Annotated in this window: 49 protein-coding genes, 13 tRNA genes and 1 pseudogene (2 of these 63 cut by a window edge); 42 read left to right on the top strand and 21 right to left on the bottom strand. The window is 58.3% G+C overall.

What is annotated here, in order from left to right; translation table 11 throughout:
* The 8 genes from CLU84_RS13820 to CLU84_RS13785 form a co-directional block, all read left to right on the top strand.
* A protein-coding gene (locus CLU84_RS13820) for an FAD-dependent oxidoreductase (RefSeq protein ID WP_099737648.1) crosses the window boundary here: on the top strand, positions 1 to 1,301 show its 3' portion. 430 nt of this gene lie to the left of the window's left edge; 1,301 of the gene's 1,731 nt are visible here — the last part of the coding sequence; its start codon lies beyond the left edge, outside the window; it ends in the stop codon at positions 1,299 to 1,301.
* A gap of 13 nt (positions 1,302 to 1,314) precedes the next feature.
* Entirely contained in the window at positions 1,315 to 3,048 is a 1,734-nt protein-coding gene (locus CLU84_RS13815; protein WP_099737647.1) for an FAD-binding protein, read from the top strand.
* An 80-nt stretch (positions 3,049 to 3,128) separates the two neighbouring features.
* Positions 3,129 to 4,196, top strand: coding sequence for a ferredoxin--NADP reductase (locus CLU84_RS13810; protein WP_099737646.1), 1,068 nt, complete (start codon positions 3,129 to 3,131; stop codon positions 4,194 to 4,196).
* 3 nt (positions 4,197 to 4,199) lie between these two features.
* A complete protein-coding gene (locus tag CLU84_RS13805; protein ID WP_099737645.1) occupies positions 4,200 to 5,822 on the top strand; it encodes a FadD3 family acyl-CoA ligase in 1,623 nt (540 codons plus the stop codon).
* A gap of 98 nt (positions 5,823 to 5,920) precedes the next feature.
* A tRNA-Gly gene (locus tag CLU84_RS13800) sits at positions 5,921 to 5,996 on the top strand.
* Positions 5,997 to 6,095: 99 nt separating this feature from the next.
* Positions 6,096 to 6,184, top strand: a tRNA-Leu gene (locus CLU84_RS13795).
* Positions 6,185 to 6,412: 228 nt separating this feature from the next.
* Positions 6,413 to 7,045 (top strand): DUF6806 family protein, encoded by a 633-nt coding sequence (locus tag CLU84_RS13790; protein ID WP_099737644.1) that lies wholly within the window; start codon positions 6,413 to 6,415, stop codon positions 7,043 to 7,045.
* 73 nt (positions 7,046 to 7,118) lie between these two features.
* The gene (locus CLU84_RS13785; protein WP_199173737.1) at positions 7,119 to 7,724 is read left to right on the top strand and encodes a YgjP-like metallopeptidase domain-containing protein; all 606 of its coding nucleotides are present in this window, start codon (positions 7,119 to 7,121) and stop codon (positions 7,722 to 7,724) included.
* Between the two features lie 9 nt (positions 7,725 to 7,733).
* Here CLU84_RS13785 and murI read toward each other — a convergent pair whose 3' ends face one another.
* The 4 genes from murI to CLU84_RS13765 all read right to left on the bottom strand — a co-directional run bounded on the left by murI (position 7,734) and on the right by CLU84_RS13765 (position 10,310).
* Positions 7,734 to 8,606 (bottom strand): glutamate racemase, encoded by an 873-nt coding sequence (gene murI, locus CLU84_RS13780; protein ID WP_099737642.1) that lies wholly within the window; start codon positions 8,604 to 8,606, stop codon positions 7,734 to 7,736.
* Positions 8,607 to 8,691: 85 nt separating this feature from the next.
* On the bottom strand, positions 8,692 to 9,210 hold the full coding sequence (locus CLU84_RS13775) for a hypothetical protein (protein WP_199173736.1): 519 nt from the start codon (positions 9,208 to 9,210) through the stop codon (positions 8,692 to 8,694).
* A gap of 42 nt (positions 9,211 to 9,252) precedes the next feature.
* Positions 9,253 to 9,834: a hypothetical protein gene (locus tag CLU84_RS13770; RefSeq protein ID WP_099737641.1), complete on the bottom strand. Its 582-nt coding sequence runs from the start codon at positions 9,832 to 9,834 to the stop codon at positions 9,253 to 9,255.
* A complete protein-coding gene (locus CLU84_RS13765; RefSeq protein ID WP_099737640.1) occupies positions 9,831 to 10,310 on the bottom strand; it encodes a GNAT family N-acetyltransferase in 480 nt (159 codons plus the stop codon). The genes CLU84_RS13770 and CLU84_RS13765 overlap by 4 nt, the downstream gene beginning before the upstream one ends.
* 225 nt (positions 10,311 to 10,535) lie before the next feature.
* On the opposite strand from CLU84_RS13765, the gene CLU84_RS13760 reads away from it, so the two are divergent.
* From CLU84_RS13760 to CLU84_RS13725, 8 genes are all read left to right on the top strand, one after another.
* The gene (locus CLU84_RS13760; protein ID WP_099737639.1) at positions 10,536 to 13,511 is read left to right on the top strand and encodes a monovalent cation/H+ antiporter subunit A; all 2,976 of its coding nucleotides are present in this window, start codon (positions 10,536 to 10,538) and stop codon (positions 13,509 to 13,511) included.
* The gene (locus CLU84_RS13755; RefSeq protein WP_099737638.1) at positions 13,511 to 13,876 is read left to right on the top strand and encodes a Na+/H+ antiporter subunit C; all 366 of its coding nucleotides are present in this window, start codon (positions 13,511 to 13,513) and stop codon (positions 13,874 to 13,876) included. Before CLU84_RS13760 ends, CLU84_RS13755 begins: the two co-directional genes overlap by 1 nt.
* Complete coding sequence (locus CLU84_RS13750) at positions 13,873 to 15,702, top strand: monovalent cation/H+ antiporter subunit D (protein WP_099737637.1); 1,830 nt, start codon at positions 13,873 to 13,875, stop codon at positions 15,700 to 15,702. Before CLU84_RS13755 ends, CLU84_RS13750 begins: the two co-directional genes overlap by 4 nt.
* The gene (locus CLU84_RS13745; RefSeq protein WP_099737636.1) at positions 15,699 to 16,199 is read left to right on the top strand and encodes a Na+/H+ antiporter subunit E; all 501 of its coding nucleotides are present in this window, start codon (positions 15,699 to 15,701) and stop codon (positions 16,197 to 16,199) included. Before CLU84_RS13750 ends, CLU84_RS13745 begins: the two co-directional genes overlap by 4 nt.
* Complete coding sequence (locus tag CLU84_RS13740) at positions 16,196 to 16,474, top strand: K+/H+ antiporter subunit F (protein ID WP_099737635.1); 279 nt, start codon at positions 16,196 to 16,198, stop codon at positions 16,472 to 16,474. Before CLU84_RS13745 ends, CLU84_RS13740 begins: the two co-directional genes overlap by 4 nt.
* A complete protein-coding gene (gene mnhG / locus CLU84_RS13735; protein WP_099737634.1) occupies positions 16,471 to 16,899 on the top strand; it encodes a monovalent cation/H(+) antiporter subunit G in 429 nt (142 codons plus the stop codon). Before CLU84_RS13740 ends, mnhG begins: the two co-directional genes overlap by 4 nt.
* Before the next feature lie 44 nt (positions 16,900 to 16,943).
* On the top strand, positions 16,944 to 17,321 hold the full coding sequence (gene crcB / locus CLU84_RS13730) for a fluoride efflux transporter CrcB (RefSeq protein WP_099738026.1): 378 nt from the start codon (positions 16,944 to 16,946) through the stop codon (positions 17,319 to 17,321).
* 216 nt (positions 17,322 to 17,537) lie between these two features.
* Positions 17,538 to 18,410, top strand: a complete 873-nt coding sequence (locus CLU84_RS13725; protein WP_099737633.1) for a TIGR00730 family Rossman fold protein — start codon at positions 17,538 to 17,540, stop codon at positions 18,408 to 18,410.
* A gap of 108 nt (positions 18,411 to 18,518) precedes the next feature.
* Here the strand turns inward: CLU84_RS13725 and CLU84_RS13720 are convergent, their stop codons facing one another.
* The 5 genes from CLU84_RS13720 to CLU84_RS13700 all read right to left on the bottom strand — a co-directional run bounded on the left by CLU84_RS13720 (position 18,519) and on the right by CLU84_RS13700 (position 24,268).
* Positions 18,519 to 19,160 carry a DUF938 domain-containing protein gene (locus CLU84_RS13720; RefSeq protein ID WP_199173735.1) on the bottom strand — a complete coding sequence of 214 codons (642 nt, stop codon included), beginning with the start codon at positions 19,158 to 19,160 and terminating at the stop codon, positions 18,519 to 18,521.
* Between the two features lie 72 nt (positions 19,161 to 19,232).
* Positions 19,233 to 19,823 (bottom strand): hypothetical protein, encoded by a 591-nt coding sequence (locus tag CLU84_RS13715; RefSeq protein WP_099737631.1) that lies wholly within the window; start codon positions 19,821 to 19,823, stop codon positions 19,233 to 19,235.
* Positions 19,824 to 20,074: 251 nt separating this feature from the next.
* Positions 20,075 to 20,335, bottom strand: coding sequence for a hypothetical protein (locus CLU84_RS13710; RefSeq protein ID WP_099737630.1), 261 nt, complete (start codon positions 20,333 to 20,335; stop codon positions 20,075 to 20,077).
* A 90-nt stretch (positions 20,336 to 20,425) separates the two neighbouring features.
* The gene (locus CLU84_RS13705; protein WP_099737629.1) at positions 20,426 to 21,979 is read right to left on the bottom strand and encodes a fumarate hydratase; all 1,554 of its coding nucleotides are present in this window, start codon (positions 21,977 to 21,979) and stop codon (positions 20,426 to 20,428) included.
* 144 nt (positions 21,980 to 22,123) lie between these two features.
* Entirely contained in the window at positions 22,124 to 24,268 is a 2,145-nt protein-coding gene (locus tag CLU84_RS13700; protein WP_233210054.1) for a bifunctional diguanylate cyclase/phosphodiesterase, read from the bottom strand.
* A 283-nt stretch (positions 24,269 to 24,551) separates the two neighbouring features.
* On the opposite strand from CLU84_RS13700, the gene fumC reads away from it, so the two are divergent.
* The 3 genes from fumC (at position 24,552) to CLU84_RS13685 (ending at position 28,372) form a co-directional block, all read left to right on the top strand.
* Positions 24,552 to 25,943 carry a class II fumarate hydratase gene (fumC, locus tag CLU84_RS13695; protein ID WP_099737628.1) on the top strand — a complete coding sequence of 464 codons (1,392 nt, stop codon included), beginning with the start codon at positions 24,552 to 24,554 and terminating at the stop codon, positions 25,941 to 25,943.
* Between the two features lie 94 nt (positions 25,944 to 26,037).
* Positions 26,038 to 26,718, top strand: a complete 681-nt coding sequence (locus CLU84_RS13690) for a ParB-like protein (RefSeq protein WP_099737627.1) — start codon at positions 26,038 to 26,040, stop codon at positions 26,716 to 26,718.
* Positions 26,719 to 26,725: 7 nt separating this feature from the next.
* Positions 26,726 to 28,372, top strand: a complete 1,647-nt coding sequence (locus CLU84_RS13685; protein ID WP_099737626.1) for a SulP family inorganic anion transporter — start codon at positions 26,726 to 26,728, stop codon at positions 28,370 to 28,372.
* A 152-nt stretch (positions 28,373 to 28,524) separates the two neighbouring features.
* Here CLU84_RS13685 and CLU84_RS13680 read toward each other — a convergent pair whose 3' ends face one another.
* The 3 genes from CLU84_RS13680 to CLU84_RS13670 all read right to left on the bottom strand — a co-directional run bounded on the left by CLU84_RS13680 (position 28,525) and on the right by CLU84_RS13670 (position 31,322).
* The gene (locus CLU84_RS13680; RefSeq protein ID WP_099737625.1) at positions 28,525 to 29,721 is read right to left on the bottom strand and encodes a multidrug effflux MFS transporter; all 1,197 of its coding nucleotides are present in this window, start codon (positions 29,719 to 29,721) and stop codon (positions 28,525 to 28,527) included.
* A gap of 60 nt (positions 29,722 to 29,781) precedes the next feature.
* Positions 29,782 to 30,264 (bottom strand): MarR family winged helix-turn-helix transcriptional regulator, encoded by a 483-nt coding sequence (locus tag CLU84_RS13675; RefSeq protein ID WP_233210053.1) that lies wholly within the window; start codon positions 30,262 to 30,264, stop codon positions 29,782 to 29,784.
* A 368-nt stretch (positions 30,265 to 30,632) separates the two neighbouring features.
* Positions 30,633 to 31,322 carry a DUF3334 family protein gene (locus tag CLU84_RS13670; protein ID WP_099737623.1) on the bottom strand — a complete coding sequence of 230 codons (690 nt, stop codon included), beginning with the start codon at positions 31,320 to 31,322 and terminating at the stop codon, positions 30,633 to 30,635.
* 123 nt (positions 31,323 to 31,445) lie between these two features.
* Here CLU84_RS13670 and CLU84_RS13665 point away from each other — a divergent pair, with 123 nt between their 5' ends.
* Positions 31,446 to 31,964 (top strand): hypothetical protein, encoded by a 519-nt coding sequence (locus tag CLU84_RS13665; protein WP_099737622.1) that lies wholly within the window; start codon positions 31,446 to 31,448, stop codon positions 31,962 to 31,964.
* 98 nt (positions 31,965 to 32,062) lie between these two features.
* Here the strand turns inward: CLU84_RS13665 and proX (CLU84_RS13660) are convergent, their stop codons facing one another.
* The 5 genes from proX (CLU84_RS13660) to CLU84_RS13640 form a co-directional block, all read right to left on the bottom strand.
* A complete protein-coding gene (gene proX / locus CLU84_RS13660) occupies positions 32,063 to 33,139 on the bottom strand; it encodes a glycine betaine/L-proline ABC transporter substrate-binding protein ProX (RefSeq protein WP_099737621.1) in 1,077 nt (358 codons plus the stop codon).
* Positions 33,140 to 33,234: 95 nt separating this feature from the next.
* Entirely contained in the window at positions 33,235 to 34,278 is a 1,044-nt protein-coding gene (gene proX / locus CLU84_RS13655; RefSeq protein ID WP_369826862.1) for a glycine betaine/L-proline ABC transporter substrate-binding protein ProX, read from the bottom strand.
* A gap of 29 nt (positions 34,279 to 34,307) precedes the next feature.
* Positions 34,308 to 35,516 (bottom strand): glycine betaine/L-proline ABC transporter permease ProW, encoded by a 1,209-nt coding sequence (proW, locus tag CLU84_RS13650; protein WP_099737620.1) that lies wholly within the window; start codon positions 35,514 to 35,516, stop codon positions 34,308 to 34,310.
* A gap of 13 nt (positions 35,517 to 35,529) precedes the next feature.
* Positions 35,530 to 36,837, bottom strand: a complete 1,308-nt coding sequence (proV, locus tag CLU84_RS13645) for a glycine betaine/L-proline ABC transporter ATP-binding protein ProV (RefSeq protein WP_099737619.1) — start codon at positions 36,835 to 36,837, stop codon at positions 35,530 to 35,532.
* A gap of 725 nt (positions 36,838 to 37,562) precedes the next feature.
* Positions 37,563 to 38,204 (bottom strand): TIGR00645 family protein, encoded by a 642-nt coding sequence (locus CLU84_RS13640; RefSeq protein ID WP_099737618.1) that lies wholly within the window; start codon positions 38,202 to 38,204, stop codon positions 37,563 to 37,565.
* A 366-nt stretch (positions 38,205 to 38,570) separates the two neighbouring features.
* On the opposite strand from CLU84_RS13640, the pseudogene acs reads away from it, so the two are divergent.
* Positions 38,571 to 40,564: pseudogene (gene acs, locus CLU84_RS13635) on the top strand (acetate--CoA ligase).
* Positions 40,565 to 40,686: 122 nt separating this feature from the next.
* The gene (locus CLU84_RS13630) at positions 40,687 to 41,145 is read left to right on the top strand and encodes a Signal transduction histidine kinase (RefSeq protein WP_099737617.1); all 459 of its coding nucleotides are present in this window, start codon (positions 40,687 to 40,689) and stop codon (positions 41,143 to 41,145) included.
* A gap of 104 nt (positions 41,146 to 41,249) precedes the next feature.
* Here the strand turns inward: CLU84_RS13630 and argG are convergent, their stop codons facing one another.
* The 4 genes from argG to CLU84_RS13610 form a co-directional block, all read right to left on the bottom strand.
* Entirely contained in the window at positions 41,250 to 42,587 is a 1,338-nt protein-coding gene (argG, locus tag CLU84_RS13625) for an argininosuccinate synthase (protein ID WP_099737616.1), read from the bottom strand.
* A 106-nt stretch (positions 42,588 to 42,693) separates the two neighbouring features.
* Positions 42,694 to 43,011: a pyrimidine/purine nucleoside phosphorylase gene (locus CLU84_RS13620; protein WP_099738023.1), complete on the bottom strand. Its 318-nt coding sequence runs from the start codon at positions 43,009 to 43,011 to the stop codon at positions 42,694 to 42,696.
* Positions 43,012 to 43,160: 149 nt separating this feature from the next.
* Positions 43,161 to 43,982 (bottom strand): glycine zipper 2TM domain-containing protein, encoded by an 822-nt coding sequence (locus tag CLU84_RS13615; RefSeq protein WP_099738022.1) that lies wholly within the window; start codon positions 43,980 to 43,982, stop codon positions 43,161 to 43,163.
* Between the two features lie 125 nt (positions 43,983 to 44,107).
* Positions 44,108 to 44,470: an ArsC family reductase gene (locus CLU84_RS13610; protein ID WP_099737615.1), complete on the bottom strand. Its 363-nt coding sequence runs from the start codon at positions 44,468 to 44,470 to the stop codon at positions 44,108 to 44,110.
* A 101-nt stretch (positions 44,471 to 44,571) separates the two neighbouring features.
* On the opposite strand from CLU84_RS13610, the gene folC reads away from it, so the two are divergent.
* From folC to CLU84_RS13510, 20 genes are all read left to right on the top strand, one after another.
* Positions 44,572 to 45,897 (top strand): bifunctional tetrahydrofolate synthase/dihydrofolate synthase, encoded by a 1,326-nt coding sequence (gene folC / locus CLU84_RS13605; protein ID WP_099737614.1) that lies wholly within the window; start codon positions 44,572 to 44,574, stop codon positions 45,895 to 45,897.
* Positions 45,898 to 45,955: 58 nt separating this feature from the next.
* Positions 45,956 to 46,888 (top strand): SPOR domain-containing protein, encoded by a 933-nt coding sequence (locus CLU84_RS13600; RefSeq protein WP_099737613.1) that lies wholly within the window; start codon positions 45,956 to 45,958, stop codon positions 46,886 to 46,888.
* A 29-nt stretch (positions 46,889 to 46,917) separates the two neighbouring features.
* Positions 46,918 to 47,415 (top strand): CvpA family protein, encoded by a 498-nt coding sequence (locus tag CLU84_RS13595; protein WP_099737612.1) that lies wholly within the window; start codon positions 46,918 to 46,920, stop codon positions 47,413 to 47,415.
* A 194-nt stretch (positions 47,416 to 47,609) separates the two neighbouring features.
* Positions 47,610 to 49,118: an amidophosphoribosyltransferase gene (gene purF / locus CLU84_RS13590; protein WP_099737611.1), complete on the top strand. Its 1,509-nt coding sequence runs from the start codon at positions 47,610 to 47,612 to the stop codon at positions 49,116 to 49,118.
* A 304-nt stretch (positions 49,119 to 49,422) separates the two neighbouring features.
* Positions 49,423 to 50,637, top strand: a complete 1,215-nt coding sequence (locus tag CLU84_RS13585; RefSeq protein WP_099738021.1) for an O-succinylhomoserine sulfhydrylase — start codon at positions 49,423 to 49,425, stop codon at positions 50,635 to 50,637.
* 147 nt (positions 50,638 to 50,784) lie between these two features.
* Positions 50,785 to 52,194, top strand: a complete 1,410-nt coding sequence (gene gltX, locus CLU84_RS13580) for a glutamate--tRNA ligase (RefSeq protein WP_099737610.1) — start codon at positions 50,785 to 50,787, stop codon at positions 52,192 to 52,194.
* Positions 52,195 to 52,267: 73 nt separating this feature from the next.
* A tRNA-Ala gene (locus CLU84_RS13575) sits at positions 52,268 to 52,343 on the top strand.
* A gap of 46 nt (positions 52,344 to 52,389) precedes the next feature.
* Positions 52,390 to 52,465 (top strand) — tRNA-Glu (locus CLU84_RS13570).
* A 48-nt stretch (positions 52,466 to 52,513) separates the two neighbouring features.
* Positions 52,514 to 52,590 (top strand) — tRNA-Asp (locus CLU84_RS13565).
* A gap of 85 nt (positions 52,591 to 52,675) precedes the next feature.
* Positions 52,676 to 52,751 (top strand) — tRNA-Glu (locus CLU84_RS13560).
* Between the two features lie 48 nt (positions 52,752 to 52,799).
* Positions 52,800 to 52,876 (top strand) — tRNA-Asp (locus CLU84_RS13555).
* Between the two features lie 8 nt (positions 52,877 to 52,884).
* Positions 52,885 to 52,960, top strand: a tRNA-Ala gene (locus tag CLU84_RS13550).
* A gap of 46 nt (positions 52,961 to 53,006) precedes the next feature.
* Positions 53,007 to 53,082 (top strand) — tRNA-Glu (locus CLU84_RS13545).
* A 48-nt stretch (positions 53,083 to 53,130) separates the two neighbouring features.
* Positions 53,131 to 53,207, top strand: a tRNA-Asp gene (locus tag CLU84_RS13540).
* A gap of 8 nt (positions 53,208 to 53,215) precedes the next feature.
* A tRNA-Ala gene (locus CLU84_RS13535) sits at positions 53,216 to 53,291 on the top strand.
* Positions 53,292 to 53,337: 46 nt separating this feature from the next.
* Positions 53,338 to 53,413, top strand: a tRNA-Glu gene (locus CLU84_RS13530).
* A 48-nt stretch (positions 53,414 to 53,461) separates the two neighbouring features.
* A tRNA-Asp gene (locus CLU84_RS13525) sits at positions 53,462 to 53,538 on the top strand.
* Between the two features lie 276 nt (positions 53,539 to 53,814).
* Positions 53,815 to 54,228, top strand: coding sequence for a hypothetical protein (locus CLU84_RS13520; RefSeq protein WP_099737609.1), 414 nt, complete (start codon positions 53,815 to 53,817; stop codon positions 54,226 to 54,228).
* Between the two features lie 319 nt (positions 54,229 to 54,547).
* Positions 54,548 to 55,813 (top strand): TolC family protein, encoded by a 1,266-nt coding sequence (locus CLU84_RS13515; RefSeq protein ID WP_099737608.1) that lies wholly within the window; start codon positions 54,548 to 54,550, stop codon positions 55,811 to 55,813.
* Positions 55,814 to 55,859: 46 nt separating this feature from the next.
* Positions 55,860 to 55,912, top strand: partial view of an efflux RND transporter periplasmic adaptor subunit gene (locus CLU84_RS13510; RefSeq protein WP_099737607.1) — the beginning only. Its footprint extends 1,156 nt past the window's final position; 53 of the gene's 1,209 nt are visible here — the first part of the coding sequence; the start codon lies at positions 55,860 to 55,862; the stop codon falls past the right edge of the window.

The raw sequence follows: 55,912 nt of genomic DNA, 5'->3' as shown, positions 1-55,912 counted from the left end.
TGCCAGCGCTTGAAACCATGCGCCCTGGTGCCACGGGCAACATGCTGTTTGGCAAGATGAGCATTAATGCGTTTGAAGCGCATTCCATGCTGTCGCGTGAGCTGAAGTCGCGCTTCACCATTGTGGGCATCATGCTCAAATATTTTCTTGACTACCCTTGGCGCAGCAAGACGACTCGCGATCGCCGCATGGCCGGTGGTCAGGCCTTGATCGCTGGCCTGCTGACAGCGGCCAACAAGGTCGGTGTTGAGATGTGGAGCAAGTCGCCGCTGAAGGAGCTGGTGAAGGACGCATCGGGCCGCGTGACAGGCGTCATCGTTGAAAAGAACGGCCAGCGCATGCAGGTCAACGCCAAGCGCGGTGTGATGCTGGGTGCGGGTGGTTTTGAGCGCAACCAGGAAATGCGCGACCAGTATTTGACCAAGCCCACCAAGGCTGAATGGACTGCCACCCCCGTAGGCGGCAATACTGGTGATGCACACCGCGCCGGTCAGGCTGTGGGTGCGCAACTGCACCTGATGGATTGGTCCTGGGGCGTGCCGACGATGGATGTTCCTAAAGAGGCGGCCTTCCGCGGTATTTTTGTAGAGCGTTCATTGCCTGGTTGCATGGTGGTCAACAACAAGGGGCAGCGCTTTCTGGATGAGTCCGGCCCATACCCCGAGTTTCAACAAGCCATGCTGGCCGAACATGCCAAGGGCAATGGCGGCGTGCCTGCGTGGATTGTTTTTGATGCCTCTTTCCGTGCCCAGAACCCCATGGGGCCGCTGATGCCTGCCTCCGCCATTCCAGACAGCAAGGTGCGCAAGAGCTGGTTGAATAATGTGTACTGGAAGGGCGAAACGCTGGAAGAGCTGGCTGGCCAGATCGGCGTGGAGGCTGCTGGTCTGAAGGACAGTGCACGCCGCATGACCGAATACGCCAAAACCGGCAAGGATCTGGACTTTGACCGCGGCGGCAACGTGTTCGACCGCTACTACGGCGACCCACGCCTGAAGAACCCTAATCTGGGGCCCATCGAAAAAGGCCCGTTCTACGCGATGCGCCTGTGGCCCGGCGAGATCGGCACCAAGGGCGGTCTGCTAACTGACCGTGAAGGCCGCGTTCTGAGCACCGAAGGTCAGGTGATTGATGGCCTGTACTGCGTGGGTAATAACTCCGCTTCCGTCATGGGCCCTGCCTATGCGGGTGCTGGTTCTACTCTTGGCCCAGCCATGACATTTGCCTTCCGCGCGGTGGCCGACATGCTGGGCAAGCCCCTGCCGCTGGAAAACCCACACCTGCTGGGCAAGGCTGTTTAAGCAGGAGGCGCGAATGTCAAACTCCAAAAAACGCATCAGCACCATTAATCCTGTGGGCGCTGCATTGGATGTGCGGTCTGCCGATGAGATTCATTGGTCTGATGCTGCCGATGTGGTCGTCGTAGGCTGGGGTGGAGCCGGTGCCAGCGCAGCCATTGAGGCACGCGAGCAGGGCGCTGAAGTGCTGGTGATCGACCGCTTCAGCGGTGGTGGTGCCAGCGTGCTCTCGGGCGGCGTGGTCTATGCCGGTGGTGGCACCAAGTACCAGAAGCAAGCGGGCTTTGAGGATTCGCCCGAAGCCATGACCGCCTACCTCAAGCATGAGGTCAATGGCGTGGTCAGCGATGAGGTGCTGGCACGTTTCAGCCGCGACAGCGTGGCTAATCTGGACTGGCTGGAAAAGCAGGGTGCGACCTTTGCGTCGACCATGCCTGCGTACAAAACGTCGTACCCTGCAGACGGCATGTACCTGTACTACTCCGGCAACGAAGTGGTTCCTGCTTACGGCAATCCGCAAGTGGCCAAGAAGCCTGCTCCGCGTGGTCATCGTGTGGTGGCCAAGGGTCAGTCGGGTGCTACGTTTTTTGCGGCGCTTCAAAAATCTACGCTGGCCCATGGTGCCCGCACGCTGACTCAGGCACGCGTGCAGCGACTGGTGCGCGAGCAAGACACCGGCCGGATTCTGGGTGTTGAAGTGACTGTGCTGCCGGAAGGTGACGCACGCACTGAGCGCCACAAAAAGCTGGATGAGCTGGTGGCCAAGTGGCGTCTGTATCAGGCACCACGCGCCCAGGCAGGCCGACGCGAAGCTGCGCAGATTGAGAGCGAGATTGGCGAGAAACGCTTTATCCGCGCCCGCAAGGGTGTGGTGCTGTCCACCGGCGGCTATATCTTCAACTCCGAATTGATGGACCAGCACGCACCGGCATACAAACCCGGCTGGCTGACAGGTGCCACGGGCTGCGATGGATCGGGTCTGCGTTTGGGTCAGTCCGTGGGTGGCGTTGGCAAGGATCTAAACAACATCTCGGCCTGGCGCTTCATCACGCCTCCGTCGGTCTGGCCCAAGGGGCTGGTGGTCAATACCAAGGGTGAGCGTTTCTGCAACGAGCAGGTCTATGGTGCCAAGCTGGGCTATGAACTGATGGAAAAGCAGGGCGGCAAGGGCTGGCTCATTATTGATAGCAAGTTGCGCAGGCAGGCTGCGTGGCAGTGCCTGTTTGGTGGCCTGTGGGCCTTTCAGTCCATGCCAGCGCTGGCGCTGATGTACAAGGTCGCAGTCAAGGCTAAGTCTGTTGCCGATCTGGCCAAAAAACTGGACATGGATGCCGCTGTTTTGCAGCGCCAGTTTGACAGCGCCAATGCCGCAGCGCGTGGCGAAGCTGAGGACCCGCAGGGCAAGTCCAAGGACATGCACCACGAGTTCAAGGGTGGCTCGCTGTTTGCCATTGATATCTCCATCACGCAGAAGATGTTCCCGCTGGCCGTTCTGAGTCTGGGTGGCCTCCAGGTCAACGAAGACAACGGCGCGGTGATCAATGGTGCAGGCCGCGATATTCCGGGCTTGTATGCCGCTGGCCGCACGGCCATTGGCGTGGCCTCTTCACGTTATGTGAGCGGATTGTCTTTGGCTGACTGTGTGTTCTCTGGTCGCCGTGCTGGCAAGGCAGCAGCGCTGGAGGATGACAAGTCAGAACAACTGGCGCAAGTCCAGCCAGCAGTGGCGCTGGATCGTGTTTCGATCTGACCCCTTTGGGGGCAGTCATGTGTCGGGGCGTCGGCACATGACTGCGACAAAAAGTGTGAGTGAGTAAGGGGTAAATAAAAATGAGCAGTGAAGCCACAACAACCACATCGCGTTACCACCCGCTGCGCGTGAGCGCGGTGATTGATGAAACGCACGACACCAAATCCATCGTGTTTGATGTACCCGAGGCACTGGCCGAGCAATTCAGCTATCGCCCCGGCCAGTTCTTGACGCTGCGACTGCCTATCGATGGCCGTTATGTGCCCCGCTGTTATTCCATGTCCAGCGCGCCTGCGCTGGACAATGCGCTGCGCGTCACCGTCAAGCGCGTGAATCAGGGACGTGGTTCCAACTGGGTGTGCGACAAAATTCGCGTGGGCGACGCCATCGAGCTGATGCCGCCTTCTGGCCTGTTTTCGCCCAGAAACTTGTCGCAGAACTTTCTGCTGCTGGCTGGTGGCAGTGGTATCACACCGGTGTTTTCGATTCTGCGCACGGTGCTCAATCAGCATCAGGGCAATGTGGTGTTGTTCTATGCCAATCGCGATGAGCGCTCGGTGATCTTCAAGAAAGATTTGCAGCAACTGGCGGCCGAGTATCCCGATCGCCTGCAAGTCATTCACTGGCTGGATTCGGTGCAGGGCGCACCGTCGCAAAAACAACTGGTGGCCTGGGCAACACCCTGGGTCGCCGATGCTGGTCAAGCCTTTATCTGCGGCCCCGGCCCCTTCATGGATGCGGCACAGACGGCCATGATCGAAGCAGGAATGCCGTCGGAGCAGGTGCATGTGGAGCGCTTTGTCTCGCTACCTGACGAGGAAACCTTGCAACAGATGCAGGAGGCGGCTGCGTCTGTGGAGGCTGCGGTTGATGAAGCTGTGGTGCAGTTGCGCCTAGATGGTGAGGAGTACGAGTTCACCTGCAGCGGCACTGAAACCATTCTGGAGGCGGGTCTGCGCGCAGGTATCAATGTGCCGTATTCCTGCCAGGCAGGCATGTGCGCCTCTTGCATGTGTCAGGTGCAGGACGGCAGTGTCCATCTGCGCCACAACGAAGTGCTGGATGCCAAAGATTTGTCCAAGAAGTGGACGCTGGCCTGTCAGTCCGTTCCCACCAGCGAAAAGCTGCGCGTCAAATTTCCGGAGTAATTTATGTCGAATATCAACCAGAGCGCGCTGACTGAGGCTTCTCTGACTTTGCCTGGCATGTTGGCCGATGTGGTCAGCCGCTTCGCCAGCCGCGCAGCGATTGTCGAGAACGGGCAATCCATCAGCTATGAACAGTTGCAGCAACTGAGCCGCCAGGCCGCCCGCGCCTTGATGACACTGGGCGTGCAGGCTGGTGACCGTGTGGCCCTGTGGGCACCGAATGTTAGCGAATGGATTATTGCGGCCTGCGGCGTGCATGCCGCCGGTGGCGTGCTGGTGCCGCTGAACACCCGCATGAAGGGAGGCGAAGCCGCCGACATTCTGGACCGCAGCCGCGCCAGAGTGCTGGTGTGTGTGGGCGATTTTCTGAGTAACTACTACCCTGATCTGCTGACGGGTCAGCGGCCCACAACGCTGGAGCAGGTGGTGGTGCTGGGCGACAAGGTGCTGCCCAGTGCAGACCTGAACTGGCAGCAGTTCATGGCCAAGGCCGAAGGCACAACCGCCGAAGCCCAGCAGCAGCGCGAAGCACAGATCAAGCCAGACGATACAGCTGACTTGATGTTCACCTCAGGCACCACAGGTCGCCCCAAGGGCGTGATGTGCTCGCATCGCCCGACTATTCTGGCCTTCAAGGCCTGGTCTGATGTGGTGGGGCTGACCGAAGGCAGCCGTTACCTGATCGTCAACCCCTTCTTTCACACCTTTGGCTACAAGGCCGGCTGGGTGGCCGCTTTGCTGCAAGGCTCTACGGTCTACCCTGAGCAGGTCTTTGATGCCGAAGCCATTCTGCGCCGGATTGAAAGCGACCGCATCAGCTTCATGCCCGGCCCGCCCACGTTGTTCTTGTCCATGCTGGCGCACCCGGGTCTTAAGAGCTTTGATCTGAGCTCGCTGGTGTCGTCGGTGACTGGTGCTTCTACTGTTCCCCCGATTCTCATCAAGCGCATGCGCGAAGAACTGGGCATCAAGAACGTGACGACCGCCTACGGCCTGACCGAATGCGGTGGCTGCGCTACGCTGTGCGAGCCTGCTGATAATGTGGAAACCGTGGCCAATACTTGCGGCAAGGCCTTGCCGGGCACAGAGGTGCGCTGCGTGGATGAGCAGGGCCAGCCTGTAGCTGCTGGTGAGGCTGGCGAGGTACTGCTGCGTGGCTATCACATCATGCAGGGCTACTTTGAGGATGAGAAAGCGACGGCAGAGACTATTGATGCGGATGGCTGGCTGCATACCGGCGATGTGGGCGTGCTCGATGAGAACGGCTATCTGCGTATTACCGACCGCTTGAAGGATATGTTCATCGTCGGCGGTTTCAATTGCTACCCGGCTGAAATTGAACGCATCCTCTCCAATCACCCTGATGTGGCTCAGATTGCCGTCGTCGGTGTGGCCGATGAGCGCATGGGTGAAGTGGGTTGCGCCTGCGTTGTGACGCGCAATGGCGTGGCGCTGGACAAAGATGCTTTCATCGTCTGGTGCCGTGCCAATATGGCGAATTACAAGGTGCCGCGCTTTGTGCAGCAACTCGACAGCCTGCCCGTGAATGCCTCCAATAAGGTGCAAAAGCGCGATTTGCTGCAGATCGTCAAAGCCAAGCTGGAGCAGGCTGCGCAACCGGCTTGAATACGCAGTCTTGAAAAAGTAGTCCGATTCTCAAAATTACCTGAAAATCGTGGCTATAATTCGAATCTGCTCTGTTGAGTGAAACACTTTTCAGAAATGCGGGAATAGCTCAGTTGGTAGAGCGATACCTTGCCAAGGTATAGGTCGACGGTTCGAACCCGTTTTCCCGCTCCAAGTTTTGAAAAGGGAAGCGTAAGCTTCCCTTTTTTATTGCTTTAGTCGCATGGCTGATGCAATACTTCACATTGGCGTATGCGTCACATTGTGAAGTGGGCCCCGATGGTGAAATTGGTAGACACTGCAGACTTAAAATCTGCCGCTTTTAACGAAGCGTACCGGTTCGATTCCGGTTCGGGGCACCAGAATTGAAAAGCCTGCTATATCTTGTGTAGCGGGCTTTTTGTATTTGTGGTTTCAGAGGCCTTCTTGCATGTCAGCTGTGCTGAAAGTGGGAAAATCCAGGGTCTGAGATGCGATTTGGCATTCTTGTGTCAAGCATTGGTTCACGAGCTTGGAAAAGCCCATACTTCGGTGCAATATGGTTCTCAGTTCTGTCATGCTGACAGGGCCTGCACTCCAAGAGAAAAAAGATGCCTAGTTACAACGCTGCTTTTGAAATTCATGTCCACGGTCAGGTTCTGCTCCGTGCTGATGTTACGTACGAGCAGTTGCAAGACGCATTGCGTCCTTTGTGGGCCTATGCCGGTGCGCGCTCGTTGACTGAAGCCGAGGGGAGTCTTTATGAAGAAGAACCCGGCATTCAGCTCGATAAGAAGGAGCATCTGCTGCAGATGTGCTGGACGGTGCGCGGTGATGAAGACTTCCGTCAGGCGCTGGACGATATGTGCATGAGCCTGAACGAGCTGGCCGAGCAGGGCTCGGCCATTGAGGTGACCTTCTACGACACCGAGTTCGATGAAGAAGAAGCCTCTGATGAGTCGCAAAGCCGCGATGACTTCGTCATGCTCTTTGTGGGCCCTAACCCCGCCGCCATCATGCAGGTGCAGCGTGACCTGCTGGTGCAGGACGTTGTCGGCCTGATGGAGCGCCACTTTGATGGGGCTGAGCTGAGTGGCGTGGTCCAGGAGATCGACAAGCTGTTCTCCCAGCGCTTTGAAGCTCTGGTCAGCTCGCTTGAGTTGGGCAAGCCCCCGCGCGGTGGCTCCGGCGGCTCAGGCTCTGGTCATGGTGGAGGCAACCGCCGCCCACGTCATCTGCACTGATTCACAGACTCTAATTAAAAAGCCCTCTGCGCTACGGTCTTCAGGCCGTGACACAGAGGGTTTGTCTTTTGCGATGAAGCCCATTCCTACCCCCAAATATTCAGGTGCCATCACGCAGCAGCTGCGCAAGAACAGGGCTGCGCGTGCCACGGCTGAAAATGCACCGGCGCAGCTGGCCTTGCCGTATCTGTCGGGCTATGCGCCATCGTTGCAGAGCAAGGTGCGCGAATGGCTGGTGGCGGGCAAGGCCGCGGAGTGGCTGCTGAACAAGTATCCGCAGGCGCATGTGGTGCGTACGGATAAGGCACTTTACGACTACGTTGACGATATTAGGTTGGAATATCTGCGCAATTCGGGTCAATTGCATAAAGTGGCTTACGACAGCAAGATTCATGTGATGCGCAATGCGCTGGGCTTGCACACGCGGCGTTCCATCGCGCATGGCAGCAAGACCAATGCCAGACATGAGATTCATATTGCGGCCATGTTCAAGCAGGCACCTGATGCATTTTTGCGCATGATTTGCGTGCATGAGCTGGCCCATATCCGCATCATGGATCACGACAAAGCCTTCTATCAGCTGTGCATGCACATGGAGTCTGAGTATCACCAGCTCGAATTTGATGTGCGCTTTTATCTCAGCTATCTGGATTGCGGTGGTGAACCGCTTTGGGGCTGATCTTGACGCTCAGGCCGTCATTGCCGCGTTGGGCGATGGCACGTTGACCATCGCGCAGCAGCTCGCGGGCAGGGCCAGCCAGCGCTGAGCGGCGGCTTGCAGTGCGCTCAAGGTGCCGGTGGTCTGAAGCTGGATCTGCTGTGAATGGGCTTCAGGGGCCAGCAGGGCGCGCTGCTCCAGCATGCGGCGTGTCTGACGGGCGACGGGGGCACCGGTGTCTAGCAGTTGAATATCCGGGCCTAGCAAGGCGCGCAGATCGTCTTTGACAAACACGTAATGCGTGCAGCCCAGCACGAGAGTGTCCATTTGCCCTGTTTTTTGACCAAAACTGCCTAGAGCGCTTGTGTATCTTGCGCAAAGTGCTCTTATTTCTGTAGTGTCAGCTTGCTCTGGTAAAGGCTGCTCGGTACTGCGCTCAATGGCTTTGGCCAGTCCGTCGCAGGCTTGCAGATGAAAGTCGGCCCGCTCGCTGTGATCGGCCACCAGCCGTGCCACGCGCTGGCTGTTGATGGTGGCGCGCGTTGCCATCACGCCCACATGGTGGGTCTGACTGGAAAACGATGCGGGCTTGATTGCGGGCTCTACCCCAATCACGGGCAGCTCCGGCAGGCGGGAGCGAAGCAGTTCCACGGCCGCTGCCGTGGCTGTATTGCAGGCCACCACCAGAATTTTGATGCCGTGCTGTGCAAGTAGGTGTTGGGCAATGGCCAGACTGCGCTCTCGCACAAAGGCATCACCTCGCGCATCGCCGTAGGGGGCATTGCCACTGTCTGCCAGGTACACAAACTGTTCGTGTGGCAGTTCATGGCGTAGCGCCTGGAGCACGCTGAGACCGCCAACACCGCTATCAAAAATACCGATCGGGGATTGAGAGGTGGGCATGGCGCTGGCGTTGATGTGGAGTGAGGGCGGAGGCGGATGTCAGTATGCGCCGCTTTGTGCGATGCGGATCTGTGCAAGGCCTTGATTAGTTCTCATCTTGCCTGCTTTGCACCGCAGGCAGGCCGCAAAGTGAGCAAAATTGGTCGTTATGCGCCACTTCATGCCCGGCAGGGCAGTGCCGGGTGCGTAGCAGTGAAGGGCGCCTCCAACTTGAAAAGAAAATACATAGCGCCATGCCGTAAAACAGCATCCAGTGGCCTGAAAAGGTGCGAAGGCCTTGCTGGCTGTCCATCTCGCGTGTGGAGATGGATAAAAAGAAGTTGATAAATGCATAGGCAAACAGACCGTAGACGGCGTAGCTCATCCATTGCGGGCAGCCTGCAAGCACATCCTTCCAGGAAAACTTCAGGCGGTTACCTTTGCTGATGCGCTGGGCGATCAGGACAGCGGGCAGCCACACGACAAAAATGCCTGCGGTGATGCTGGTCATTACGCGGAACTGCATATCTTCCGTCAGCAGATTTTGCATCTGGGTGGCGTGGCCTGCGAGTGAGGCAAGGTGCAGGGTAAAGCTGCACAGCAGCCCCAGACCTGCGAGGAGCATGAGAGGGAGTAGAAGCAATCGCATGCGTTGGATCTTTAGGGTTTATTGGGAGCGCGCAACGGCCAGCTCAATCGTGTGAATGCTGCTGCCAAAGTAGCTCTGGCGCGCAGAGATACGAGCGGGCAGAGGACCATCGGGCAAGTCGTCAAAAGAGTCCTCGTTGATGCAGAACTCAAACAAAATGTAGTGAACGTCTGGCAATTTGAGCTGCTGGCGGCAGGCATGGCGGCCAGAGCCGCGTTTTTTCTCTGCGATGCCTGTAAACGTCACCTCACCGCCCATTACGCGGGTGTAGGCCATTGGCAGCGCGGCGACCAGATCCAGCCAGAGCACAAAGACGAAAAAGCAGGCGCACAGCGCAGTCATCAGGCTGCACTTGATGGGGCCGTAGTCTGTCCACGGCCCTGCCGGCCGCCAGAGCTTGCGTCGATACAGGCTGCGCAGCCATAACCCGCCGGCTGCGGTGAGTAGTAGTGCGCCATAGAGAGACTGCAGCTGCCAGTGGGCAGCAGGCACGAAGCTGCGCCAGAGCATGGGGGTCAGAGCGGCGATCAGGGATAGCAGAAAAATGGAGATCATCCATTTCTGTGGGGTGGGCGTCTTGGGTTTCCAGAGCCAGTTCATTTTTTAAAATGGTGGAGGCTTTTACGCATATGGGCATTGGCCAGAGCAATGCCGCGTATGACGGGCTGCTGCTGGCGCACCAGCACAAAGCCAGAGTGTAAAAAAAACGGCTGGGCGTTCAAGCTGACGTCCGCGCTGATCTCTTTAAGGCCGCGCTGCTCGGCCAGTTGCTGCAGATATTGCATTAATTGCTTGCCTGCACCTATCCTTGCATGAGATGGTGCTATAAAAAAGTGATCAATATAGCCATTGGGCTGCAGGTCTGCATAACCTGCCGGCTGACCGTTATGTTCTATAAGAACAAAGGGTTGCAGCGCTTGCAGGCGCGCAGTCCATGCAGGCCAGTCTGGCTGGTCTGATGCCCATGCATTGAGCTGCTCTGGCGTGTAGTGTGAGGCAGCCAATTGATGGACAGCGCTGTGAAATATGTTCCACAGCGCTGTTTCATCTCCGCTCTGGTAGCTGCGTATATGCATGGATTGGCAGGTGCTTCTAGTTTGGTAAAAATGAATTCAAACAAGGGGTTGGGGTATGCGGCCAAGGTGTTTAAGTCCTGACGTGGCTGGTTTTTATCTGCATGCAACCCGCTGTTTCGATGAATTTTCATGCATCAATTGAAGGCGAACAGTCGTCTAAAGGCAGTTAAATGCTCAGGTTTTTATAGCGGTAAAAAACACCTCACCCCCTAGAATAATCCGCCCATGCCCCTGATTTACCTCATTCTCTTACCCTTTGCCGGCAGCATTCTTGCTGCTTTATTGCCTGCGAACGCTCGTAACAAGGAGTCCACGCTGGCCGGCATCATTGCCCTGGTCTGTGCCGTTCAAGTCGGGATGCTCTTCCCAGAAATGGCGGATGGGGCGGTACTGAGACAGGAAATTCCCTGGTTGCCTGCGCTGGGGCTGAATCTCGTTATTCGCATGGATGGCTTTGCGTGGCTGTTTGCCATGCTGGTCTTTGGCATTGGTGCGCTGGTGGTGCTTTATGCGCGCTACTACATGTCACCTGCAGATCCAGTGCCGCGCTTTTTCTCGTTTTTTCTGGCTTTTATGGGGGCCATGGCGGGGGTGGTGCTGTCGGGCAACATCATTCAGCTGGTGTTCTTCTGGGAGCTGACCAGTCTTTTCTCCTTTTTGTTGATTGGCTACTGGTACCACCGCAAGGATGCGCGGCGGGGTGCGCGCATGGCGCTGACCGTCACGGGCACCGGCGGGTTGGCCATGCTGGTGGGAATGCTGGTGCTCGGTCATATCGTAGGCAGCTATGACCTGGATAACGTGCTGGCCGCAGGACAGCAAATTCGGGATAGCCACCTCTATCTGGTGGCATTGGTTTTGATTTTGCTGGGAGCGTTGACTAAAAGTGCGCAATTCCCTTTTCATTTTTGGCTGCCCAATGCCATGGCAGCGCCTACGCCGGTGTCGGCTTATCTGCATTCGGCCACTATGGTCAAGGCGGGAGTGTTCTTGTTGGCACGGCTGTGGCCAGTGCTGGCAGATACCGATGCATGGTTCTGGATGGTGGGGGGTGCCGGTGCGTTAACTCTGCTGATTGGCGGCTATTGCGCCATGTTTCAGCATGATTTGAAGGGATTGCTCGCGTATTCAACGATTTCGCATCTGGGCCTCATCACCCTGCTGCTGGGTTTGAACAGCAAGCTGGCGGCAGTGGCGGCGGTATTCCACATCATGAATCACGCCACCTTCAAGGCCTCGCTCTTCATGGCGGCGGGCATTGTGGATCACGAAAGTGGCACGCGAGATATCCGGCGGTTATCTGGCCTGCGTTACATGATGCCGATTACCGCCACGCTGGCCTGTGTGGCCAGTGCGGCCATGGCGGGGGTGCCGCTACTCAACGGCTTTATCTCCAAAGAAATGTTCTTTGCCGAGACCGTTTATCTGGATGCCGCACCATGGGTCAAGACGGTGCTGCCGGTGGTGGCCACTGTGGCTGGCATGTTCAGCGTGGCTTATTCGCTGCGCTATACGGTAGATGTGTTCTTTGGCCCCAAAGCGACGGACCTGCCGCATGAGCCGCATGAGCCGCCGCACTGGATGCGTGTGCCAGTTGAGTTGCTGGTGCTGGCCTGCCTGATTGTGGGTATCTTGCCCGCATGGGCGGTGGGCGACTTTCTTGCTGCTGCTGCTGCGCCAGTGGTGGGCGGTGACCTGCCTGAGTACAGCCTTGCCATCTGGCATGGCTGGAATATGCCTCTCATCATGAGTCTGGTGGCGCTTGCGGGCGGTATCTTGCTCTACACACTGCTGCGCTGGCAGCGCACGGCAGGGCATTTCGACACTACGCCGGTGCTGGGCCGTATCAGTGGTCGCGCGATTTTTGAGAATTTGCTGGCCCGCATCACCTGGCTGGGCCGGGCTGGGCGCCGCAATCTGTCCACCCGCCGCCTGCAGTGGCAGATGCTGTGGCTGGTAAGCATTGCCCTGGTGGCAGCTGCCTTGCCGCTGTGGATCTGGGGCATGAAGCTGGGTAATCGCGGTACTTTACCCATTTCCTGGGCTTTTGTGCTGCTCTGGGCGATTGGCTGCCTGTGCGCGCTGGGGACTGCCTGGAAGGCCAAGTACCACCGGATGACGGCTTTGATCATGCTGGGCGGCACCGGCCTGTGCACGGTGCTGACCTTCCTCTGGTTCTCGGCTCCCGATCTGGCCTTGACCCAACTGGTGGTGGAGGTGGCGACCACGGTACTGATCTTGCTGGGCCTGCGCTGGTTGCCCAAGCGTGACAAAAACATGCGCGTGGCGGATAACGCTGATGCACGCGCCAAGGCACGCCGCCTGCGTGACTTGATGTTGTCGCTGATCGCTGGCGGCGGTATGGGGTGGCTGGCTTTTGCCATGATGAGCCGTCCCTTCTATGAAAGCTCTTCTACCTTCTTCCTCGAGAACGCTCTGGGCGGTGGTGGTGGCACCAATGTCGTCAATGTGATGCTCGTGGACTTCCGGGGCTTTGATACCTTTGGCGAAATTGTGGTGCTAGGCATTGTGGCCATCGTCATCTATGCCTTGCTGCGCCGCTTCCGCCCCGCGCGTGAGGCGATGGACATTCCTGAGCAGCAGCGCTATGTGCCTGGTGACTTGCAGACCGACTTGCTCAACCCTCGCAACGCCAGCGATACGGCCGTAGGCTACCTGATGGTGCCTGCGGTGTTGGTGCGTTTGTTGCTGCCATTTGCAGCGCTGGTGGCCGCTTACATCTTTGTGCGTGGCCACAACCAGCCCGGTGGCGGTTTTGTGGCGGGGCTGGTGTTCTCAGTCGCTTTGCTGATGCAGTACATCATCTCTGGCACGCACTGGGTTGAGGCGCACTTGCCGCTGTACCCGCGTCGCTGGATTGCTGCTGGTCTGCTGTTTGCGCTGGGCACGGGGTTGGGCTCCATTTTCGTGGGCTACCCCTTCCTGACCAGTCACAGCTTTGACTTTGCGCTGCCGCTGGTGGGGCATGTACATCTTGCCAGCGCCACGTTCTTTGATATAGGTGTGTTTGCGCTGGTCGTAGGCTCGACCATGCTGATCTTGACGGCGATTGCCCACCAATCGGTGCGCGGTCATCGTTTCCACGCACGCTTGCTGGAAGAGCAGGAACAAGAAGCCAAGAGGGCTGAAGCCGCTGTGCAGGCTGCAACAGCCGAAGCACTGGCACGGGGAGGTATGTAATGGAAATCGTTCTGGCCATTGCCATCGGTGTGCTCACCGGTTCCGGGGTCTGGCTGCTGCTGCGCCCGCGTAGTTATCAGGTCATCATGGGGTTGGCGTTGCTGTCGTATGCCGTCAACCTGTTCATTTTTGCCATGGGTCGCCAGGGTCTGGCTATTAACAAGGTGCCGGTGCTGCAAAACGGCGTGCCCACAGACTTGTCTCACTATGCTGACCCCATGCCTCAGGCGCTGGTGCTGACGGCCATCGTCATCGGCTTCGCCATGACGGCACTGTTTCTGGTGGTGCTGCTCGCATCGCGTGGATCTTCGGGTAATGACCATGTGGATGGTCTGCACTCGCGCAACGAGCAGGAAATGCTATGACGGCCTGGATCGAGTACCTGATGCCGCACTTGATGTTGGCACCCATCTTGCTGCCCATGCTGACCGCAGCGCTGATGCTGTTTCTGCGCGAGGAGCGCCAGCGCCTTAAGCTGGGCATGAATATTCTGTCCACCACCATCAGTCTGGTGATCGTGGTCATGCTGTTGGGCTGGACCAATCAGGCGGGTTCCTCCGTCACCATGTCGGTCTATATGCCGGGCAACTGGCCTGCGCCTTTTGGCATTGCGCTGGCGATGGACCGGCTCACCGCTCTGATGCTGCTGGTCACCTATGTGGTGGCACTGGCATCACTGGTGTTCTCTGCTGCGCGCTGGCATAAGGCGGGGGTGCATTTTCACCCGCTGTTCCAGCTGCAGCTCATGGGGTTGAGTGGGGCTTTCATCACGGCGGACTTGTTCAACTTGTTCGTGTTTTTCGAGATCATGCTCGCAGCCTCTTATGGCTTGCTGCTGCATGGCTCTGGCAGCACACGAATTCAGTCCGGGCTTCATTACATTGCTATCAATCTGGCAGCGTCTTCGCTGTTCCTGATTGGTGTATCCATGCTCTACGGCATCACGGGCACGCTCAATATGGCAGATCTGGCCCGTGCTATTCCGCTGGTGCAGGATGCTGACCGTGGCCTGCTGCACGCAGCGGCAGGCGTGCTGGGAACGGCCTTTTTAATTAAGGCCGCTCTTTGGCCGCTGAACTTCTGGCTGGTACCCGCTTACAGCGCTGCAACCGCCCCTGTGGGCGCGCTGTTTGCGCTGATGACCAAGGTGGGCGTCTATGTCATCTTGCGTCTGTGGACGCTTCTTTTCAGCTCAGAAGCCGGAGCATCAGCCCTTTTTGGCGGTACCTGGCTGATTGTGGGGGGCATGCTCACTATGGCGTTCGGTGCCATTGGCATGCTGGGCTCGCAGCGGCTGACGCATCTTGCGGGCTTTGCGGCCATTCTGTCGTCTGGCACATTGTTGGCTGCTACTGGCTTTGGCCAGAATTTACTGACTTCGGGCCTGCTGTACTACCTTCCAGGCTCCACTCTGGCAGTAGCATCACTGTTCTTGATTGCGGATGTGGTTGACCGCTGGCGTACCGCTGAGGAAGAGGGCGAGCCTTATGAGGACGATGAGGCGCCTTTTCTTAACGCCGAGTTGCTGCCATCCGAAGGCTTCAATCTGGATGATGATGAAGAGCTGCTGATTGGCCGCGCCTTCCCTGCTGCTGCTGCTTTTCTGGGCTTGAGCTTTATGGCGTGCACCTTGCTCATCTCTGGCTTGCCGCCGCTGGCTGGCTTTCTGGGCAAATTCGCCATGCTGACCAGCTTGCTCAACCCCTTGGGCATGGGCATGTCTGCCGGGGTCAACCCTGGCGTGCTGGGCTGGAGCATGGTGGTTTTGCTCATCGTCACTGGGCTGATGGCACTGCTTGCGCTGACGCGCGCCGGTATTCGCCACTTCTGGGCCAACCCAGAGACAAATGCGCCATCGCTCAAGGTGGCTGAAGGCCTGCCTATTGCGGCATTGCTGCTGTGCTGCGTGGCCTTGACTGTCAAGGCTGATGATGTGATGCGCTATACCCAGCGCGCGGCGAACGCCCTGCATTCACCGGACGTTTATGTGCGTACCGTGATGGGCCAGGAACCTGTGCCAACCCCCAAGGAAAAGAAGGCGCAGGAAGCAGCGGGTCCCGAGGCTGCTGCCCGTGCTGCAGCGCAGGAAATGCAGGCCGAGCCGGTACAGGGCATTGGTGAAGCAAGCGAGAGCTCGAAGGATGCCAAGCCCACAAGTGTGGCGACCCAGAAAGAAAAGGCCCGCCCATGAAGCACCTGATGAAATCCATCTTCCCCGCGCCACTGCTGTCTGTGGCATTGCTGGTGCTGTGGCTGCTGCTCAACCGCTCAGTCAGTTCCGGCCAGATCCTGCTAGGCCTGATTCTGGGCCTGCTCATCCCCGTGCTGCTGGGTGGGCTGCGCCCATTGCCGGTGCGGGTCAGTCACCCGCTGAGCATCCTCAAGCTGGCATTTCGCGTGGTGTGTGATACCTCGGTGTCCAACTTCAATGTGCTGCGGTTTCTGCTTTTCCCGCGCATGCGTCACCATCCGGCGGCATTTGTGCATATTCCGCTGGATCTGCGTGACCCCAACGGGCTGGCGGTGTTGGCCATGATTGTCTGCCTGACTCCGGGCACATCCTGGGCGGAGATTTCGCGTGATCGCTCGATGCTGCTGCTGCATGCCTTGGAGGTGGAGGATGCGAACCAGCTCGCCGACTTTGTCAAGTCACGCTATGAGCGCCTGCTGATGGAGATTTTTGAATGACGCCCTGGTTTTATTGGGTTCTGATTGCCTCGCTGTTCATGCTGCTGGCTGCCATGGGCTGCTCGGTGCTGCGCCTGCTTAAAGGCCCGCATGCACAAGACCGCGTGCTGGCGCTGGACTGCATGTATCTCAACGGCATGCTGGTCATGCTTGTCATGGGCATTTTGTATGACAGCACCAACTACTTTGAAGCCGCTTTGCTGGTGGCCTTGTTTGGCTGCGTGGGCTCAACGGCCATGGCCAAGTTCCTGCTGCGTGGCGAGGTGATCGAATGAGCACAGACGTTATTGGCGTGGACTTGCCGTTGTGGGCTCAGATTCTGGTGGCTGCATTGGTGTCTCTGGGGGCGCTGATTGCGCTCATGGGCTCTTTGGGGCTGTTGCGGCTCAAGAGCTACTTCGAGCGTGTGCATGCGCCGTCCATCATCGCCACCATGGGCTGCTGGCTCATCATGCATGCGACTTGGATTTATTTTTCGGTCAGTGGTCAGGGCTTTGTCATGCACTCGGTGCTGATCGCCATTTTTGTGGCGGTAACCGTGCCTATTACGACCATCTTCCTCATGCGCGCGGCCTTGTTTCGCTCGCGCCGGTCGGGCGAAGACGTGCCGCCCACACTGAGCAATTTGGTGCGCAACGAGCCGCTGGATGAAGAAGAGGTGGAAGACGCCGAAACCAAAGCCGCTGCTGCAAAGGGCTGAGGGCAGGGCCGGCATCACGCCTTTCTTGCGCTAAATTGGCCACCATGCTTAATATTTTTGCTATCTGTCTGGGGGCCAGTCTGGGCGCGCTTTCGCGTTGGTGGCTGGGTCTGTGGCTCAGTACCGGGGCAGGCCTGCCCTGGGGGACTCTGGCTGCCAACCTGATTGGCGGTTATCTGATCGGGGTCTGCATTGCCTTGTTTCAGTCCATGCCCCAGCTCGATCCGGTCTGGAAGCTGGCCATCGTCACCGGCTTTCTGGGGGCCCTGACCACCTTCTCCAGCTACTCGGCCGAAGTCATTGGCCTGCTGCAGCAGCAGCGCCTGGCGGTAGCCCTGGGTTGGGCCGCGATTCACCTTGTGGGGTCGCTGTGTATGACCTATATGGGTATGCTGAGCTGGAACGTCTGGATGGCTCGCTGAGTGGCTGCGCCATTCACCACTATTAAGGCAAATGGCTTTGGCTTTCAGAGGCTAAATACTCTGATGAGCTATCGCTTTGTGAGCGTATAGTGCAAGCATCACATGCACTACAGGTGTGTTTGATATTGAAGTGTTTGATGGATGGGCGGTCAGCGCTACTAAATCCTTGATGATCTCGTAGCCCGTGCTGCTCAGCATTCTAAGAACTGAGGGCTCATGCAAATCTCTTCCCCCCTGTCTGATACCGATCTGGCCAATGCCTGGGCTGAGTTGCACAACCAGGCCCACAACGGCAAAGAGCTAGAGCCTCAATCCAACCGCCTCGCCTTCGCTGACCCGGAATTCATGTTCCGCCGCGAAACCCGTGGCATCCGCATGCAGCTGGAAATGCTCAAGCCCGATCTGACCCAGATCGAGCGCGGCATAGAGCACACGGTCGTGGTCTATGGCAGTGCCCGTTTCATGGACATGGATCAGGCGAAGCAGCAACTCGCTGAAGCCAAAGCCAGCGGCGATACCCAGCGCATGGCCCTGGCCGAGCGTGGTCTGCGCAATGCCCAGCGCTATGAAGCAGCACGTTCGTTCGCCCGCATCGTGGCGACCGAAGGCATGAAGCAAGAGCCCAGCGAGCGCTTTTACATCTGTACGGGCGGTGGCCCCGGCATCATGGAAGCGGCCAACCGCGGCGCGCATGATGCGGGTGCACCCAATGTGGGTCTGAATATCTACCTGCCACACGAGCAGCATGGCAACCCTTACATCACGCCGGAACTGAGCTTCAAGTTCCATTACTTTGCGCTGCGCAAAATGCACTTCATGATGCGCGCCAAGGCTCTGGTGGCCTTCCCGGGCGGTTTTGGCACCATGGATGAGCTGTTCGAGGTGCTGACGCTGGTGCAGACCCACAAGAGCAAGCCCGTACCGGTGATTCTGTTTGGCTCCGAGTTCTGGAAGAAGGTGCTCAACTTTGATGCGCTGATCGAAGAGGGCACCATCTCTGCCAAGGACCTGAATCTCTTCCGCTACACAGACGATCCAGCCGAGGCCTGGGCGCTGATTCAGCAGTTCTACAAGGATGGCTGGAACTGACAGGGCTCAAACCTGCACCCCCAACAAAAAAGCTGCCTTGGCAGCTTTTTTGCTCACTTACTCATAGCGTTTAGCACAATTTGGATAAGTGCTGAAGGCTGTTTTTTATCACTGAGGCAGTGATTTACGAAACACCAGCGTGCGGTTGTTGGCTGGCATGGCCTCATCGAGCTGCAGTTGCATGCCGTGCTGCTCGGCCAGCGCGATCACGGCCTCAAAATCACGCAGCCCACTGCGGGCATCGCGCTGGCGCAGCCATGCGTCAAAGGCCTGGTTGCTATTGCTGGTAAAGCGGCCGCCGTAGTTGAATGGGCCATAGATGGCAAATACGCCGCCTACAGGCAGGTGCGCACCCACCAGCTCAAACATGCGCTGGACCAGCGGCCAGGCCACGATGTGGCAGGTATTGCTGGTAAATACAGCGTCAAACCCAGGCTGCTCTGCTGGTGTGGGCCAGGCGCTGGTGGCCAGATCAAACTCCAGTGGCGCACGCAGATTGGGCGCAGCGTGGGCGGCATGCCATGCCTGAATGCTGGGGTGGTTATCGGTCAGGTCGCTGGTCTGCCAGGTCAGTTGCGGCAGGCGCGGTGCAAAGTAAACGCTGTGCTGGCCGGTACCAGAGCCAATCTCCAGTACATGTCGACTGCCCTGCAGCGCAGTTTGTAGCACCGCAAAAATGGTGGCTTGATTGTTTTCGCAAGCCTGCGCAAAAGGCAGTGGCTGGATGTGTCGGGGCATAGTGTGGTTCATGACGGTAGAGGTGGCGCGAAGATGCCTGCATCATGCCCCGCCTTGGACGGAGATTCGAGGTGGTCGAGGGTGTCAGGAAGCGGGCTTGAAGCGCAGCTTGATCTCAGGACGTACGCCAATACCGCCAATTTTCCAGCTGTAAGAGCCAATACCCAGCACCGGCGTGGCGCTGGCATTTTGCGAGATCACCTCTACATTGCTGGGCAGGCGGACTTTCAGCTTGCCGTTGACATTGATGCCCAGCTGCGAAAAGTCGCTTTTTTCCTTTTCCTTGAGTGGCTTGGCCGCAATCGTCATTACACCGTCCTTGTCGGTCTGCACGCTGAACATGTCCAGCAGCCGCAAAGACTCGCCCGCAATGCGCTGGCCCGCGATTTCCAGTGTGAAGCGTGCGTTGCCGTTGTAAACGGCTTTTTTGACATCCGGCTCGTTGCTCATTTGTTGTGCTTCAGCGGCCAGCCCCTGCTGGTCTTTTTCGCTCAGCAGGCCTTGCTTTCTCAGCTTCATCATGCCCATGGCATCGACGGCTGTGCCCTCAAAGAGATAGCTGAAGCTGGCATCAGGGTGCACATCGACCTTGGCGGTAAAGCGCTCCGGTATCAGGCAGCCTGCCAGCAGCGCAGCCGTGGCGGTGGCTGTCAACAAAGCCAAAGGCTTGCGCATGTGAACTCCTTGTCGAACTCGATTTCTGATGCCTTGCTGATGCAGCTTGCAGTGTAGGGTATGGAGCCATGCTAGAAGAAATACGGCGCTGTCAAATAAGGGCTGTCATCAGTCAAGCGCTTTAGGATTAAAAAGCATAGCTGCATACGCTTTTTAGATAGGCGCTGCAATGGCTGTTTCGTATTTATCAATGAGGGGCACGATTCGGAAAATTTCGATGACTGCACAAGCGACAGAAAAACGTTCAGCAGTCATGCAAAGTCTGCTGCCATACGCATTGCGCTGAAGGCAATGTATTCGTTCGAGAAGCAAGGGTCTGTCGCCTCGGGCCCGGCTAGCCAGGCATCCAGCAATGCATTGTTGGCTTGAACTGCCTGTTTGAGAACTTTAATCTCTGCCATTGAGGATGAAGAAACGATGGCTTCGCGTGCGAGGTCATCGCTAATGCCAAACTTCTGCGCGAGTGGGATCAAGTGGCGTAATGCGGCGGGTACACGCTGGGAATCAATCATCTGGAAGCCGATAAGTGGTTGAAAAATAGAAAACCGCCCGAAGGCGGTTCTTTATTAATTACAAAGGCGGGTTATTGATCGAACGTTTGATCAAGCACCAGCCACGCTGATGCCCTTGAATTCACCTGTCGCAATTTTTTCCTTCCAGACTGCAGGACCTGTAATGTGGGCGCTGGTGCCGCCAGCGTCAACGGCCACGGTCACAGGCATGTCCACCACATCGAATTCGTAGATGGCTTCCATGCCCAGGTCTTCAAAGCCCACGACCTTGGCGTGCTTGATGGCCTTGGAGACCAGGTAGGCGGCGCCGCCCACGGCCATCAGGTAAGCGCTCTTGTGCTTTTTGATGGCTTCGATGGCGACCGGGCCGCGCTCGGACTTGCCGATCATGGAGATCAGGCCGGTTTGCGACAGCATCATCTCGGTGAACTTGTCCATGCGGGTGGCGGTGGTCGGGCCTGCAGGGCCAACCACTTCGTCGCGCACGGGGTCAACCGGACCCACGTAGTAGATAACGCGGTTGGTGAAGTCCACGGGCAGTTTTTCGCCCTTGGCCAGCATGTCCTGGATGCGCTTGTGGGCAGCGTCGCGGCCGGTCAGCATTTTGCCGTTGAGCAAAATGGTGTCGCCGGGCTTCCAGCTGGCCACTTCTTCCTTGGTCAGGGTGTTCAGATCCACGCGCTTGGACTTGTTGTAGTCCGGCTCCCAGTCGATCTTGGGCCAGGTGTCTAGCGACGGTGGGTCCAGGTACACAGGTCCGCTGCCGTCCATCACGAAGTGAGCGTGGCGGGTAGCGGCGCAGTTGGGGATCATGGCCACGGGCTTCGATGCCGCGTGCGTGGGGTACATGTTGATCTTGACGTCCAGCACCGTGGTCAGACCGCCCAGGCCTTGGGCGCCAATGCCCAGGGCGTTGATCTTTTCGAACAGTTCCAGGCGCAGCTTTTCCACGTCGTCCAGCTCGGCACCACTGGCTGCTTTTTGCTGCAGCTCGTACATGTCGAGGTCTTCCATCAGGCTTTCTTTGGCCAGCAAAACGGCTTTTTCAGCCGTGCCGCCAATGCCGATGCCGATCATGCCGGGGGGGCACCAGCCCGCGCCCATGGTGGGGATGGTCTTCAAAACCCATTCGACCAGGTCGTCGCTGGGGTTCATCATGATCATCTTGGACTTGTTCTCGGAGCCGCCGCCCTTTGCGGCCACGGTCACTTCAACGGTGTTGCCGGGCACAATTTGCACGTTGATGACGGCAGGCGTGTTGTCCTTGGTGTTCTTGCGCTTGAAGTGGGGGTCTGCTACCACCGAGGCACGCAGTGTGTTGTCGGGGTGGTTGTAGGCGCGGCGCACGCCTTCGTTCACAGCGTCTTCCAGGCCCATGGTGAAGCCGTCCCACTTGACGTCCATGCCCACCTTCAGAAACACGTTGACGATGCCGGTGTCCTGGCAGATGGGGCGCTGGCCGGTGGCGCTCATCTTGGAGTTGGTCAGAATCTGCGCCATCGCATCCTTGGCCGCAGGGCTTTGCTCGCGCTCATAGGCGCGGGCCAGGTGCTGGATGAAATCCGGCGTGTGGTAGTAGCTGATGTACTGAAGGGCACCTGCGACGGAGTCGATCAGGTCCTGCTGGCGGATGGAAGTTGTCATCGGGGGCTTCTCGGGGTTGCAATCTTCTGTACGCGTGGGGTGCGTACGGTAAACCCCATGATTATGGTGCCAGACGACAAGTTTTGCAGCCCATAACCCGCAAGTCTTATATATGACTTGGGGCTGGTACTGCGGATCTGAGGCTTAGCTCAAGCCACCGAGGATGGATGTGGAGAAGTCGGCCTGATCATCTTGCTTGTCGCCCTTGGCCCAGGCCAGCAGTCTGTCGGCAGGCATGGGCTTGGCGTAGAAGTAGCCTTGAAGCTCGTCGCAGTGCATATTGAGCAGAATGTCGCGCTGGGCGGCGGTTTCAACGCCTTCAGCCACTACGCGCAGGCCCAGCGCGTGGGCCAGGTGGACGACGGCATGAACCACGGCACGGGCATCCTCTTCAGTTTCCAGGTCGCGGATGAAGCTGCGGTCAATCTTGAGCTGCTGCGCGGGCAACTGGCGCAGGTAGTTGAGGCTGGAGTAGCCGGTGCCAAAGTCATCAATGGAGAGATAGACGCCGATTTCGCGCAGCTCTTCAAAAGTGCGCTGGGTGGCCTGTGTGTCTTCCATGGCCACGGATTCTGTGATCTCGCACAGCAGCTGGCTGGCCTGCACACCGTGGCGCTGCAGGGTCTGGGTAATGCGCTCTGCCAGTCCACTTTCGCGCAGCTGATGCACGGAAAGATTGATGGCAACACGCATCTGCAGTCCCATGCCGCGCCATTCGGCCAGTTGGCGACAGGCTTCTTCAATCACCCAGTTGCCCAGGTTGATGATGATGCCAAAGCGCTCGGCCAGTGGGATGAAGATGTCGGGTGCGATCATCCCGCGCTCAGGGTGAGTCCAGCGCAGCAAGGCCTCAACTCCGATGATGCTTCCGCGTTCACCATCAATTTTGGGCTGGTAATGCAGAGACATTTGCTGACGCTGAATGGCGTTGCGCAAATCACTTTGTAGCTCCAGCTGTTCTGAAGCATCGCTGCCCATATGGGGCTCGAACACCGCAAAGCTGTTGCCGCCATTGCGCTTGGCGACATACATGGCCGCGTCTGCATTGGCGATCAGGTGGTCGCGGTCGCCATGGTCGGGGAAGACGACGATGCCGATGGAGCAGGTGATCTGCAGCTCTTTGTTACCGAGCTGGAAGGGCTGGCTCAGACTTTTCAGAATGCGATTGGCGACGGCCATGCAGGCGGCAGCGTCCTGCGCGTCTTCAAGGAGTACCAGAAATTCATCACCACCCACGCGGGCCACAGTGTCGCTGGAGCGCGCCTGTGCCAGCAGGCGCTGGGCTGCGCCAATCAGAATTTCATCGCCTGCCGCGTGGCCGAAGGAGTCATTGATGGGCTTGAAGCCGTCCAGATCCACAAACAGAATGCCCAGCCTGTCTTTGACGCTGGAGCGATTGGCGCGCTCCAGCCTTAGCAGGGCGTGAATCAGGCGATCTTCAAACAGCAGGCGGTTGGGCAGGTTGGTCAGCGGGTCTGCAAAGGCGCGCTGGCGCAGCTCGTTGTTGGCCATCTGCAGCTTGCTATTGCTTTCCTTCAATGACTCGTTGAGTTTGAATGCCGTGCTTTGCAGGCGGGCATCCAGCACGGTGCTGAACATGGCTGCGATGAGCAGCATGGCCGTGGTGAGGACGATGATGGTGGTCAGCTCAGGACCGTTCAGTGCCTCGGCACTCAGGCAGATGGCGCCGCTGGCAAAGCTGGCAGCTGACATGCCGGTGTAGTGCATGCCGCAGATGGCAAAGCCCATGACCAGCGCTGCCAGCACCTGAAACAGCCGCAGCTTCTTGCCTGAGAGCGAAAACATGATGCGAAACAGGCTGAGAGCCGTGGCGGATGCCAGCACAGCAATCACGACGGATATGACGACAAGACTCCAGTTCCAGACAATGGGGATGGACATGTCGATGGCGAGCATGCCCAGGTAATGCATGGCGCAGATGCCGCCGCCCATGGCTAGCGAGGCCAACACAAAATGCGGCCAGCGGTAGTCTGTCTTGGTGGTCACCCCAAAAGCCAGAGCGGAGGCTGCTACGGCAGCAAACCATGAAATCAGGGTCAGCGCACCGCGATAGCCCAGCAAGATGGGAAGCTCAAACGCCTGCATGCCGACAAAGTGGGTGGCCCAGATGCCCGTGCCCATCACCATGGAACCAATTAACCACCAGATACGACTGATGCCCCCTGAGGCCAAGTGCACGCGACGGGCCAGACCTAGCGTGACATACGATGCCATCACCGCGATGACAATGGAAAAGCCCACGGTCACCAAGCTGTAGCTTGATGCCATGAAAGAATCTGCGAGAGGGGTGGAAAGGTCTGAGAGCATTAATGTGTTGGTTCAGCAAGGCTGCTCGGTTTCTATGCCCGATGCGGGCCTAATGTAACTACCTATTTCGGCTCTTGCCCATTCAAGGATGTTGAATGGGGTGGGATTGCGGTTTTTGAGCTGAGCTGGTATTGACTTATGTGCTAGGCCGCTTGCCGTATGGTGAGTGAGCTTGTTTCAGGTGTCTGTCAGGCGCAGTGTCGTCTCGACAGAGACGCAACGTTGTATTGCAAGGAGTGTTTTTATGACAGCGATTCGCCAGGAAAAAGATACTTTTGGCCTGATTGATGTTCCGGCCGACAAGCTCTGGGGCGCGCAGACTCAGCGCTCGCTGAAGAACTTCGACATCAGCGGCGAGCGCCAGCCGCGCGAGCTCATTGCGGCGCTGGCGCAGGTCAAAAAAGCCAGCGCCACTGTCAATAACGCTCTGGGCTTGCTGGGTGCGCAGAAAGCACAGGCCATCAATGCGGCAGCCGATGAGGTATTGAGTGGCAAGCACCTGGGAGAGTTCCCGCTGGTGGTGTGGCAGACTGGCTCTGGTACGCAAACCAATATGAATGTTAACGAGGTACTGGCCAACCGTGCCAGCGAGTTGCTGGGCGGCGAGCGCGGCGAGGCGCGCCTGGTGCATCCCAATGACGATGTGAACAAAAGCCAGTCCAGCAACGATGTCTACCCCACGGCCATGCATGTGGCGGCGGTGGTGGCGATGCAGAGCCGACTGCTGCCCGCCATGGCCAAGCTGCGCGCTACTTTGCAGGCAAAGAGCGAGGCGTTTGTCGATATCGTCAAAATTGGCCGCACCCATTTGCAAGACGCCACACCGCTGACGCTGGGGCAGGAAATATCTGGCTGGGTGGCTCAGTTGGCCCATGGGGAGTCCCATGTACGTGCAGCGCTGCCGCATCTGTATGAGCTGGCGCTGGGCGGCACGGCAGTGGGCACAGGCCTGAATGCGCCCAAGGGCTATGCCGAAGGCGTGGCGGCGGAGCTGGCCCAGTTGACGGGCTACCCGTTTGTCACATCACCCAATAAATTTGAGTCTTTAGCGAGTTGTGATGGCCTAGTACATGCGCATGGTGCTCTGAAAACCGTAGCGGTCAGCATGATGAAGATCGCCAATGATGTGCGCTGGCTGGCTTCTGGACCGCGCAGCGGGCTGGGTGAAATCTCGATTCCTGAGAATGAGCCAGGCTCCTCCATCATGCCGGGCAAGGTCAACCCTACACAGTCAGAAGCGGTGACCATGCTGTGCGCCCAAGTCTTCGGCAACGATGTGGCGATTAACTTTGGCGGTGCCTCGGGCAACTTTGAGCTGAATGTGTTCCGCCCTCTGATTGCTCATAATTTTCTGCAAAGCGTGCGCCTGCTGGCTGATGGCATGGTCAGCTTCAACGACCACTGCGCCGTGGGCATTGAGCCCAACCGCGCACGCATTGATGAGCTGGTGGGCCGCTCGCTTATGCTGGTGACGGCGCTCAATACCCACATTGGCTACGACAAGGCCGCCTTTATCGCCAAGAAGGCGCACAAGGAGGGCAGCAGCCTCCGTGATGCCGCCATTGCCAGCGGCCATGTCACGGCCGAGCAGTTTGATCAGTGGGTGGTGCCGGAGCAGATGGTGGGCAACCTGTAGGCTAAAACCGCATGGCGCACTAGCGTGGCTCCGCCGGTGCGCGGTGGGCTGTGCGCTGGCACAGAATGGCGGATCACCCTTATGAGGAGAGCACATGCCAGCCCAGCAGCACATGGAACGCGCCAACTTGGCGGATTTGCGCCCTACCCAGATGACGGTGGGGGCCGCTGAAGTGGCGGCCAAGCGCACGCAGTGGGCGCAGCTCAAGCCCGACGCCCGCGAGAAATTGCTGCAAAGTCACTGGTTCCCTGCCGTGCGCGGCCCGCGCGGGCGCTTTTACATCGTGGATCACCACCACCTGGGCCAGGCGCTGATCGAGGAAGCGCAGAATGATGTCTGGGTCATGCAACTGGCCGATTACAGCCATATCGATAGTCTCGGTGGCAATGCCGGTGACAACGACATGTTCTGGCGCGTGATGGAGTTTCACCACTGGGCCCACCCGTACGACGAAAAAGGGCGGCGCTGCAGTTTTTCGGCCATTCCCAAGCAACTGGGTCAGCTCAACGACGACCCCTACCGGAGTCTCGCCGGCGAGGTGCGTAAAGCCGGTGGCTATTCCAAGGATGCGGCACCGTACACCGAATTTTTGTGGGCCGATTTTTTCCGGCCGCAGTTCGACAAAAAACAGCTGAGCACCGCCGATGGCGGGGGCTTGTCGGCCGCAGCCATCAGCAAGGCCGTGGTGCTGGCCCGCAGCCCGGCCGCAGAGTTTTTGCCCGGCTGGTCCGGTACGGGGATGCAGACCGTAGCCAATCCTCACCGCAAAAAGTGAGCCGACTATGAGCCCCAAATGGGTAATGCCTAAAGGGCCTAAAGCGGCCGATTGGGTGGCCGGCCTGTCGATTGCCGGCTTGCTGCTGCCCGAGGCCGTGGCCTATGCCGGCATTGCCGGCGCACCGCCTCAGGCCGGCGTAATGGCGTTGTTTGCCGGGCTGCTGGTGTACTTTGTGCTGGGCAGCAGCCGCTTTGCCATTGTCTCGTCCACATCGTCGTCGGCTGCCGTGCTGCTGGCCGCCACGACGTCGGTGTTGCATGTGACGGATGAGCACCGCCACCTGATGGGCGTGGCCATGGTACTGGTGGCCGGCGTCATGCTGGCGCTGGCCGGCATCGCCAGGCTGGGTGCCGTTTCGCAGTTCATAGCCAAGCCGGTGCTGCGCGGTTTTGCGCTGGGGTTGGCATTAACGATTGTGGTCAAGCAGCTGCCGCTGGCCCTGGGCGTGCACCCGGCGCATAGCGATTTTCTGCGCTACCTCTGGGATGTGTTGCGCCAATGGCCGCAGTGGAACTGGTATGGCCTGACGATGATGCTGACGGCCCTGGTGTTGCTGCGGCTGCTGGGCCGCTGGAAAGCCGTGCCGGCGGCGCTCTTGGTGATTGCGGCGGGCATTGCCCTTGATGCGCTGGGTTACTGCCAGCGCTGGGGCATTGAGGCCGTGGGCACCATCGCCATCGAGAGCGCGCATCTCGCGTTGCCCGCACTGGATTGGGCCGACTGGCTGCGCGTGGGCCAGCTGGCCGTGGCCTTGGTGCTGATTATTTATGCCGAGTCGTACAGCTCGATTCGCACCCTGGCCATGCGCCACGGCGATACGGTGGCGCCCAACCGCGACCTGGTGGTGCTGGGTGCGGCGAATATGCTCTCGGCCCTGTTTCAGGGCATGCCCGTGGGAGCAGGTTATTCGGCCAGTTCGGCCAACGAGGTGGCGGGCGCCGTGAGCAAGGCCGCCAGCCTGGTGGCCTGCGCCGTGGTCGGTCTGCTGGTGTGGCAGTTGCTGCCGTGGATGGAGCGCATTCCCGAGCCGCTGCTGGCCGCCATCGTGATCCATGCCGTGGCCCATACCTTGAATCCGGCGGCGCTCAAACCCTATTTCGTCTGGCGGCGCGACCGCCTTGTGGTGCTGGTGGCATTTGTCGCCGTGATCTTGCTGGGCGTGCTCGACGGCCTGCTGGCCGCCATGGGCGCCAGCGTGCTGATGCTGCTCAAGCGCCTGGCCGATGCGCGTGTGAGCTGGCTGGGTCAGATTCCCCAGTCGCACGATTATGTGGACACCGCCCGTCACGCCGAGGCGCAGAGCGTGCCCGGCGTGCTGATTGCCCGGCCCGAAGAGCCTTTGTTCTTTGGCAATGCCGATGCCGTGTTTGTGCGCCTGCTGGCCCAAGTGGATGATCAAATCCGTTTGAAAACCGGCCTCAAGGCCGTGGTGCTGAGTCTGGAAGAATCGCCAGACCTCGACAGCACGGCCATAGAGGCCTTGACCGAATTTGCTACACAGATTGCCCAGCGCGGCCTAGTGCTAAAGCTGGCGCGCGTGAAAGATAGCGTGCGCGAGTTGCTGGGCCGGGTGAAGATTCCCACGCTGGCGGCGAGCAGTTATGTGGCCTGGAGCGTGGATGATGCGGTGACGGCGCTGGCCAGTGACTGAATCAGCTGCTCCATGTCGGACTAGGTAGTAGCCTTTTGCTATCGAAAGAAAAGCAGATGGAGCCTGTTTTTTCAAGTGTTTCAAGAAAAAATGCTTTGAAAAAAGCCTTCCAAAATGCAAGCCGCTATGAATAAAGTGGTTTGGCCCGCGACTCAGTGCTTGGCAGGCGGGTTCAGGCGCAAAGCGCAGCGAAAGCCCAGTTGCCCCAGAATGCCTGCAATGAACAGCACGGAGAAGGCGGAGAGTGAGGGGTTGTCGCCCACGCTGGCGGCCATGGTGCAGATTCCGCCCACGGCCATCTGGGCAAATCCATAGACGCCTGCGGCCGAGCCTGTCAGGTGAGGGTGTACGCCCAGCGCCTTGGCCAGAGCGGCTGGGCTGGTCATGCCTGAGCCTATGGTGAACAGAGTCATCAACGAAACGGCCAGCACGACATTGAGTTGCTGCGCCAGAGTCAGCGCCAGCAGCGCGCCCGCGCAGGCCAGGCTGAGCAAGTTGCCGCCCAGCATCAGTTTGTCGAGTGAAACGCGCTGAATCAGCTGGCGGGCCAGCACATTGCCCAGTGCCATGCCGCCCATCAGCAGCCCCAGAATCAGGCCCACTTCGGTCTTGCTGGTGTGGAGTTGCTCGATAAAGATGAAAGGCGCTGCGGCAATAAATGCATACAGAGAGGTGGTCGCACCCCCACCACCAATGGCAAAACCCAGAAACTGGGGCGAGCCCAGCAGGGTACGGTAGTCGGTGCGCACGGTGTGCCAGTTCAACTGACCTGTGGGGCGGCCGGTTTCAGGCAGCAGGCGCCATACGCAGATGGCGGTGACTAGACCCATCAAGGCCAGTGCGGCAAAGATGGAGCGCCAGCCAAACACGGCATCCAGCCCGGAGCCGATAGAGGGAGAGATGCCAGGGCCAATCATCATCATCAGGTTGAGCAGGGCCAAGCTGCCCACGGCGTTTTCAGGCGTGGCCGTATCACGCGCAATGGCGCGGCCTAGCGCCAGACCTGCGCAGCCACCCAGCGCCTGCAGCAGCCGCGCGCCAATCAGCATGTCAGTGCTGGGTGCCATGAAGGCGAGCAGACTGGCCAGTGTGTAGAGGCTAAGGCCCGCCAGAAGAACGGGGCGGCGCCCCAGCGCATCGGACATGGGGCCATAGATCAGTTGCCCCAGCGCCATGCCCATGATGTAGACGGTGATGGTCTGCTGCATCTGGCCGTTGCTGCTGCCAAGCTGTCTGGCTGCATCAGGCAGGGCTGGGATGAACATGTGCATGGCAAGAGTGCCGCCAATGGTGACCATGGCCAGCAGCCACAAGGGGGCTTTGGGAGCGGGGGAGGCAGGGCGTTGCATGAAGGGCGATTGGAGGATTGAGGCGCTGAGGGTTGCGAGACAAGGGCACTGAACTTGACGTCAGCTGTCTGGCTGCTCCCCGCCCGTGGCGATTGCCTCCATAGCGGCCATCTTGCTGAGCATGGTGTCCAGTGCGCTCAGCGTTTGATCTAGCAGCGCGGCAGGGAAGTCCTGCATGACCTCGCTGCGCACCTCGGCGACGACTTTCTTCACGGCCTCCGCCTTGTCTTGACCCGCTGGCGTGAGTTGTATCCGCTTGACTCGGCGGTCTGCATCATCCAGCCGCGCTACCCAGCCCTGCGCCTGCAAGCCATCAATCAGGCGCACGATGGAAGAACTATCCAGCGCCAGGGCCTGCGCCAGATCTTTTTGCCGCATGGCGCCCTGGCAGCGCTCCAGATGCACCAGAGGCAACCATAGCGCTTGCGTCAGACCCAATGGAGCAAGCACACGGTCGAGTGAGCGCCGCCACTGCTTGTTGACTTGCGCCATGGCAAACATGAGCTGGCGCTGGCGGTCTGACCGTGATGGGTGGCTGGGCATTATGCGGCAATTCAAATAGTTGGCATTCAAATTATTGTTCATGCATGTATTAATGCTGCCTACAGGGTTTTGCCCGCACTTGGTATTAAAAGCACGACAAGGCTTGGCAACAACGACGCACTAAGGCTTGTGTTGGCGAGCATCAAAAGAGCGCGGTTTGGCCTTTGCAGTGCCAGGGAGCCTGCGCGAGAGCAGGTGCGACATCACAACAGAATCAAACAACAGAGAATTTGCTGCAGGCATTACGCAATCGCCTTGGGGATTGGCGGAGTCTGGTGCTTGCAGCCTGTCAGTGAATGTGCTGACAGGCCGGGGCAAGGGCTGGGCTTGAGCTTCAGGGGAGCTTGCCTCGCCCCTGAATGGATGGCTTACAGACCGAGAGACTTGAGCAGATCGTCCGTGTCGTTATTGCTGGCGGTTAGGGCTGGAGCTGCTTTGGCATGGGCTTCGCGCGCCTGGGCCATGACCAGATCAGGATCGGGCTTTTCTTGTGGCTCGAAGTCCTTGATCTTGATGAATTCCATGTGGTCCACGGCCATCTCCAGATAGAAGATATTGTTGTTACCGGTATAGAAAGTGACGCGGCGGGCCTCGGGGGCGTCCAGATTGGCGTCCACGCTCAAATTGACCTGCTTGTTCAGGCGGATCATCTTGGGCTGACTTTGCGCGATATGGGTTTGCAGCTCGCGCTGTACCTTGCTGGTGAAGTCGCCCACGACCTGGTTCATCAGCTCGCCCATGACGTTGCTCACCTCGTCAGAGGTGTAGGAGTTGGCCAGATCGCTCTCTGCCATGCCCATGGAAAGCAGGTAGCTACGGTACAGCTCCATGGCTGCTTCGGCCGAGAAATTGATGATGATGAGCGCCGAAAAGCCGCCGTCAATCAGCACAAAGCAGCCAATATCAGGCTTGAGGCTGGTCTTGGTGATGCGCTGCACCATGCCTGAATACTGAATTGGGCACTGGGTGGCGACCTGCAGCACGCCCGATACGGAGTTGCACAGGGCAATCAGCACATCTTCAGTGCCGTGAATGATGGGGGCGTTGTGTGTACTCATGGCGCAAGTGATTCGATGATGCGTGATTATGTATGCAACACTTTGTCACAGCCAGAGATCGCGACGGATTACAGGCGTTCGCACTCTGTTAACGTGCCTGTTTTTGGAAAATCTGAGGTATTCATGCACAGCAAGCTGTGGCGTCTGGCCGCCGGTGCCATCTTTGTGACGAGTCTGACGGCTTGTTCTACCGTCTCCAATATGACGGGCAAGGTCTCCCAGACCTGGGACAAGACCTGGTCCAGCCTCAGCGGCAAGAAGCAGGCTGCGGGCGCAGTGCAGTCCAGGGCGGCCGAGCAAGCGCCCCTGCCATCGGGACTGAAGATCAGCAAGGAAAGCGGCCGCTGGCAGGGCCTCTACAGCCTGGAGGGCGAGACAGGTCGCTTTCAGGAGTGCGAGTCCGGTCAGTTCATTGCCGTGCTGCCCGAGGCCGATAACGTGTTGCTGGAGCAGGCCTACCTGAACACGCGCAGCAATGCGGCAGTGAGCATGCTGGCCGAGGTGCAGGGCCGCGTGGTGGAGCGCCCGGTCAGCGACCCGGTGCTGGCACAGCAAGGTCGCAAAATGCTGGCGCTGCGTGTGGAGCGCTTTGTCAGCCTGTCTAGCCAATCGACTTGTGCCAACGGCAAGTCCAGCTGGTGATCGCGCAGAACCCATAAAAAAGAACCGGCACTCATGGCCGGTTCTTTTTTGATAGCTGCTTACGCTTTATTGATAAGCGCTGAGGTCAGTTTTGATGCTTATTTCTGAGCCGCGGCGCGTGCCTGGTCCAGCCAGCCGTCAAAGGTTTTCTGGTGTGCCTTGATCCAGCTGTCTACATGGCGGTTGATGTCGGCGGGCTTGCTCTCTCCATCGTTGAGCAGGCGGTTCTGCTGGCTGATGTCGTTGAGAGGGATCTGCATGACTTCGAACAGTTTGCCGGCAGCCGGGTTCTTTTCTACCCAGACCTTGTTCGCCACGATGTACTCGTTATTGAGCGGGAAACCGTAGTTGCGGCCGTTGGGCAGCTTGGTGTCCGTACCCGCCTGCACGCCGGGCATGGATGAAAAAGGCACCTGCAGCCACACTACCTCATGGCCTGGGCGCAGCACATTGCTGAGCCAGTAGGGCGTCCACGCGTAATACAGCACGGGCTTACCTGCCTTGAAGCGCGACAGCGTGTCTGCAATCAGGGCGGGGTAGTTTCCCTGTGTGTAGCTGACGGTGTTCTTCAGGCCAAAGGCATTGATCTGGTGCGCCACCACGGCTTCACCGCCCCAGCCTGCGTTGGGGCCTATGAGGTCGGCCTTGCCGTCGCCGTTCATGTCAAACAGCGCAGCCAGCTTGGGGTCTTTGAGTTGATCGAGGCGGCTGATCTTGTAGGCGTCCGCAGTCTTTTTGTCGATCACGTAACCCTGCGCAGCACCTGCCGAGTACACGCCTTTGCGCGATAACTTGGCATCGCCACCGGCTTGCTTGTAGAACTCGGCATGGTGCGGATTCCAGTGATTGGCCATAAAGGTGGCATCGCCATTGGCAACGGCCAAATGGATCAGCGGATAGTCCAGCTCTTCCCAGGGCTTGACGGTGTAGCCCAGTTGCTGAAGCGCCTTCATCACCAGCAGGGTCTGAAAGTTCTCTTCCGCCAGCGCACTCTTGACGGGCAGTACCGTAATGCCCTTGCCCGGCAGTGCTGCGTCTGGTGAATTCTGACCTGCTGCCCAGCTGCTTGTGTGGCTCAGGCCAAGTACAACTGTGGTGGCGGTGGCTGCTGCAGCCAGAAGCCACTGGCGTTTGGCGAGTCGGGGCGATGTCATGGTTTGCACAGTCTTGATCATTGTTGTTATTTCTCCTTGCGGTTGCTGGGCCGGTTGGCCCGAAAAAAAACGGCAGCCGCCAAAGCGGTCGCCGTCATCTGTCTGGTCTGAGTCGATCAGGGCTTTTTGGCGGCGGCCAGAGCCTGGCTGATCCAGTCATCAAAGGTCTTTTGATGAGCCTTGATCCAGTTGTCGGTGTGGCGATCAATGTCCGATTGCTTGTTCTGCCCCTGGCTCATCATGAAGTTCTGGGCGTTGATATCGCCCACGGGCAGCTTGATGATTTCAAACAGTTTGGCGGCGGCAGGGTTCTGCTCGGCCCAGGTCTTGTTGGCCACGATCTGCTGGCTGTTGGCGATGAAACCGTAGTTTTTGCCGTTGGCCAGCTTGGTGTCCGTGCCGGACTGCTCGCCGGGCAGGGCTGAGAAGGGCACTTCCAGCCACACCACATCCTTGCCGGGTTTGAGCACATTGCTCACCCAGTAAGGCGTCCAGGTGTAGTAAAGAATGGGCTTGCCCGCCTGGTAACGGGTAATGGTGTCCGCCATCAGTGCCGAGTAAGTGCCTTGCTTGTGTGTGACGGTATCGCGCAGCTTGTAGGCAGTGAGCTGGTGCTCAATCATGGCTTCGCAGCCCCAGCCGGGCGTGCAGCCGGTCAGATCGGCCTTGCCATCACCGTCGGTGTCAAACAGCTTGGCAATCTCGGGCTTTTGCAACTGCCCCAGATTGGTGATGCCATAGGCCTGCGCCGTCTTTTTGTCGATCAGATAGCCCTGAGCTGCATTGGCTGAGAAAACGCCCTTGCGGTAGAGCTTGGCGTCGCCGCCCGCGTTCTTGTAATAGTCAGCGTGCAGCGGGTTCCAGTGGTTGGCCATAAAGGTCGCATCCCCATTCGCCAGCGCAATATGGGCGGTGGGGTACTCCACCTCTTTCATGGGCTGCACTTCGTAGCCCAGCTTTTCCAGAGCCTTCATGACCAGCTCGGTCTGGAAGGTTTCCTCTGCAATCGAGCTTTTGAGGGGCGTTACTTTTACGCCCTTGCCGGGAAGACCGTCAGCGGCAAAGGCGTTTGTGCCAGCCAGTGCCATGGTGGCTGCGGCCGTGCTGGCAAGCAGCCAGCGACCCAGGTTCTGGCGCATGCGGGGGGCGTTTTGAGTCATGTTCATATGTCCTCCTCGTTTTTTTGGGTTCAAACCGCAGCGGGCTTGGCGGGTTCAGCGCTGCGCTGTGGCGCGGGAGCTGCTTGAGGCTTTTTCAACAGACGCATAACGACCCCGGCGGGGCCAGTCGCCCACCAGCGGGCACTGCCGCGTTTGGGCTCGCCCATGGCTTGGGTGATGCGGTCAAGCACGATGGCCAGCAGCACAATGCCCAGACCGCCTACAGTGGCCAGACCCATATCCAGGCGACCAATGCCGCGCAGCACCATCTGACCCAGACCACCCACGGCGATCATGGAAGCGATGACCACCATGGAAAGCGACAGCATCAGCGCCTGATTGATACCCGCCATGATGGAGGGCATGGACAGTGGCAGCTGCACCTTCCACAGCAACTGTGCGGGCGATGCGCCATAAGCGCGGCTGGCTTCGATCAGGTCGGGGCGCACCTGGCGAATGCCCAGATTCGTCAGGCGAATCAGTGGCGGCAGCGCAAACACAATGGTCACGATGACGCCGGGTACGTTGCCAATGCCAAACAGCATGACCACGGGCACCAGATAGACAAAAGCCGGCGTGGTCTGCATGGCGTCCAGCAGGGGGCGCGTCCAGCGTTGGGCGCGGTCGCTGCTGGCCAGGAAAATACCTGCGGGCAGGCCGATCACGATGCAGAAGAACAGCGAGGTCAGCACCAGCGCCAGAGTGACCATGGCCTCAGGCCAGATGCCTAGTACAGCCACGCCCAGCAGGGACAGTGCCGCGCCGATGGCCAGCTTGCGGCCCGCAAACTGCCAGGCCAGCAAGGCAATCAGCAGTACCAGCACAGGCATGGGAATGGTCTGCAGCACATCGGTCACGCCGTTGAGCGTGGCGTCAATAGGCGTGCGAACGGCCTGAAAGAAAGGGCGGAAATGGTCGACCACCCACGCCAGGCCGTGGTTGATGGAGTCCTGCACGGGCAGGCCTTCGGTGGTGATCTGGTGCCAGAGATGGCCGATGCCGCCGTCATGCTCGGGAATATCGGTGGGCGAGGGAGCGCTAAGCCAGTCAGAGCTGGTGCTGGCCGTGTCAGGCTCAGCATAGGATGCGGCCCAAGGGTCTGCGCTGGCGGTGCTTTCAGGGGAGGGTGTGTTCACCGGCTCTATGGCGGGAGCCGAGGCTGCCGCCCACGGATCTTCAAAAGCGGCGCTGGCTGTGGCGCTGTCGGTTACGGGGTTGTTCAGTGCGTTGTCGTTCAAATCGGCTCCCTCCTTACTGCGCTGCGCTATGGGCAGCTTGTGTTTGCGGTGATGTGTGCTGAACGGCCTGGAAGTTTGTGTCCAGCTTGACGGGTGGAATCTCCTTCTGAGGCGGCGGCACGGGCGGTGTGGCACGGTCCAGGAACTTCAGCATGGTCGTGCGGCTGATGACGCCCAGGTACTTTCCATCCTCATCCACCACAGGCAGTGGGAAGGGGGGCGCGGCCACGGCACCAAACAGCTCGGCGACAGGTGTGTTGCTGGCAATGGGCTGCACGTCAGGGATAAAGGCATGCTTCAGTCCCAGCATTCCGTCGTGGCCTTGCAGCGCATCGCGCAGTGACTGCGACGAGACCACACCCAGAAAGCGCTTGCGTGTGTTGAGCACATAGGCGTAGTCGCGGTCGGAGTCTTCCAGCAGGCGCAGCGCAGCGCGGCAGCCGCGGTCACTGCTCTCGGAAATCACGGTCAGTGCCTGGCGGGCAATGTCAGATGCCTTGAACACGGCCGCAGCATCCACGCCCTGAATAAAGGTGCGCACATAGTCATTGGCCGGGTTGCGCAGAATTTCATCAGGCGTGCCGACCTGCTGCACCATGCCGTCCTTCATGATGGCGATACGGTCGCCAATGCGCATGGCTTCATCCAGATCGTGGGAGATGAAGACGATGGTGCGGCGCTTGATTTCCTGCAGGCGCAACAGCTCGGACTGCATCTCGGTACGGATGATGGGGTCGAGTGCGGAAAACGCCTCGTCCATGAGCAAGATAGACGGGTCAGATGCCAGTGCACGGGCCAGACCAACGCGCTGCTGCATGCCGCCCGACAGCTCATCGGGGTAGCTGGCGCCCCAGCCGCCCAGGCCCACTTGCTCCAGCGCATCCTGCGCCTGCTTCTGGCGTGTGGCGCGGTCCACGCCTGCCAGCTCCAGGCCAAAGGCCGTGTTGTCCAGCACCGTCAGGTGAGGCATTAGCGCGAAGGACTGAAACACCATGGAGATGTCTTTGCGGCGCAGAGCGCGCAGCTCTTTGTCGCTGAGCGCGTTGATGTCCTGGCCGTCCACCAGAATGCGGCCGCTGGTGGGCTCGATCAGGCGATTGAGCATGCGCACCAGCGTGGACTTGCCCGAGCCCGACAGGCCCATGACGACAAAGATTTCACCAGCTTCGATGGTGAAGTGGGCGTCGAATACGCCGATGGATTGCCCGGTCTGGGCAAGAATTTCTTGCTTGCTCAGGCCCTGTTTCACAAGGTTGAGCGCGGTTTTCGAATCATTGCCGAAGACCTTGAAGACATGATCAATAGCGATTTGCTTGGCCACTGTGGCGTTCTCCTTTGGATGAGATGGAACACAGTCCAGCGCCTACAACCGGCAATGCCGGTAGGCGCTGGCGCACAAGCCAAAATGAGCCCTGATGCTGCAGCTCAGCCCGGCCTTTTGGGCAGGACTGCACGATGCAGATGGCGCCATGGCGGCGCCGGTGATTCAGCCCGGATGGCACAAGCGAGGTGTGCGCAAGAGCTGTCAAATGTAAAGAAGCGGGTGGCTGGCACCAGGTGTACCGACTGGCACGCCTATGCGCTGCTTCTTGTCAGGCTAGCTTCCGGTGCTTTAGACCGGAAGAAGCCCCCATGCATCAGGACCGTGTTTCGGCCCGGTTGACGGGGCTGCGCCAAAGGAGCGAAAAGCTCCTGAAATTGACACAACGATCCGCCGGGGAGTGAGTCAGCCGTCTTTAAAAAATACGGTGACGACCTGCGCGGCAGGTTGTAAATGACTTTTTAATATATCGAACTGAGTTTTATGCGTCAAATCGAGCTGTAAGCATTGGGTGCTTAGCAGGCATGAAATCATGGACTTGAAACATTTGCATACCCTAAAAACAGAGCAACAAGTGATTGATAGATAAGGGCTTGCTGCAGATTTATAGTTTTTTTTAACGGGTTGTCAGCTTTTGATGGTTTTTGCATTGTCCAGAGGCCATAAAAAGCCCCGCCATGGCGAACCATGCGGGGCTTTCAGGGACGTGGCTGGATTACCAGGACTTAGTGCTGGTGGGCGCTCTGTGTCAGCTTGTCCGTCAGCGCAATGGCCAGCGCGCTGAGCAGGAAGACCACGTGGATGATGGTCTGCCACATCAGCACCTGCACCTCGTAGCTGCCCGCGTTGATGAAGCTCTTGAGCAGGTGGATGGAGCTGATGCCGATGATGGACAGCGCCAGCTTGACCTTGAGCACCGAGGCGTTCACATGGCTCAGCCACTCGGGCTGGTCGGGGTGAGACTCAAGACCCATGCGGCTGACAAAGGTTTCGTAGCCACCAACGATGACCATGATCAGCAGGTTGGAGATCATCACCACGTCGATCAGCGCCAGCACCACGAGCATGATGATGGTCTCGTTGAGATGGGTGATCTGCACATCGCTCTTGTAGCCAATGTTGGTGATCAGAGCCTGCAGGGCTTCTTTGTTGCCGAAGACGGCCTCGACCAGATGCCATAGCTCCAGCAGAAAGTGCCAGACATAGACCCCCTGTGCTGCAATCAGCCCCAGATACAGGGGTAGCTGCAGCCAGCGGCTGGCAAAGATCAGCGAGGGCAGAGGTCGCAGCGCAGCCGGGGCTTGATGGCTCGCCTTAGGTGGTTTGGAGGATGAGGTGCCTGCTTCGTCGGAGTGGATGCGGCTCATGATGTGTGTGCGGGTACGGCCGATGAGGCCGTTGAAGGAGGAGGGCGATGGGGCGCCGCCACCTTGAAAGACTGGTTTTGATGGGGCCGCGTCCCGGACTGGCTGTGCCTATGAGGTCAGGCAGCGTCTTGCGCCGCCCGCCGCTGGCAGCAGGTGGGCGATTCTAAGGGTTTGTTCTGGGGTGTTTTGACAAAATTGCAAGCAAATCAAGACTGTATGTGCGCTTGCTGCTGCAAAAATGGGAGTGAATCGCCGGTTTGCTGACTCAGAAAATCTGGATGCTCATTTCAGTCAGTGGCATGTAAGACCGAGCCTTGACAGTACACCCACAATAATTTCATTGCTTATGCATCAGGAGACAAAACGATGAGCACAGCGACATCACCCATCGAATCCGTACTGGTGGAAAACCGTGTTTTTCCGCCCCTGCGGACTTTGCTGCCAAGGCCCGTATCTCGGGCATGGCTCAGTACCAGGCCCTGTGCGATGAGGCCGAGCGTGACTACGAAGGCTACTGGGCGCGATTGGCCCGCGAGAACGTGCAGTGGACCAAGCCCTTCACACAGGTGCTCGACCAGAGCAACCCGCCGTTCTACAAATGGTTTGCCGACGGCGAGCTGAACGCCAGCGCCAACTGTCTGGACAAGCACATGGGCACGCCCGTGGAGAACAAGACGGCCATCATCTTTGAAGCCGATGGCGGCGAAGTCACCAAGGTCACCTATAAGGAAATGCTGGCCCGCGTCAGTCAGTTCGCCAACGCCCTCAAGGCGCGCGGCGTGCAAAAGGGTGACCGTGTGCTGATCTACATGCCCATGACCATTGAGGGCGTGGTGGTCATGCAGGCCTGCGCGCGCATTGGTGCCACGCATTCTGTGGTGTTTGGCGGCTTCTCGGCCAAAGCCGTGCAAGAGCGCATTGTGGACGTGGGTGCCACTGCCGTTATCACCGCCAACTACCAGATGCGCGGTGGCAAAGAGCTGCCGCTCAAAGCCATCGTGGACGATGCCATTGCGCTGGGTGGCTGTGAAGCCATCAAGACCGTCTTCGTCTACGAGCGCACGGCCACAGCCTGCAATATGGTGGAAGGGCGTGATCTGAGCTTTGCCCAGGCGCTGGCCGGGCAGTCCACCGAATGCGAGGCGGTGCCTGTCAACGCTGAGCACCCGTTGTTCATCCTCTACACCAGCGGCTCCACCGGCAAGCCCAAGGGCGTGCAGCACGCCACCGGCGGCTATGTGCTGTGGGCCAAGCAGACGTTTGAGTGGACGTTTGACGCCAAGGACAGCGATGTCTTCTGGTGCACGGCTGACATTGGCTGGATCACCGGTCACAGCTATGTGGCCTACGGCCCGCTGGCCGCAGGTGCGACGCAGATTGTGTTTGAAGGCGTGCCCACCTTCCCCAATGCGGGCCGCTTCTGGCAGATGATCGAGCGCCACAAATGCTCCATCTTCTACACTGCGCCCACGGCCATTCGCTCGCTGATCAAGGCAGCGGAGTCGGATGAAAGCGTGCACCCCAAGAACTGGGATTTGAGCAGCCTGCGTCTGCTGGGTTCGGTGGGTGAACCCATCAATCCCGAAGCCTGGATGTGGTACTACAAGAACATCGGCAAGGAAAAGTGCCCCATCGTGGACACCTTCTGGCAGACCGAAAACGGCGGTCACATGATCACGCCGCTGCCCGGTGCCACGCCGCTGGTGCCCGGCTCCTGCACCCTGCCACTGCCCGGCATTGCGGTGGCCATTGTGGATGAGGCGGGTAATGAAATTCCCAACGGCTCGGGCGGCATTCTGGTAGTGAGAAAGCCCTGGCCTTCGATGATTCGCAATATCTGGGGTGACCCAGAGCGCTTCAAGAAGAGCTACTTCCCCGAAGAGCTCAAGGGCTACTACCTTGCTGGCGACGGTGCGGTGCGCAGCGAAGACCGTGGTTACTTCCGCATCACCGGCCGTATTGATGACGTGCTCAACGTCTCAGGCCACCGCATGGGCACCATGGAGATCGAGTCTGCACTGGTCGCCAAGACCGACCTGGTGGCTGAAGCCGCCGTGGTGGGCCGCCCCGACGACCTGACCGGTGAAGCCATCTGCGCCTTTGTGGTGCTCAAGCGCGGCAAGCCTACCGGCGAAGAGGCCAAGCAGATTGCTGCCGAGCTGCGCAACTGGGTGGCCAAGGAGATCGGCCCCATCGCCAAGCCCAAGGACATCCGCTTTGGCGACAACCTGCCCAAGACTCGCAGCGGCAAGATCATGCGCCGCCTGCTGCGCTCGCTGGCCAAGGGTGAGGCGATTACGCAAGATACCTCGACGCTGGAGAATCCTGCCATCCTGGATCAATTGTCCGAAGTCAATTGATCTGACTGCTCAATGACGACAAAGCCGCTGTTTGCAGCGGCTTTGTCGTTTCTGGCTCCGGCTGACTTGGTAGCGTGCGTTCTTGGGTTAAAACAGGGCATCTCAGAGACAAGGAGAAGACCATGAACTTTCGCACCATTTGCATTGCCATCATCGTGGCTTTTATCGCCGTGCTGGCGGCTTTTAACTGGACGGCACTTTCAACCCCTAGCACGGTATCGTTGGGCGTGACGACGATTGAGGCCCCGCTGGGCTTGCTGATGCTGGCGCTGACCACTTTGCTCAGCGTTTTCTTCATCGCCTATGTGCTGTGGATGCAGGGCTCGGTGCTGATGGAAGCGCGTCGCCACGCCAAGGAAATGCAGAGCCAGCGCGATCTGGCGGACAAGGCTGAGGCATCGCGCTTTACCGAGCTGCGCGGCGTGCTGGAAGCGCTGCATGCCAAGGATAAAGAGGCGTTGATGGCTCGCCTTGATGTGCTGGAGGTCCATCTGGTGCAGCGTGCTCAGGAGTCGGACAACAGCACGGCGGCTTATGTGGGGCAGCTGGAGCAGCAACTGCACAATATCAACCGCCTTTGATTCAAGATTGATAGCTGCTTTCGCCTGATTAGCAAGTGCTAGAGGCTAAAAAGGCATGAAAAAAGCCGCTGCATTGCAGCGGCTTTTTTGTGAGGCGACCTGAATTACTTCTTGTCGTTGCCCAGCTGGGGCAGTGCGTTGGAGCTGCTCACGCTCAGCAGGCCAGCCTGCGAGTAGATGGCCAGCTTGGCGCGGGTGTCGATCAGGTCCAGGTTGCGCATGGTCAGCTGACCGATACGGTCGATGGGGCTGAAAGGCGCATCTTCGACCTTTTCCATGGACAGACGCTCGGGAGCGTAAGTCAGGTTGGGCGACTCGGTGTTCAGGATCGAGTAGTCGTTGCCGCGGCGCAGTTCCAGCGTCACGGTGCCGGTCACGGCGCGGGCCACCCAGCGCTGCGAGGATTCGCGCAGCATGATGGCCTGAGGGTCAAACCAGCGGCCCTGGTACAGCAGACGGCCCAGACGCAGGCCGTTGATGCGGTACTGCTCAATGGTGTCTTCGTTATGGATGCCGGTCACCAGACGCTCGTAGGCGATGTGCAGCAGGGCCATGCCGGGGGCTTCGTAGATGCCGCGGCTCTTGGCTTCGATGATGCGGTTTTCGATCTGGTCGCTCATGCCCAGGCCGTGGCGGCCACCGATGCGGTTCAGCTCGAGGAAGACTTCGACAGCGTCGGTGTATTCCTTGCCGTTGATGGCCACGGGGCGGCCTTCGTCGAACGTGATGGAGACTTCTTCAGCCTTGACTTCGACTTCAGGCTTCCAGAAGGCCACGCCCATGATGGGGTTCACGATGCGAATGCCGGAGTTCAGGAATTCCAGATCCTTGGCTTCGTGGGTGGCGCCCAGCATGTTGGAGTCGGTGGAGTAGGCCTTTTCAGCCGACATCTTGTAGCCGAAACCTTCCTTGGTCATGAAGGCCGACATTTCAGCGCGACCGCCGAGTTCGTCGATGAAGGTGCTGTCCAGCCAAGGCTTGTAGATCTTCAGATCAGGGTTGGTCAGCAGACCGTAGCGGTAGAAGCGCTCGATGTCGTTGCCCTTGAAGGTCGAGCCATCGCCCCAGATGTTGACGTCGTCTTCCTTCATGGCAGCCACCAGCATGGTGCCGGTCACAGCGCGGCCCAGGGGGGTGGTGTTGAAGTAGGTGATGCCACCGGTGGAAATGTGGAAAGCACCGGACTGGATAGCGGCAATGCCTTCGTTGGCCAGCTGAGGGCGGCAGTCGATCAGGCGGGCCTTTTCAGCGCCGTATTCCATTGCCTTGCGAGGGATCTCGTCGTAGTCGGCTTCGTCGGGCTGACCCAGGTTGGCGGTGTAAGCGTAGGGCACAGCGCCCTTGTTCTTCATCCAGCGCAGAGCGGCGGAGGTGTCCAGACCGCCGGAGAAGGCGATGCCGACCTTCTGGCCGACGGGAACATTTTGCAGAATGGTTTCCATGAGATTTCTCTTCAAAGTGATAGCTGCAAGCGCTTGATGAATAAGCGTTTGGGGCTGAAAAGGCTTGAAATTTCTATGCCTGTATCAGGCACTGCTCCAACGCGGATTAAGCGTAATGGCAGATGTAGTGATAGGCCTCGGTCACGCGAATGTCGAACTTGGAATTCGCGGGGATATGGAAGCTTTCGCCTGCCGCAGACTTCTTCCACTCATCGCTGCCGTCGAGCTTGTACTCGCAGGCGCCGCCCACGCATTCCATGATTTCTGCGGCAGCGGTGCCAAAAGTCAGGGTCGCGGGCAGAACCACGCCGACCGACTTCTTGGTGCCGTCAGCCAGAGTGAAGCTGTGGCTGACGCACTTGCCGTCAAAGTAAACATTGGCCTTGGTGGTGAGGCTGACGTGGTCGATGGTTTCGGTGGTCATGGAAGAAGTACGCTGAGCGTGGTCGAAGGTCAAAACCTCTGATTTTAGGCCACGAGATTTGTACCTGTGCGAATGCTTGGCAAAGGCAGGAAAAACAAGAGCCCCGTAGTGGGGCTCTTGCTCAGTTTTTGCAACCGATTGGGCGCGGATCAGCGGCGCCAGCCGTGACCACCACCATGTCCATGGTTGGGGCGGTAACCACCGCCGTAACCCCGGTAATAGTAACTAGGGCGCGTGGCGTAGTAGGCACCGGCACCAATGACAGCGCCCAACAGCAGGGGGCCGACATAGTCAGTTGCCGAATAGCTGGAGCCGGCCGAATACGTGGGCGCTACCGGCTGCGGTGCGTAATAGTTGCTTGGGTAGCCGGCTTGATAACCATTTGGGTAATCGCTGGGGTAGCCAGTCTGGTAGCTGCCCTGAGTGTTTTGCGGGTAGCTGGTCGAATAAGCGCCTTGCACCGGAGCCTGGTTGCTGTAGTAACCGTTGTTGCTGTAAGTGCTGTTGTTGGCGGCAGGCTGCACATTCAGCGCAATCCACTTGCCGGGCGGCTCGGTTGTCTGTGTGGTGTAGCTGCGCCCGTTGTACTCATAGGTTACGTTGTAGCCCACGGTACGGTTCTGATAGAAGGTCTGTGTGCTGCATTGGCGCACAGTCTGGTACTGGGCAGGGCCAGTCGCTTCGACCTGATTGCCCAGCATGGCACCGCCGATCAGGCCTGCACCTGTGGCTGCTGCACGACCGCCGCCGCCGCCAATGGCATTGCCCAGCAGACCGCCTGCAATGGCTCCGACCACCGCGCCCGCGCCGCTTGGGCGGGGGGCGACTGCCACTTGCTGGTCATTGCACACTTGCTGAGGCACGGCAACTTGCTGCGTGATGGGGGTGGAAGAAAGCACGCGGCCTTGCTCCTGGGCAAATGCACCGGTTGCTGCAGCGGCTGTGAAAGTCAAAACTGCCAGAGTTTTCATGAACATCTCTCCTGTCTCTGAGGCTATAACGCGCCAGATCACGAAAAAGTTTATGGGATCTGCGTGAATCCGATGACTCTGCAGGGTAAAACTAGGTAAAGCAATGTGTGAATGTGAGTAATTGCTTATTCCTTGATGAAGGCCTGCCAGTCATCTGCCTTGAATCCGACCGTGATTTTCCCGTCGGCCCATTCCACCACGGGGCGTTTGATCGTGCTGGCGTGCTCCTGCATCACGGCAGCTGCGCTGACTGCATCGACTGCGCTGGCTTTGGTGTCTTCATCGAGCTTGCGCCAGGTGGTGCCCTGGCGGTTAAGCAGTTTTTCCCAGCCCACGGCCTGCATCCAGTCGGGCAGACGTTCGGCGGGAACGCCTTGTTTTTTGAAGTCATGAAACTGGTAAGTGATGCCTTGCTCACTCAGCCAGACTCGTGCCTTCTTGACAGTGTCGCAGTTAGGAATGCCATAGACAGTGGTGATCTTGCTCATGAGGTATCAGCTTCAGTGAAACGGTTGGAGTTGGATGTAACGTATTTGCCATGTGCCAGAGCTCATAGGGCCTCTGGCTGTCGGCGACAATAGCGCCCAGTATGCACACCACATTTCCCACCTTGGATGCATGGCTTGCTTATTGCGAGCGCCTGCATCCCCAGAACATTGCCCTAGGTCTGGATCGCGTGCGTGAAGTCGCACAGCGCATGGGCCTGAAATTCGATTGCCCGGTCATCACGGTGGCTGGCACCAATGGCAAGGGCTCAACCTGTGCCATGCTCGAAGCCGTGGCCCTGCAGTCCGGCTACCGCCCCGGTGTCTACACCTCCCCCCATCTGGTTCACTTTGAAGAGCGCTGCCGTATTGGCGGTGAAATCGTCAAGGCCGCTGAGCTGCTGCCGCACTTTGAAGCCGTAGAGCAGGCCAGAGTGAAGGGTGGTGAAGAGGTTGCGCTCACTTACTTTGAATTCACTACGCTGGTCATCATGCACTTGATGAGCCAGTCCAAGCTGGATGTAGCGATTCTGGAAGTCGGTCTGGGCGGTCGCCTTGATGCCACAAACATTGTGGATGCCGACTGCGCCATCATCACCAGCATCGACCTCGACCACATGGAGCTGCTGGGCCCGGATCGCGAAAGTATCGGACGCGAGAAGGCGGGCATCATGCGTGCAGGTCGCCCTGTCATCGTCAGCGACCCCGTACCCCCGCAAAGCGTAATTGACCATGCTGCTGAGATCGGTGCCGAGCTTTGGCGCTTTGGCAAAGACTTCAATTACGACGGTGATAAGCAGCAATGGGGCTGGGCTGGCCGCAGCCGCCGCTATGCGGGTCTGGCTTATCCAGCGCTGCGTGGTGCCAATCAGCTGATGAACGCCTCTGGAGTGCTGGCAGCCTATGAAGCCATTCGCAGCAAGCTGCCCGTGACTGCGCAGGCAGTGCGCACAGGCCTGTCCATGGTGGAGCTGCCCGGTCGCTTCCAGATTATTCCGGGTCAGCCCACATTGGTGCTGGATGTCGCTCACAACCCGCACTCGGTGGCGGCGCTGACGGCTAATCTGGATGCTATGGGCTACTTTCCGACCACGCATGTCGTCTTCGGTGCCATGGCTGACAAGGATTGGGAGCCCATGCTCACCAAGGTGGGTCCGCTGATTGACCGCTGGTACTTCACCGATCTGCCCACACCGCGTGCAGACTCAGCAGAAGGCCTCAAGGCCAAACTCGAGCAATTGCAGGCCAAGGGCGTGATTCGCAAAGATGTGAGCATGCAAACCTTTGCCAATCCGCAGCAGGCACTGGATGCCGCTGTAGAGGCAAGCGATGCCGCTGATAGAATCGTGGTCTTTGGATCGTTCTTCACCGTCGGCGGAGTGCTGCAACATGGCACACCTCGTCTGAACGCCAAACACCTGGCTCATTGAGCCTGCGGTCAGCCGTCCGGGCTTATGTCCGGCGACTGACCTCAACCTGTCCAAATTCATGGCACTTTTCAATTTCCGTTGGCCTGGCAAAAAAGACGATGCCGAGTCTGTGGCTGGAGCCAAGCGCCCCAGCCGCCTGGCCCAAGGCGAAAGCGTGGATGACATGCGCCGCCGCGCACGTCATCGCCTCATCGGCGCTGCTGCGCTGGTGCTGATTGGTGTGGTGGGATTTCCGTTGTTGTTTGATACGCAACCGCGTCCCATCCCTGTCAATATACCCATTGAAATTCCAGATCAGGCGAATTCTGCCCCAGAGGTGGTGCCCGGCACTTCCTCTGGTCGCGTTGCAGCCAATGCTTCTTTGGATGATGGCGAAGAGGTTCTTGCTCCATCAAGAGCGGCTGCGCCAGCTCCATCTGCTGCGTCCGTACCCGTGGCTGGCGCAGTTGCAACAGCGGCTGCTGTTGGGGCTTCTGCGGTAGTTGCTTCTCAGTCCAAGCCAGAAGCGAAGCCTGAACCTAAGCCGCAGCCCAAGCCCGAGGTCAAGCCTGAGCGCAAACCCGAGCCGAAGCCAGAGTCGAAACCTGAACCCAAGCCAGAAAAGCCCAAGGCGGAAGTTAAAAAGCCTGAGCCCGAGGTCAAGAAGCCTGAAGCCAAGCCCGAGCCAAAGCACAGGCCTGAAAAGGCCGATGAAGCTGCTCGTGCCCGCGCATTGCTGGAAGGTCGTTCCGCGCCAGAAGCGGCTGTGGCCAAGGATAACTCTGCTGGCAATGAGCGCTTTATCGTGCAGATTGGTGCTTTTGCTGAAGTTAGCAAGGCCAATGAGATCAAGGGCAAGCTCGGTAGTGGTGCGTTTACGCAGTCTGTAGATACCAAAGACGGCACGCGCACACGTGTACGAATGGGGCCTTTCAAGAGCCGTGAAGAGGCGGATAAGGCTGCAGCCAGAGCCAAGGGGCTGGGTTTTCCAGCATCGGTGTTCAAGGGCTGATTTGAGTTTTTGCGCGACGTTTTTGACTGATGACCACGCTGGACTGGATTTTTATCGCCGTATTGCTGGGCTCCATGCTGTTGGGTGCCTGGCGCGGTCTGGTCTATGAAGTCTTGTCTTTGGTGGGCTGGGTGGTCGCTTTCATGGTGGCGCGTACCTGGGCGCAAGAGGTAGCCGTGTGGTTACCGCTGGATGGCTGGGATATGCAACTGCGCTATGCGGCAGGTTTTGTCTTGCTGATGGTGGGAGCCATGTTTGCCTGGGGTGTGATCTCCTGGTTGTCAAAGCAACTGATCGAGGCGGTGGGGCTGAGGCCGGTGGACCGCACTCTGGGTGCCTTGTTTGGTGTCTTGCGTGGCGGCTTGCTGCTTCTGGTACTGGCGCTGGTCATTCAGTACACCCCGCTGCACAAGGCGCAGTGGTGGCTGGATTCCGCTTTGGCACCTTGGTTGTCTGCGGCGCTGGGTTGGGTTTTGCCGGCTTTGCCGCCGGAGTGGGAGCAGTATTTGCCTGGGGCGGCTTCTTGAAGAAGAGTTTTTTGTCGCAATTTACGTGAGTGAAGAGTGGCTAAAGTGTTTGCTGTAAAACGCAGTGAGCGCTGACGTTGATTTGGCTTTGGCGCGATCCGCCATGCCGGATTTCAAAGCGCAGGCTAGCCAATGGGTGGCGAAGCAGGCGAGTGTGGCGAAGAGCAATCTTCGCGAACAGATGGAACGCAACTATGTGTGGAATCGTTGGTGTGGTGAGCACCGCACCCGTGAATCAGCTGATTTATGACGCCTTGCTGCTGCTGCAGCACCGCGGGCAAGATGCAGCCGGCATCGTGACCCAACAAGAACGCAAGTTCTTCATGCACAAGGCCAAGGGCATGGTGAAGGACGTGTTCCGCACCCGCAATATGCGCGCTCTGCCCGGTAATGTGGGTCTGGGTCAGGTGCGTTACCCCACGGCGGGTAATGCATCCAGCGAAGAAGAGGCTCAGCCCTTCTATGTGAATGCGCCCTTCGGCATTGTCATGGTGCACAACGGCAACCTCACCAATGCCAAGCAGCTGCGCCGTGAACTGGCCGATAACGACCACCGTCACACCAATACTGAGAGCGACTCTGAAGTGCTGCTCAACGTGCTGGCCCACGAAATTGGTCGCGCCTCCAGCGGTGCTCCGCTGGAGAGCAAAGATATTTTTGAAGCGGTTCGTGCGGTGCACAAGCGCATCAAGGGCTCGTACTCCGTGATCGCTCTGATCGCTGGCTACGGCTTGCTGGCTTTCCGCGATCCCTTCGGTATTCGCCCTCTGTGCATGGGTCGCGGTGCGGATGGCTCCATCATGCTGGCCAGCGAATCGGTAGCGCTGGAAGGCACCTCGCAAGTGTTCGAGCGTGATATCGCCCCCGGCGAAGCGATTTTTGTGCACGACGATGGCCGCGTTGAAAGTCAGCAATGCTCTGAAAAGAGCCAGCTGAACCCTTGCGTGTTCGAGTATGTGTATCTGGCGCGTCCAGACTCCACCATGGATGGTATTTCGGTTTATCAGGCCCGCCTGAACATGGGTGAGACCTTGGCCAAGCGCGTGGTCTCGATGGTTCCGCCCAATGAAATCGATGCAGTGATTCCTATCCCTGAGTCGAGCCGCCCCAGCGCGATGCAGCTGGCGCAGTTGCTGGGCAAGCCTTACCGCGAAGGTTTTGTGAAGAACCGCTACGTGGGCCGCACCTTCATCATGCCGGGCCAGGGTGCGCGCAAGAAATCGGTACGCCAGAAGCTCAATGCCATTGGCAGCGAGTTCAAGGGCCGCAATGTGCTGCTGGTGGATGACTCCATTGTGCGTGGCACCACCTCCAAGGAAATCGTGCAGATGGCACGCGATGCCGGTGCCAACAAGGTGTATCTGGCATCGGCTGCGCCACCCGTGCGTCACCCTAATGTGTACGGCATTGACATGCCCACACGCTCCGAGCTGGTGGCCCATGGCCGCAGCGTTGAAGAAATTCGCCAAGTCATTGGCTGCGACGCACTGATTTATCAGGACGTGGACGCCATGAAGCAGGCTGTGGGCAAGATCAATGCTCAGGTTGATGGCTTTGAGGCATCCTGCTTTGACGGCATCTACATCACCGGCGATATCTCCGATGAAGAGGTGACGGCGCTGAATGAAGGCCGTAACCGTGGCAGCGAAGAGGAAAGCGAAGACACTTCGCGTTTGTCTTTGCCCAACGCTCAAGACAATTGAGCGTGCAGTTGCAGAAACAGTGCGCTGAATGACTGAATGAAATGGGTTGCTTAGGCAACCCTTTTCATTCAGGAGGACAATATCGTTGCCATGCGCTTAGTCCGCTCTTGTAAAGTGAGCGTTCTGCGCCTGTCAATAAAGGGCTTGAGTACAATTTGACTTAAAACCTGAAGGCCTGCGCAAGGCGTATTCAAAGACCGGCCTGGCAAGTGCCGCTGGTCAATCTGGTTGAGTAAAACGCTTTGGAGTGATTGACTCCTAAGCGGCGCTCGTGACCAGTACCAACCATCTGGATTTGACGACTGTGAATAACAAGACATTACCTGAAGGTTTGCATCCTGAGACTTTGGCCGTGCGTGAAGCGGTTGAGCGCAGCCAGTGGGGCGAGCATTGCGAAGCCCTGTACATGACCAGTAGCTTTGTGCAGCCCGACGCAGCGACCGCGGCACGCCGTTTTGCCAACGAAGAGCCCGGTTTTACTTATAGCCGCACTGGCAATCCCACCGTCACCAGCTTTGAAAAGCGACTGGCGGCCATGGAGGGCACAGAATGCGCGGTTGCCACATCCACCGGCATGTCGGCCATTTTGCTGGTCGCGTTGACGGCACTCAAGTCGGGCGATCATGTGATCTGCTCGCAGTCCATGTTCGGCTCCACCATCAAGCTGCTGGGCACGGAAATGGCCCGCTTCGGTGTGGAAACCACCTTCGTGTCACAAACCGATATCGAAGCCTGGAAAGCAGCCGTCAAGCCCAACACGCGCATGCTGTTTGCCGAGACCCCAACCAACCCGCTGACAGACTTGTGCGACATTGCTGCACTGGCCGAAGTAGCTCATGCCAATGGCGCCTTGCTGGCCGTGGACAACAGCTTTGCCACCCCCGTGCTGCAGCAGCCCGTGAAGTTCGGTGCAGACATCGTGGTGCATTCGGGTACCAAGTTCCTGGATGGCCAAGGTCGTGTCATGGCCGGTGCGGTCTGCGGCACCATCGCGCTGGTGGACAAGGTCATGGGCACCTTCCTGCGCAGCGGCGGTCTGAATATCGCCCCTTACAACGCCTGGACGGTGATGAAGGGGCTGGAGACTCTGGCTCTGCGCGTCAAGGCGCAAAGCGCTGCGGCATTGGAGTTTGCGACTTGGCTGGAGGGCCATCCCAAGGTTGCCCGCATGTACTACCCCGGTCTCAAGAGCCATCCGCAGCATGAGCTGGCCATGCGTCAGCAAAACGGCATGGGCGGCGCAGTGTTTGCCTTTGATGTGATTGGTGACAACGCCGAGCAACTGCGCGCCAACGCTTTCCATGTAGTGGACAGCACCCGTTTGTGCTCCATTACGGCTAATCTGGGTGATGTGAAGACCACGATTACTCACCCCGCCAGCACCTCGCATGGCCGTTTGACCGAAGCCCAGCGTCAGGCTGCAGGTGTAGGTCAGGGCTTGATTCGTATTTCCGTGGGCCTGGAACACCTTGATGACTTGAAGGCTGACCTTTCCCGTGGACTAGACACGCTGAAGTGAACCCCCTGAGCCGCTCGCAACTTCCTCCTCTCATGTAGAGGGGCCTTCGCCGCGAGGCGGCTCTTGCTCGGCATCTCTGGTTGATAGCATGCTCCATTCAGGGAATGCGCTTTCGACATTTGATTTGCAGCACAAGGATTTTTTGACATGACTACTAACAAAATTCGCACTCGCTTTGCTCCATCGCCTACGGGCTTTATCCACTTGGGCAACATCCGCTCGGCTCTGTACCCCTGGGCCTTTGCTCGCGCCAATGGCGGCGACTTTGTGCTGCGTATTGAAGATACCGACCTGGAGCGCTCTACACAGGCTTCGGTGGATGTGATCATCGAAGGCATGGCGTGGCTGCAGCTGGACCATGACGAAGGCCCGTTCTACCAAATGCAGCGCATGGATCGCTACAAGGAAGTTCTGGCTACGCTGCAAGATAAGGGCTATGTCTACCCCTGCTATATGAGCATGGAAGAGTTGGATGCCCTGCGTGAAAAGCAGATGGCCGCCAAGGAGAAGCCACGTTACGACGGTACATGGCGCCCTGAGCCTGGCAAGGTACTGCCCGCTATTCCTGAGGGCGTGAAGCCTGTGCTGCGCTTCAAGACGCCTCAGTCCGGTGTCGTTGGCTGGGAAGACAAATGCAAGGGTCGTATCGAATTCCAGAACACCGAGCTGGATGATCTGGTGATTGCCCGCCCTGATGGCACACCTACCTATAACTTCTGCGTCTGCGTTGATGACATGGACATGAACATCACCCACGTGATTCGTGGCGATGACCATGTGAACAACACGCCTCGCCAGATCCACATCTTTGAAGCCTTGGGCGCTGCTGTTCCTGTGTTTGCGCATCTGCCTACCGTGCTGAATGAGCTGGGCGAGAAGATGAGCAAGCGCAACGGTGCCAAGGCTGTGACCGCCTACCGTGACGAAGGCTATCTGGCTGATGCCATGGTGAACTATCTGGCCCGTCTGGGCTGGAGCCACGGCGACGACGAAATTTTCAGCCGTGCGCAATTCCTGGAGTGGTTCAACCTGGATCACCTGGGCCGCAGCGCTGGTCAGTTTGACGAGGCCAAGCTGCGCTGGGTGAATGCCCAGCATCTGAAGGCCATGGATGACTCCGAGCTGGCTCAGCTGGTCAAGCCTTTTGTCATCAAGGCCGGTGTGGCTGAAAGCGTGATCGATGCGGATGACCGTCTGGTGCGCATTACCGCTCTGTTCAAGGATCGCTGCGAAACGCTGGTTGATCTCGCTAACTGGGCCAAGGTCTTCTATGTAGAGAGCGTGGAGCGCAATGCCGAAGACTATGCAAAGCATATGACAGAGGCAGCGAATCCTTTGCTCGATGCTTTTGTGGCTGTGATTGAAGGCGTTGAATGGAGCAAGGAAGCCATTGCCGCGGCCATCAAGGAAATGCTCAAAGCCCAGGGCGCGAAGATGCCTGCGCTGGCTATGCCAGTGCGTGTTTTGACCGTGGGAACAGCCCACACTCCATCGGTTGATGCAGTGCTGGAATTGCTCGGACGTGAAAAAGTTATCGCACGTTTAAAAAATCGCTAAAAACCTGTCTATAATTCGAGGCTCAGCACAACGCAACTAATTAAATGGTTGTGTTGTGAGGAGAAGGAATTTTGGGGGTATAGCTCAGCTGGGAGAGCGCTTGCATGGCATGCAAGAGGTCATCGGTTCGATCCCGTTTACCTCCACCAAAAAGTTATTGACGGCTGATTGAAAAATCAGAACCGTTCTAGGATTGACCTTATCGTCTAGAGGCCTAGGACACTACCCTTTCACGGTAGGTACCGGGGTTCGAATCCCCGTAGGGTCGCCAAGTTTGAAGCGCTGGTAGCTATTGAAAAAATAGTGAAGCTTCCTGCCAGGAGTGGTAGTTCAGTTGGTTAGAATACCGGCCTGTCACGCCGGGGGTCGCGGGTTCGAGTCCCGTCCACTCCGCCAGTTTTAAGCTAGTCGCTTGATCAAAAGAGCGCCTTTAATTGAAGAAGGCGCTTTTTTATTCGGTTGCAGCAGCTGTCCAAGGATTGACCTTATCGTCTAGAGGCCTAGGACACTACCCTTTCACGGTAGGTACCGGGGTTCGAATCCCCGTAGGGTCGCCAAGTTTGAAACGCTGGTAGCTATTGAAAAAATAGCAAAGTTTCCTGCCAGGAGTGGTAGTTCAGTTGGTTAGAATACCGGCCTGTCACGCCGGGGGTCGCGGGTTCGAGTCCCGTCCACTCCGCCACAGTTTTTGGGGGTATAGCTCAGCTGGGAGAGCGCTTGCATGGCATGCAAGAGGTCATCGGTTCGATCCCGTTTACCTCCACCAAAAAGCTATTGACGGCTGATTGAAAAATCAGAACCGTTCTAGGATTGACCTTATCGTCTAGAGGCCTAGGACACTACCCTTTCACGGTAGGTACCGGGGTTCGAATCCCCGTAGGGTCGCCAAGTTTGAAACGCTGGTAGCTATTGAAAAAATAGCAAAGTTTCCTGCCAGGAGTGGTAGTTCAGTTGGTTAGAATACCGGCCTGTCACGCCGGGGGTCGCGGGTTCGAGTCCCGTCCACTCCGCCACAGTTTTTGGGGGTATAGCTCAGCTGGGAGAGCGCTTGCATGGCATGCAAGAGGTCATCGGTTCGATCCCGTTTACCTCCACCAAAAAGTTATTGACGGCTGATTGAAAAATCAGAACCGTTCTAGGATTGACCTTATCGTCTAGAGGCCTAGGACACTACCCTTTCACGGTAGGTACCGGGGTTCGAATCCCCGTAGGGTCGCCAAGTTTGAAGCGCTGGTAGCTATTAAAAAAATAGTGAAGCTTCCTGCCAGGAGTGGTAGTTCAGTTGGTTAGAATACCGGCCTGTCACGCCGGGGGTCGCGGGTTCGAGTCCCGTCCACTCCGCCAGATTTTAAAAGCCGCAATCAAGAAATTGGTTGCGGCTTTTTTGTTGGGTTTGGGTGTGTAAAAAGAGTTTTTAGCTCCTGATTTCCTAGCGAGATACCCTTGCCATGCAAGTGCTATGGCGATACGCTATGGTTTACCCACTTGCAACTGCTAACAAAAGTTTTCAATACGGGAACTTTTGTTGCTGTGCAGTACACCATCTAGTCATCATCGGGAATTGCTTCTGATGGTTGTCATTCATCTTCTCGTTCACTTCTGACACTCTTCTTCTGATCCATGCGTCCGGCGTTTTCTTTCTTGCTGTCGCTGCTGATGTTTGCCTCCATTCTTGGAGTGCAGCTCGCAGTCATGTGGCCTGCTGCCACGCAAGATGTGGCGGCTCTGGCTTATGTGCTCGAAGCCGAGCCGCATGAGTACGGCGTGGATGTGCTGCAGGAGTTTGAAGAGGATGTGGAAGACGATGCGCTGGAGTATTCCATCCATCGACCTCACCGCACTGCCGAACTCAACACAGCGCAGGATGATCGCAATGAATTGTTTGGCCCACCCGAAGCAGTAGCTGTCGGGGTGGCTCATGTCTGGGTGCCTCCACAAGGGCATATGGTGCACCCTACTTCTCCTTGGCCTGACAGCATGCTACGTCCGCCAAGTACGAGCCTGCCGTTGGCAGGCAAGCTCCAGCGTACCTGACGCCATAACGCGTCATTGCTTTTGCGCTGGGCTATATCGCCCATCGATACCTGCTGCCCTTTGATTCTGCCCGGCGAGGCGGGAATGTACTTGCCTTTTTGCATGGTGCCGAGGCATTTCAAAGGTTGGCTTCACCTGCACAGGTGCACCTGATCTCGCATCACGCGCGGCGAATGCCGTGCGTATCAGCGGGCTTTCAACCCTTTTCTCACTTTATCTGCCCTCAAGAAGGCAGCTGTGTTCTATGTTCAATAGATCGATAGTGCCGGCGTACCTAACGGCCAAAGCCGCACCTAAACTGCGCCTCAAACGTACGGCAATGCTTGGACTCTGTGTGGCTGCAGCTCTGTCTGCACATGCGCAGACCCCCAGCTCCAGCGCACCACAGATCAGCAGCACCATTTCAGATAAGGCTCAGCCTCAACTGTCACTGATGCAGCTGGTGCAGACCGTGCTGGACAACAACCCTGAGCTGCGTTCCGTGCAGCAGTCAAGCGTGACAGCTCAGGCTGCCGTGGTCAGCGCAGGTGCCTTGCCTAACCCGAAGCTGGAATGGAGTCGTGGCGATAACAAGGCGCGCATGGCATCGGCCACGCCAGGTAATGTGCAGAGCATGAGCATTTCTGTGCCCATTGAGATGCCTTCGGTGCGTAATGCCCGTATAGAGGCCGCGCAGGCGGGGCAGCGGGCTTCTGTGCATCAGATTGCAGCATCTCGCAATGCGCTGGTGGCGCAGGTCAAGCTCAAGGCGTATGAAGTAGTGCTGCGTCAGGCTCAGGCTCAGGCCGCTTATGACGCTGTCAAGCTTTTGGAGCAGGCGCATGAGCGCGTGCGTGTTCGCGTCTCCAGTGGAGAAGCTGCGCGCTACGAAATCATCAAGGCCGATGCCGAGCTTATCAATGCACGTCAGCAAGAGCAAACGGCCAAACTGATGGCAGAGCAGTCTCAGCTCACGCTCAACCGCATGGCGGCCGGTCAGCTGCCTCAGCGTTTTGACCTTGCGCTGTCACTGCAAGACCCTGTGGCCAAAGCTCAATTGAACGGTATTAACTGGCAGGCGCATCCCGAGTTGCTTCAGTTGCAGTCAGAGGTGGACAAGGCTGAAGCCCAAAAGCAAGGCGCCAAGGCCAGCCGCTGGCCCGGGCTTGAGCTGCGCTATGCGCAGACGCGCGAGCCTGATATTCGCAACAACACCGTGGGTGTGAGCATGCAGATTCCTTTGTTCGACCAGCGGCGCGGCCCGATTGACGAGGCTGTATCCGAGGCCGAGCGTGCCCGTCTGCGTATGGAAGGCCGCAAGGCAGAGCTTGAGCAGCAAATGCTCCAGGCCGAAAAGGTCATGGAGATGGCCAAGGTTCGCACCAAGGCGCTGGGCGAAGGCTCGGTGCGTGAAGCGGAGTCTGCGCTGCGTGTGGCTGAAGCCGCTTACCGCTATGGCGAGCGCGGAATTTTGGATGTGCTGGATGCCCAGCGCGTGCTGCGTGCAGTGCGTGCGGATTTGCTGGAAGCGCGCTATCAGCTGCAGTCCGCCCGGATTGAACTGGATTTTCTGGCTGGCCGTTACGCCGAGCCTTCCGCGCTTTGATCGCTCAAAGCTAAGACCCCGTTTTCGTATTTTTTGAATTCGCTATATGTCTTCTCATCATCAATCCAGGACGAATCGTCCTGTCTCTCTGGTTCTGGC

Source organism: Comamonas sp. 26, from assembly GCF_002754475.1.
Lineage (GTDB): Bacteria > Pseudomonadota > Gammaproteobacteria > Burkholderiales > Burkholderiaceae_C > Comamonas.
The sequence above is the reverse complement of the archived record's forward strand: the minus strand, read 5'-3'. Positions and strand labels throughout refer to the sequence as shown.

Excerpts from the sequence above, each read along its gene's own strand:
- CLU84_RS13815 (WP_099737647.1), top strand. The coding sequence starts at position 1,315 with ATGTCAAACTCCAAAAAACGCATCAGCACCATTAATCCTGTGGGCGCT.
- CLU84_RS13810 (WP_099737646.1), top strand. The coding sequence starts at position 3,129 with ATGAGCAGTGAAGCCACAACAACCACATCGCGTTACCACCCGCTGCGC.
- CLU84_RS13805 (WP_099737645.1), top strand. The coding sequence starts at position 4,200 with ATGTCGAATATCAACCAGAGCGCGCTGACTGAGGCTTCTCTGACTTTG.
- CLU84_RS13790 (WP_099737644.1), top strand. The coding sequence starts at position 6,413 with ATGCCTAGTTACAACGCTGCTTTTGAAATTCATGTCCACGGTCAGGTT.
- CLU84_RS13785 (WP_199173737.1), top strand. The coding sequence starts at position 7,119 with ATGAAGCCCATTCCTACCCCCAAATATTCAGGTGCCATCACGCAGCAG.
- murI (WP_099737642.1), bottom strand. The coding sequence starts at position 8,606 with ATGCCCACCTCTCAATCCCCGATCGGTATTTTTGATAGCGGTGTTGGC.
- CLU84_RS13775 (WP_199173736.1), bottom strand. The coding sequence starts at position 9,210 with ATGCTCCTCGCAGGTCTGGGGCTGCTGTGCAGCTTTACCCTGCACCTT.
- CLU84_RS13770 (WP_099737641.1), bottom strand. The coding sequence starts at position 9,834 with ATGAACTGGCTCTGGAAACCCAAGACGCCCACCCCACAGAAATGGATG.
- CLU84_RS13765 (WP_099737640.1), bottom strand. The coding sequence starts at position 10,310 with ATGCATATACGCAGCTACCAGAGCGGAGATGAAACAGCGCTGTGGAAC.
- CLU84_RS13760 (WP_099737639.1), top strand. The coding sequence starts at position 10,536 with ATGCCCCTGATTTACCTCATTCTCTTACCCTTTGCCGGCAGCATTCTT.
- CLU84_RS13755 (WP_099737638.1), top strand. The coding sequence starts at position 13,511 with ATGGAAATCGTTCTGGCCATTGCCATCGGTGTGCTCACCGGTTCCGGG.
- CLU84_RS13750 (WP_099737637.1), top strand. The coding sequence starts at position 13,873 with ATGACGGCCTGGATCGAGTACCTGATGCCGCACTTGATGTTGGCACCC.
- CLU84_RS13745 (WP_099737636.1), top strand. The coding sequence starts at position 15,699 with ATGAAGCACCTGATGAAATCCATCTTCCCCGCGCCACTGCTGTCTGTG.
- CLU84_RS13740 (WP_099737635.1), top strand. The coding sequence starts at position 16,196 with ATGACGCCCTGGTTTTATTGGGTTCTGATTGCCTCGCTGTTCATGCTG.
- mnhG (WP_099737634.1), top strand. The coding sequence starts at position 16,471 with ATGAGCACAGACGTTATTGGCGTGGACTTGCCGTTGTGGGCTCAGATT.
- crcB (WP_099738026.1), top strand. The coding sequence starts at position 16,944 with ATGCTTAATATTTTTGCTATCTGTCTGGGGGCCAGTCTGGGCGCGCTT.
- CLU84_RS13725 (WP_099737633.1), top strand. The coding sequence starts at position 17,538 with ATGCAAATCTCTTCCCCCCTGTCTGATACCGATCTGGCCAATGCCTGG.
- CLU84_RS13720 (WP_199173735.1), bottom strand. The coding sequence starts at position 19,160 with ATGAACCACACTATGCCCCGACACATCCAGCCACTGCCTTTTGCGCAG.
- CLU84_RS13715 (WP_099737631.1), bottom strand. The coding sequence starts at position 19,823 with ATGCGCAAGCCTTTGGCTTTGTTGACAGCCACCGCCACGGCTGCGCTG.
- CLU84_RS13710 (WP_099737630.1), bottom strand. The coding sequence starts at position 20,335 with ATGATTGATTCCCAGCGTGTACCCGCCGCATTACGCCACTTGATCCCA.
- CLU84_RS13705 (WP_099737629.1), bottom strand. The coding sequence starts at position 21,979 with ATGACAACTTCCATCCGCCAGCAGGACCTGATCGACTCCGTCGCAGGT.
- CLU84_RS13700 (WP_233210054.1), bottom strand. The coding sequence starts at position 24,268 with ATGGCATCAAGCTACAGCTTGGTGACCGTGGGCTTTTCCATTGTCATC.
- fumC (WP_099737628.1), top strand. The coding sequence starts at position 24,552 with ATGACAGCGATTCGCCAGGAAAAAGATACTTTTGGCCTGATTGATGTT.
- CLU84_RS13690 (WP_099737627.1), top strand. The coding sequence starts at position 26,038 with ATGCCAGCCCAGCAGCACATGGAACGCGCCAACTTGGCGGATTTGCGC.
- CLU84_RS13685 (WP_099737626.1), top strand. The coding sequence starts at position 26,726 with ATGAGCCCCAAATGGGTAATGCCTAAAGGGCCTAAAGCGGCCGATTGG.
- CLU84_RS13680 (WP_099737625.1), bottom strand. The coding sequence starts at position 29,721 with ATGCAACGCCCTGCCTCCCCCGCTCCCAAAGCCCCCTTGTGGCTGCTG.
- CLU84_RS13675 (WP_233210053.1), bottom strand. The coding sequence starts at position 30,264 with ATGCCCAGCCACCCATCACGGTCAGACCGCCAGCGCCAGCTCATGTTT.
- CLU84_RS13670 (WP_099737623.1), bottom strand. The coding sequence starts at position 31,322 with ATGAGTACACACAACGCCCCCATCATTCACGGCACTGAAGATGTGCTG.
- CLU84_RS13665 (WP_099737622.1), top strand. The coding sequence starts at position 31,446 with ATGCACAGCAAGCTGTGGCGTCTGGCCGCCGGTGCCATCTTTGTGACG.
- proX (WP_099737621.1), bottom strand. The coding sequence starts at position 33,139 with ATGATCAAGACTGTGCAAACCATGACATCGCCCCGACTCGCCAAACGC.
- proX (WP_369826862.1), bottom strand. The coding sequence starts at position 34,278 with ATGACTCAAAACGCCCCCCGCATGCGCCAGAACCTGGGTCGCTGGCTG.
- CLU84_RS13640 (WP_099737618.1), bottom strand. The coding sequence starts at position 38,204 with ATGAGCCGCATCCACTCCGACGAAGCAGGCACCTCATCCTCCAAACCA.
- CLU84_RS13630 (WP_099737617.1), top strand. The coding sequence starts at position 40,687 with ATGAACTTTCGCACCATTTGCATTGCCATCATCGTGGCTTTTATCGCC.
- argG (WP_099737616.1), bottom strand. The coding sequence starts at position 42,587 with ATGGAAACCATTCTGCAAAATGTTCCCGTCGGCCAGAAGGTCGGCATC.
- CLU84_RS13620 (WP_099738023.1), bottom strand. The coding sequence starts at position 43,011 with ATGACCACCGAAACCATCGACCACGTCAGCCTCACCACCAAGGCCAAT.
- CLU84_RS13615 (WP_099738022.1), bottom strand. The coding sequence starts at position 43,982 with ATGAAAACTCTGGCAGTTTTGACTTTCACAGCCGCTGCAGCAACCGGT.
- CLU84_RS13610 (WP_099737615.1), bottom strand. The coding sequence starts at position 44,470 with ATGAGCAAGATCACCACTGTCTATGGCATTCCTAACTGCGACACTGTC.
- folC (WP_099737614.1), top strand. The coding sequence starts at position 44,572 with ATGCACACCACATTTCCCACCTTGGATGCATGGCTTGCTTATTGCGAG.
- CLU84_RS13600 (WP_099737613.1), top strand. The coding sequence starts at position 45,956 with ATGGCACTTTTCAATTTCCGTTGGCCTGGCAAAAAAGACGATGCCGAG.
- CLU84_RS13595 (WP_099737612.1), top strand. The coding sequence starts at position 46,918 with ATGACCACGCTGGACTGGATTTTTATCGCCGTATTGCTGGGCTCCATG.
- purF (WP_099737611.1), top strand. The coding sequence starts at position 47,610 with ATGTGTGGAATCGTTGGTGTGGTGAGCACCGCACCCGTGAATCAGCTG.
- gltX (WP_099737610.1), top strand. The coding sequence starts at position 50,785 with ATGACTACTAACAAAATTCGCACTCGCTTTGCTCCATCGCCTACGGGC.
- CLU84_RS13520 (WP_099737609.1), top strand. The coding sequence starts at position 53,815 with ATGCGTCCGGCGTTTTCTTTCTTGCTGTCGCTGCTGATGTTTGCCTCC.
- CLU84_RS13515 (WP_099737608.1), top strand. The coding sequence starts at position 54,548 with ATGCTTGGACTCTGTGTGGCTGCAGCTCTGTCTGCACATGCGCAGACC.